The sequence below is a fragment of the Variovorax sp. GW821-FHT09B01 genome (assembly GCF_059418345.1).
The window spans coordinates 1-55,109 of sequence record NZ_JBWKPQ010000027.1 but is presented as its reverse complement, the minus strand read 5'-3'; the positions used below and the strand labels follow the sequence as shown (position 1 = coordinate 55,109).

The window sequence follows — 55,109 nt, the reverse complement described above, 5'->3', positions numbered from 1 at the left end:
CCAGGTGAGGATGGTGGTGGTCGACGAGTGGCACGAGCTGCTCGGCAACAAGCGCGGCGTGCAGGTGCAGCTCGCGCTCGCGCGGCTGCGGCGCTGGAACGCGGGGCTCGCGGTCTGGGGCATGTCGGCCACGCTCGGCAACCTGCACGAGGCGATGCACGCGCTGTTGGGCCGTGACGACGGCGTGCTGGTGCAGGGCCAGGTGCCGAAGAAGCTGGTCATCGATTCGCTGCTGCCGGGCCGCGCCGAGCGCTTTCCCTGGGGCGGCCACCTGGGCCTCACGATGCTGCCGCAGGTGCTCGAGGAGATCGCGGCGAGCAGCACCACGCTGGTCTTCACCAACACGCGCTCGCAGTCGGAGATCTGGTACCAGGCGATGCTCGAGGCGCGGCCCGAATGGGCCGGCACCATCGCGCTGCACCACGGCTCGCTCGACCGCGAGGTGCGCGAGTGGGTCGAGCTGGGCCTGAAGAGCGGCGAGCTCAAGGCCGTGGTCTGCACCTCGAGCCTGGACCTCGGCGTCGACTTCCTGCCGGTGGAGCGCGTGCTGCAGATCGGCTCGCCCAAGGGCGTGGCGCGGCTGCTGCAGCGCGCGGGCCGCTCGGGCCATGCGCCGGGCCGGCCCTCGCGCATCACGCTGGTGCCCACGCACAGCATCGAGATGGTCGAGGGCGCGGCGGCGCGCGCCGCGATCGCCGAGGGCCACATCGAGGCGCGCCATTCGCCCGACCAGCCGCTCGACGTGCTGGTGCAGCACCTCGTGACCGTGGCGCTCGGCGGCGGCTTCGTGCCCGACGATCTCTACGAGGAGGTGCGCGGCACGGCCGCCTATGCCGGCCTCACGCGCGCGCACTGGGCCTGGTGCCTGGACTTCGTCGCGCAGGGCGGCGCCTCGCTCGCGGCCTATCCCGACTACAAGCGCGTGGTGCCCGATGAGCAAGGCGTGTGGCGCGTGCCCGATGCGCGGCTCGCACGGCGCCACCGCATGAACATCGGCACCATCGTGAGCGACGCGAGCATGGCGGTGCAGTACCTCGGCGGCGCGAAGATCGGCAGCGTGGAGGAGGGCTTCGTCGCGCGCATGAAGCCCGGCGACTGCTTCCTGTTCGGCGGCCGGTTGCTCGAGCTGGTGCGCATCCACGACATGACGGCCTGGGTGCGGCGCGCCAGCGGCCAGCGGCCCGCGGTGCCGCGCTGGAATGGCGGGCGCATGCCGCTGTCGAACACGCTGGCCGACGCGGTGGTGCAGCAGCTCGCGCTGGCCGACCAGGGCCTGTGGGAATCGCCCGAGCTGCGCTGCGTGCGGCCGCTGCTCGAGCTGCAGCAGCAGTGGTCGGCGCTGCCCACGCCTAGGACGCTGCTGGCCGAGACGCTGAAGACGCGCGAGGGCTGGCACCTGTTCCTCTATCCGTTCGCGGGCCGCCACGTGCACCTGGGGCTCGCGAGCCTCCTGGCCTGGCGCGTGGCGCAGCACGAGGCGCGCACCTTCTCGATCGCGGTCAACGACTACGGCTTCGAACTGCTGAGCGCGAGCGAGGTCGACTGGCCCGCGCGGCTGCCTGAAGTGCTCGGCATGCCGGCGGGTGACGCGGCAGAGGCGCACGAGGCACTGCTGCACGAGGTGCTGGCCTCGCTCAACGCGGGCGAGCTCGCGCAGCGACGCTTTCGCGAGATCGCGCGCGTGTCGGGGCTGATCTTCCAGGGCTATCCGGGCGAGAAGCGCAGCAGCCGGCAGTTGCAGGCCTCGTCCTCGCTGTTCTGGGAGGTGTTCCGCAAGTACGACCCCGACAACGCGCTGCTCGCGCAGGCCGAGCGCGAGCTGCTGTCGCAGGAGCTCGAGATCGGCCGCCTCGCCGCCAGCCTCGCGCGCATGGGCACGCAGCAGCTGGTGCTGCGCGCGCTCGAACGGCCGACGCCGTTCTCGTTTCCGCTGATGGTCGAGCTGTTCCGCGAGAAGCTGTCGAACGAGAACGTGGCCGACCGCATCGCGCGCATGGTCGAGCAGCTCGAGAAGGCGGCCGGCGGTGCCGTGACCGCGGGCGGTGCGGAGCGGGTGCGAAGCACGCTGGCCTTCGGGCAGGAGGGCGCTGCCCGACCGCCGGCGCCGCGGCGCGAACGCCGGCGGCGGCCTTAGCGCTTCAGCCGGCGCCGTGGGCCTTGGCCCAGCGCACGATGTCGGCCGCGCCCATCGCGCCGGCCTGGCGCGCGACCTCGCGGCCGCCCTTGAACAGCGCCAGGGTCGGAATGCTGCGGATGTTGAAGCGCGCGGCCAGCGCGGGCACGGCCTCGGTGTCGACCTTGGCGACGCGCACGCGCGGCTCGAGCTGCGCCGCGGCCTGCTCGTAGGCCGGCGCCATCTGGCGGCAGGGGCCGCACCACGGGGCCCAGAAGTCGACCAGCACCGGGATCTCGTTGCGCGCGATATGGCGGTCGAAGCTCGCCACGTCGGGCAGCGCGGCCGAGTGGGCGCCGAACAGCGGCTTGTGGCAGTTGCCGCAGTCGGGCGCGCTGGCCAGTTGGGCCTCGCGCACCCGGTTGGTGGTGTGGCAGTGCGGGCAGACGATGTGCAGCGTGGGCGATTCGGTCATCCGGCAAAGCTAGGGGCGGCGCGGGCGAATTGCAAGTCGGACGCGGTCGCACGGCGCTTTTGCGACACTGGCCGGCGATGAGTTTCCTTCCGTCTTCTTCCACCTCCACGCCGCTGCCGCTCCAATGGGCGGGTGAAGCGGTGCAGCTGCTGCCCGAGCGCGCGCTCTGGTGGCCGGCCGGGCAGGCGCTGTTCGTCGCCGACCTGCACCTGGGCAAGGCCGCCACCTTCCGCGCGCTGGGCCTGCCGGTGCCGGGCGGCACCACGCTCGAGAACCTCGCGCGGCTCGACCTGCTGATCGCGCGCCATGCGCCCGAGCGGCTGGTGTTCCTCGGCGACTTCCTGCATGCGGCCCCCGCGCGCGCCGTGTTGCCCGTGGTGCGGGAATGGCGCGAGAAGCATGCGGCGCTCGCCATGACGCTGGTGCGCGGCAACCACGACAGCCGCGCGGGCGATCCGCCGCCCGCGCTTCGCATCGAGGTGGTCGACGAGCCCTGGCTGCTCGGCCCCTTTGCCTGCTGCCACCATCCGCAGACGCATCCCACGCACTTCGTGCTCGCGGGCCACCTGCACCCGGCGCGCCGGCTGCATGGGCCGGGGCGCGACAGCGTGCGGCTGCCGTGCTTCGTGCACGAGGAAGGGCAAGGGCAAGCACAAGGGCAAGGTCAGGCCGTGCTGCCCGCCTTCGGTGAGTTCACGGGCGGCTGGACCATGGAGTCGGCGCCGGGGCGGCGCTTCTATGCGGTGGGCGGATCGGCCGTGTGGGCGCTGCCCGCGGCCGATTGAGCAAGCGGCTCAGAGCACCACGGGTTCGTCGGGCAGCTCGTTGCGGTCGGGCTCGTCGTCGCGCAGCGGGAAGTGCTCGACCAGCAGCGCCGACATCTCCTCGAGCGCCTGCGTGAGCCCGTCCTCGAAGCGGCCTTCGCGAAAGGCGGCGCCCATGCGCTGCGCCATCGCGCGCCAGTCGTCGTCGCTCACCCGCGCATCGATGCCGCGGTCGGCCACGATCTCGATCGCGTGCTCGGCCAGCAGCAGGTAGATCAGCACGCCGTTGTTGTGCTCGGTGTCCCACACGCGCAGCTTGCCGAACAGCGTGACCGCGCGCTGCCGTGCCGGCGCCTCGCGGCGCAGGTAGGACATCGGCAGGCCGGCCTCGATGCAGATGCGGATCTCGCCGCTGTGGCGCCGCTCGCTCGCGCCCACGCGCGCGGCCAGCCGCGCGAGCGCGTCGGCCGGCAGCACGCGGCGCACCGCGGCCTCGTCGATCCAGCGATGGCGCCACATGCGGCCGAGTTTGGAGAAGAGGGTTGCCATGCTCACCAGTCTCCCGAGGCGCCGCCGCCGCCGAAATTGCCGCCGCCGCCCGAGCTGAAGCCGCCGCCTCCGCCGCCACTGCGACCGCCACCGCCGCCCCAGCCGCCACCTCCGCCGCCGCTCCAGCCACCGCCGCCACCCCCGCTGCTCCAGCCGCCACCGCCGAAGCGCGCGAGGCCCGAGGCCAGCGAGACCACGAGCGCGACCATGCCCGCGAGCACCGCGATCACGAGGCTGGTGGTGAGGAAGAACGCGACCACGCCGATGCCGCCGCCCATGACCACCGAGCCCAGGGTCTTGCCGAGGATCGCGCGCACGATCGGCGCGCCGATGAAGACGCCGACGAACAGGAAGATCGCGAGGTTCTCCCAGTCGAAGCCCTGGCTGCTGCCGCCGCCGCCACCGTCGCGCGCGGGCTCGGGCAGCGGCTCGCCGTCGACCAGGCCGATCAGCCGGTCGACCGCCGCGTTGATGCCGCCCGCGAAGTCGCCGTTGCGAAAGCGCGGCTTCATCTCCTCGTCGACGATGCGCGCCGCCGCGAGGTCGGGCACCGCGCCCTCGAGCGCCTTGGCGGGGGCGATGCGCATCCGGCGGTCGTCCTTGGCGACGATCACGAGCAGGCCGTCGCCCACGCCCTTGCGGCCGATCTTCCAGGCATCGCCCACGCGCTGGGTGTAGCTCTCGATGTCCTCGGGCTGCGTGGTCGGCACCATCAGCACCGCGATCTGCGAGCCCTTGCGCTGCTCGAAGGCCGCGAGCTTGGTCTCGAGGCCGGCGCGCTGCGCGGCGTCGAGCGTGCCGGTCTGGTCGATCACGCGCGCCGTGAGCGCGGGCACCGGCAGCGGGGCCTGCGCGAAGGCCGGCAGCGCGGCCCAGCCGAGCGCCACGGCGAGGAACGCGGCCAGCAGGCGGCGGATCAGGGCTGCGGCCATCGGCGCAGCTTTGCCTTACTTCTTCGGCGCGCCGAAGTCGACCGTCGGCGGCACCGAGATCTGGGCTTCGTTCTGCACCGAGAAGTTGGGCTTGGGCGCGTAGCCGAAGACTTTGGCCGTGAGGTTGGTCGGGAAGCTGCGCGCGAGCACGTTGTACTCCTGCACGCTCTCGATGTAGCGGTTGCGCGCCACGGTGATGCGGTTCTCGGTGCCCTCGAGCGTCACGCGCAGGTCGCGGAACGACTGGTTGGCCTTGAGGTCGGGGTAGCGCTCCGACACCACCATCAGCCGCGACAGCGCCGAGGAGAGCTCGCCCTGCGCCTGCTGGAACTTGTTGAAGGCCTCGGGGTTGTTGAGCGTCTCGGGCGTGACCTGGATCGAAGTGGCCTTGGCGCGCGCCTCGATCACCTTGGTCAGCGTGTCCTGCTCGAAGGCCGCTTCGCCCTTCACGGTGGCGACGATGTTGGGCACCAGGTCGGCGCGCCGCTGGTACTGGTTGAGCACCTCGCTCCAGGCCGACTTGCTGGCCTCGTCGAGCGACTGGAACTGGTTGTAGCCGCATCCGCTGAGGGACAGGACCGCCGCGAGGATCAGGAGCCAGCGCTTCATCATCATTTGCATTACCTCCACAGAATGGGGCCGAAGTTAGCATAGGTGCCCCTATGTCCCTCGATCCGCTTCAAGCCCTGCGCGGCGCGAACCGCCCGGCGGTGCCCATCCCCGACGCCTCCGCCGCCTTCGGCACGCTGCTCATTGCCGGCGCCACCGGCGCGCTGGGGCAGGACCTGCTGCACCGGCTCGCGGGCAGCCACCGCCATGCGCATGTGCGCGTGCTGGTGAGCGAGCCCATGCACGACGGGCTGCCCGGCGTCGAGTCCTGCCTGTGCCCGTCGCTGCCGATTGAGCAGTGGCCGCCGACCTCGGCCCGGGCCGCGATCGTGGCCTTCGACGCTCCGCGCCTGTACCACGGCCGCGAGCGCGCGCTGTGGCTGCCCGACCCCGAGCAACTGCCGGCGCTCGCGCGCTGGCTGCGCGCCTGCGGCGTGCAGACCCTCGTCATCGTGCAGCCGCACGACCAGGGCCGGCTGCCCGAGGCGCTCAAGCGCGGCCTCGCGAACCTCGACGAGCAGGCCGTGGTGGCCTGCGGCTTCGAGCGCCTGCTGATCCTGCGCTCGGCGCGCAAGCCGGCCGCGGCGCAGCGCGCGAGCCGCCCCGAGCGGCTGGCGGCCTGGATGCTCGGAACGCTGAGCTACATGGTGCCCAGCAGCGAGCAGCCGGTGCGGCCGTCGAAGCTGGCCGAACTGGTCGACCTCGCGCTGCGCATCGCGCCGCCGGGCGTGCACATCGCGGCGCCCGAGGTGGTGTGGCGCGCGGCGCAGCCCGGGGCGATGCAGGCGGTGGCGCGCGAGTGGCTCGGCGCGCCGGCCGAGGCGTAGCCGCTCAGCCGCGCCACTGGCGCAGCAGCTCCCGCGATTCCATCACCAGCCCGAGGTGCAGCGAGACCATCGCGAGCGCCGCGCTCTCGAGCCGCGTGTCGGTGCCGCGCACCAGGTCGCGCAGCACGATCACGCGGTAGTTGTGGTTGTTGGCGTCGAAGGCGGTGTTGAGCACGCAGCAGTCGGTGAAGCCGCCGTCGAGCACGACGGTCTCGATGCGCTGGTTGCGCAGCAGGAAGTCGAGGTCGGTGGGATAGAAGGCCGAGAGGCGCCGCTTGCTGTCCACGCGCAGGTCGCCGGGTTCCACGCGCGTGACCCACTCGGTCCACTTCGAGCCCTCGAGGGCATGCGCGTCGGCGTTCGGGATCTCGCCCACGTGCAGCGGGAAGGTGCGCCGCCAGGCGGCCGGAATGCCGCGCAGGTCGTCGCTGCCGTCGGGCCGCAGCACCGACTTCACGTGCACGATGCGCACGCCGAGCGCGCGCGCTTCGTCGTGGAAGCCGTCGATCGGCGCCACCACCTCGCGGGCGCGCGGCGCCGGGCACGGGCAGGCGGGATCGTCGTCGAGGTGGCCGCGGTGCATGTCGATCGAGACCACCGCGGTGGTCCTCGGATCGAGGTAGTCGGCGAAGCGCGCCGCCTCGAGCTCGCGCGGCGCGTCGTAGACCCAGGCCTTCAGCGTCATCTTCTTTCCTCCCGCACATAGGCCTGGCCGAGGGCGCCGGGCTCCTCGTCGGCGCCGCGTCGCGACAGCGCCACCCAGACCATCACGCCGAGCGTCACCGCGTAGGGCGTCATCATCACGAAGTACTGCGGCAACTGCACGCCGGCCGCGGCCAGTTGCGGGATCAGCGCCTCGATGCAGCCGAACAGCAGCGCGCCCACCAGCGCCTTCCACGGCGACCAGCGCGCGAAGATCACCAGGCCCACCGCGATCCAGCCGCGCCCGCCGGTCATGCCCGCGATCCACAGCTTGGTGCTGACCACCGAGATGTAGGCGCCCGCCAGGCCCACCAGCGCCGAGCCCGCGAGCACCGCCGCGAAGCGCCAGGCCGGCACGCGGATGCCGGCCGCGTCGGCCGCCTGCGGGTTCTCGCCCACGGCGCGCAGCCGCAGGCCGGTGGCGGTGCGCGCGAAGAACCAGGCCACCGCACCGAACAGCGGCAGCGTGAGCCACACCATCGCGTTCTGCTCGAACAGCCGGCCCACGACCGGCAGCTGCGACAGCGGCCACAGCCCCATCGCGCCGATGCCCTCGGTGGCATGGTTGGTCCACCCGGCCAGGCTGCCGACCAGCGCCGTGAGCCCCTGGCAGAAGAACACCAGCGCCAGCCCGGCGATCACCTGGTTCACGCGCAGCCAGATCACCATGACCGCGAACAGCACCGACACCGTGGCCGCCGCCAGCATCGCGAGGGCCAGCGACACCGCGGGCTGGCCGATCGCGATCTGCGCGCCGATGCCGGCCAGCGCGCCCACCAGCATCAACCCCTCGGCGCCGAGCGAGAGCACGCCCGCGCGTTCGCTGAGGATCAGGCCGAGGGCGGCCAGTGCATAGGGCACCGCGAAGTCGGGCGTGCTCGCGAGCCAGTTGAGGATCACGCCGCCGTTCATGGCGCGGCCTGTGTGCCGACGCGGCGCAGTCGGTGGCGGATGAAGAAGTCGCTCGAGGCGACGCACACCACGATGATGGCCTGGATCAGCTGCACCATCGAGAACGGCACCTGGTAGAACACCTGCAGGCTGCGCCCGGTGACGAACAGCGCCGCCACCAGCAGCGCCACCACCGTGGCCGCGAGCGGGTTGTTGCGCGCGAGGAAGGCGATCAGGATGCCCGAGAAGCCGTAGCCCTGGTAGAAGGCCTGTGTGAGCCGGCCCTCCTGGCCCGCGGCGACCGCGAAGCCCGCGAGCCCGGCCATCGCGCCCGACAGCAGCACCGCGCCGTAGATCGTGCGCCGCACCGGCACGCCGTTGGCATGCGCCACGCGCGGGTTGGCATCGACGAAGCGCAGGTACAGGCCCGCGCGGCTCACGCCCACCAGCCACCAGGCCAGCAGCGCGACGATGCCCGCGAGCAGGATCGCGCTGCCGATGCCGGCCCCGAGCTCGGGCAGCCGCTCGAAGGCGCGGAACTGCGGCGAGTAGGGGAAGCTGTCCTTCGGATCCTTCCAGGCGCCGTAGACCAGGTGCAGCAGGAAGTTGGCCGCCATGTAGTTGAGCATCAAGGTCGAGATGATCTCGTTCACGCCCAGCCTGAGCTTGAGCCAGGCGGGCCCGAGCACCCACAGCAGGCCGCAGCCGATGGCGGCCGCGAACATCAGCGGCAGGCGCAGCGGCTCGGGGCCGAGCTGCCAGATCGAGACGGCGGTCGCGCCGATGGCGCCCCAGATCATCTGGCCCTCGAGCCCGAGGTTCCAGAAGCGCGCGCGAAAGGCCAGCGAGCCCGCGAGGCCGACCAGGATCATCGGCGCGGCCTGGAACAGCACGGCGCGGAAGTTCTGGCCGTCGAGGAAGGTCTGGGTCACGAACTCGTTGGCGAGCTCGTCGGCCGGCACGCCCGCGGCCACGAGGATCGCGGCCGAGATCGCGAAGCCCGCGGCCAGCGCGGCCGCGAGGATCAGCGCCTGCCAGCGCCAGGCCATGTGCTGGCGGATCTCGAGCGCGTAGCGGCGGCGTGCCAGCGGCTGCACGCGATGCGGTGCCGAGCCGCGCGCGGTGTCGGGGGCGAGCGCGGCTTCAGCCATGGTCCACCATCGCCTGCCCGATGGCCTGGCGGTCGGCCGGCTGCGCGAACTCGCCCGCGATGCGCCCGCGCGTCATCACGCCCACGCGGTCGGCCAGCTGCAGCACCTCGTCGAGGTCCTCGCTGATCAGCAGCACCGCGGCGCCGCCGTCGCGCGCGGCACGCAGCCGCGCATGCACCTCGGCGCTGGCGCGCACGTCGAGCCCGCGGCTCGGGCTGTGCGCGAGCACCAAGGTGGGCGACTTGCCGAACTCGCGCGCCAGCACCAGCTTCTGCGCATTGCCGCCCGACAGCAGCGCGGCCTTCTGCGCCACCGAGCGCACGCCCTGCACGTCGAAGGCGCGCACCGCCTCCTGCGTGTCGGCCTGGATGCGGCCGCGCCGCAGCCGCCACACCGGGCCGTAGCGGCCCGTGTGCACGCGGCCGATGGCGTAGTTCTCGGCCACCGACAGCCCGCCCGCGAGCGCGAGCCCGTAGCGGTCGGCCGGGATCGCCGCGATGCCGAGCCCGCGGCGCGCCGCGGCGGCCATCGCCTTCAGGTCGCCATGGCCCTCGAGCCGGATCTCGCCCTCGACGGCCTCGCCCGGCAGGCCGAGGATCGCGCCGGCCAGCTCGCCCTGGCCGTTGCCGCCGACGCCGGCCAGGCCGTAGATCTCGCCCGCGTGCAGCACGAGGTCGACGCCGTCGAGCACGCGGCGTCCCTCGGGCGAGGCGGGGGTGCGCAGGCCGCGCACCGACAGGCGCACCGCGCCGCGTGCCGAGGGCGCGGGCCGGAAGGCCGAGGCCGCGACCGCTTCGCCCACCGTGAGCTTCACGAGCTCGGCGACCGACGCGTCCTGCGGGCGCAGCGTGGCCACGGTGCGGCCGCCGCGCATCACGGTCACGCGGTCGGCATAGGTCTTCACGTCGGCCATCTTGTGCGTGACCAGCACCACCGCGGCGCCGCCGCGCGCGAGCCCCTGCACGGTCTGCAGCAGCCGCGCGGCCTCCTGGTCGGTCAGCACGGCGGTGGGCTCGTCGAGGATCAGGATGCGCGCGCCCGCGAGCAGCACCTTGAGGATCTCCACGCGCTGCTGTTCGGCGATCGAGAGCGTGTCGACGCGGCGCATCGGGTCGATGTCGAAGCCCAGCGCCGAGGCCTTGTTGCGGATGTCGCGCGCGATGTCGCGCAGCCGCTCGCCATGGCTTCGGAACTCGGCCGAAGGCGGCGCGGTCAGCAGGATGTTCTGCGCCACGGTGAAGGGCCGCACCAGCTTGAAATGCTGGTGGACCATGCCGATGCGCTGGCGCGCCGCATCGCGCGGGCCGGCGAAGCGCACCGCGTTGTCGTCGACCAGCAGCTGGCCCGCCTCGGGCGCATAGAGGCCGGCCGCGATGTTCATCAGCGAGGACTTGCCCGCGCCGTTCTCGCCGAGCAGCGCATGCACCTCGCCCCAGCGCGCGGCGAAGTGCGCGTCGGTCAGCGCCGCGAAGCCGTCGAAGGATTTGCGGATGCCGGTGAGTTCGAGCGCGTTGGGCATGGGGGTGGAATTCCTCGCGGCTACTTCTGCGTGACCACGCCCTTGACGAACCAGTCCATCTTCCAGAGGTCGGCATCGGACAGCACGGCGCCCTTGGCCACGCGCTCCTTGCCGTCGCGGTCGGCCAGCGGGCCGGCGTAGATCTGCTTGCCCTTCATGAGCGCGTCGCGCTCGGCGGTGATCAGCGCGGCCTTGTCCTTGGGCACGGCCGGACCGAAGCCCGCGATGTCGGTGCCGCCGTCCTTCATCGAAATGAAGGCGCCGTACTCGGCGGGCTTCCAGTTGCCGGCCATGATCTTCTTGAGCTCGGGCGTCAGGAAGCGGTCCCACACCCAGACCGAGGAGCACAGCGTGGCCTTGGGCGCGAACTGGCGCAGGTCGCGGTGGTGGCCGGTGCCGTAGACGCCACGCTCCTGCGCGACGATCTGCGGCGTGGGGCTGTCGACGTGCTGGCCGATCACGTCGGCGCCCTGGTCGATCAGCGCGGCGGCGGCGGCGCGTTCCTTCACGGGGTCGTTCCACGCGCCGGTGTAGATCACGTTGACGGTGGCGTTGGGGTTCATCTTCTGCGCGCCGAGCGCGAAGGCGTTGATGGTCCAGTTCACCACGCCGAAGGGATTGGCCGCGACGAAGCCCAGCTTGCCGCTCCTGGAGGCCGCGCCCGCGGCCATGCCGCACAGGTACTGGCTCTCGTAGGTGCGGCCGTAGAAGGATTCGAGGTTGCGGCCGTTGGTGGTGCCCGAGCCGTTGAGGAAGGCGACGTCGGGGTACTTGGCGGCCAGGTCCTTGAAGCTGTCGGAGTAGCCGAAGGCCGTGCCGATGACGATGTTGGCGCCGCGCTGGATGAACTTCTCGGCCGCGGGCTTGATGGCCGAGGCGTCCTCGGGCACGTTCTCGACGAACTGGATCTTCTGGCCGAGTTCCTTCTCGATCTTCGCGCGCGCCTCGTCGAAGGCCTGGGTCCAGCCGCCGTCGTTCTTGGGGCCGAAGTAGAGCATCGCGATCTTGGGCTTGTCCTTGAGCGTGAAGCCGTCGGCGGCGGCCGCGGGCAGCGCCGCGAGGGACGCCGCGCCCGCCGCGAAGGCCAGGGCGAGGCAGGAAACGGGAGTGCGCGACATGGAGCGACCTTTCGAGAGAGGCATGACGGAAGGGGCGGAAAGAAGAAGGAGAACGAGCAGGCGCGGGGACGCCGCGTTCGCGTCACAGCATGAAGTTGATGCGGAACACGTTGCCCTCGGGATCGAGCAACACCGACTGGTACCAGTCGTAGTAGGTGCGATAGGGCGCCTTGACGAGCGTGGCGCCGGCCTCGAGCGCGATCGGCACCATCCGGTCGACCTCGTCCTGGCTGTCGACGTCGATGTTGAGCAGGAACTTCACGCCGCGCGTGTCGGAGAACTCGGCGAGCTGCAGCAGTTCGTAGGCATCGAGCGCGTTGAAGCCCAGGCTCGACTTGCCGGTGTCGAGGCCGCGGAAGATCGGCGAGCGGATCGCCTCGATCTCGGGGAAACCGAACACGCGCTGGTAGAAGCCGCTGAGCGCGACCACGTCCTTCGCGAAGACGTTGACGTAGGACAGGTGGGCCATGTGCTCTACGCCGTCACCTTGGTGCCGCCGAAGGTCGTCTGCTTGACGAACTTCGAGGTCAGGTGGTCGCCCGAGGAGATCGGCGCGTACTTCGGTTGTTCGCCGGGCGCGAGGCAGCTCGGCAGACACTCGACCATCGCGTCGTAGTTGGGCTGGTGGAAGAACACCAGCGACTGCCGTCGGTTGGTGCTCGCCACCTCGAAGGGCGGGTTGATCACGCGGTGCAGCGTCGACACCCACTGGTCGTTGGTCCACTGCATCATCAGGTCGGCGATGTTGACGACCAGGCCGCCCTCGACCTGCGGCACGTCGACCCACTGGCCGGCCTTGTTGAACACCTGCAGGCCCTTGTCGTCGGGCAGCACGATGGTGAGGCTGCCGTAGTCGCTGTGCGCGCCCGCGCGCAGCTGGCCCGGCAGCGGCTGCTCGCGCTGTGGCGGATAGCTCAGCACGCGGAACATGCTGATGTGGCGGTCGATCTTGTCGTCGAAGAAGCGCTCGGGCAGCGCGAGGCCGAGCGCGAACACGCGCATCAGCGAGCGCGAGAGATCGCTCATCGCCTCGAAGTAGCCCTCGTAGGCTTCGCGGAAGCCCTCGATCGGCGGCCAGCTGTTGGGCTCGAAGTGCGGGCCGGCCGCGGGACCGCGGTGGTAGTCGTCGTCGGGCACGTTCGAGGGGCCGATCGAGAACGACTCCTTGAGGTCGCCCGGTGCCGCCTCCTCGAGGCTGTACGACAGGCCTTCCTCGCCGACCGCGCTGTAGCCGCGCACCGCGTCCTCGCGCGGGCGGTCGACCTTGCGCTTCTCGGCCAGGGGCAGCTCGAAGAAGCGCCGCGACAGCGAGGCCACGCGTTCGATCAGCTCGGGCGCGATGCCGTGGTTGGTGATCACGAGGAAGCCGATGCTGCGGCAGGCTTCGTCGACTTTGTACGCGACCTCGGCCTTGCCTTCGGCGGTGCCGGCGAAGTACGGCGCGAGATCGATGATGGGAACGGACAGCAGGGTCATGGCGAATGGCTCCATGGGCTTGGCATGCCTTTCGCCATGCAACGTCTGTGCCAGTTGGACCAAATGGACAAATCGCTTTCGTCGCGTCAGCATGGTGCGCCGCGAGGCCTTCGGAACACCGGCGCGGCGCGGTGCGATGCATCGCGGCCTTACAGTGGTGCGCGTTCCGAACCAACGATCGACGAAGACAGAAAGAGCGAGGGAAGATGCCGAAGACCAAGGCGCTGGCCGCGGCCAGCCACAGCGAGAAGCCGAGCCGCAAGCCCGCCGTGCGCAGCGCGTCGGCGGTGAACCGGCGGCTGCGCCAGATCGAGAACAAGCGCAGCGCGATCCTGGGCGCGGCGCTCGGGCTGTTCTCGCGCTTCGGGCTGCACGGCACCTCGATCGACCAGGTGGCCGCGCGCGCCGACGTGTCGAAGAGCAACCTGCTCTACTACTTCGCGAACAAGGAAGAGCTCTACGTCAACGTGCTGCGCGACCTGCTCGCGCTGTGGCTGGAGCCGCTGCGCGGCTTCAGCGCCGAGCAGGATCCGCGCGAGGCGATCGGCGACTACATCCGCCGCAAGCTCGTGATCTCGCGCGACCGGCCCGATGCCTCGCGCCTGTTCTGCCTCGAGATGATCCAGGGCGCGCCGCTGCTGCGCGACGAACTCGATCGCGAGCTGCGCACGCTGGTGGAGAAGAAGTCCGAAGTGATCCGCGCCTGGGTCGAGGCCGGCAAGCTCGCGCCGGTCGATCCGCCGCACCTGATCTTCGCGCTGTGGGCGATCACGCAGCACTACGCCGACTTCGGCGTGCAGGTGCAGGCGCTGTCGGGTCACACGCTGGAAGACGAGGGATTCTTCGAGCGCACCGTGGAGAACGTGCAGCGCATCGTGCTGCAGGGCATCGAGCCGCGTTGAGTTCGCGGCTTCAGTGCGGCGGCGCCGCGATCTCGTGATAGCGCCGATCGAAGTAGATCAGCCCCTGCGCCGCGCCGCCGATGGCGATGGCCACGGCTTCGCAGAACAGCACGTCGTGCGTGCCCGCGCTGGTGGCGTGCATCACGCGGCAGTCGAAGGAGACGGCCGCGTCCTCGAGCATCGGCGAGCCGGTGGCATCGCGGCGCCAGCGGCCGGCGGCGAAGCGCTCGTCCATCGGCGTGCGGCCGCCGAACAGCGCGGACAGCGACTGATGGCCCGCGGCCAGCACGTTCACGCACAGCACGCCATTGGCCTTGAAGGCCGGGTACACCGAGGCCGAGCGGTTCAGGCACACGAGCAGGGTCGGCGGCTCGTCGGTCACGCTGCAGACGGCCGAGGCCGTGAAGCCGGCGCGGCCCGCGGGACCGTCGGTGGTGATGATGTTGACGGCCGCGCCCAGTCGCGCCATTGCGTTGCGATAGTCGCTTTTCTGCAGGCCGGGCGGCAACCCGGCGGGCGTCGGAATGGAGGCCATGGCGTGTTGCATGCCAGGTGCTTTCAGGCCAGCACGCAGGCCTCGTCGAAGCCCAGGCGCGGCAGGCGCCCGAACAGCTTCGACGCGTCGCCGTGGCCGAGGTTGATGAGGAAGTTGACGGTCCAGTCGCTGCCCTCGAAGAAGGCGGCGTCGACCTTGGCCTTGTCGAAGCCCGACATCGGGCCCGCGTCGAGCCCGAGCGCGCGCGCCGCCAGCAGCAGGTAGCCGGCCTGCAGGCTGGCATTGCGAAAGGCCGTCTCGTGCGCGGCCTCGGGGCTGCCGGTGAACCAGCTGCGCGCATCGGCATGCGGGAAGAGGCTGGGCAGCCGGTCGTAGAACCTGCGGTCCCAAGCGGCGATGACGGTGACGGGTGCGCTCATGGTCTTGTCGAGGTTGCCCTTGGACAGCGCGGGCGCGAGCCGGGCCTTGCCCTCGGGCGTGCGCACGAACACGAAGCGCGCGGGCGAGCAGTTGGCCGAGGTCGGCCCGAGGCTGGCGAGCGCGTGCAGCTGGCGCAGCTGCGCGTCGGGCACCGGTTCGGCGGTCCAGCCGTTGTGGCTGCGCGCGGCGGTGAAGAGCAGCGCGAGCGCCGCGTCGTCGAGCGAAGAGGAAGTGATCATGCGATGGCGGCGGGTGCGGCGACCCGCGAGAGGAAATCGAGCAGGCCGCGGTTGAAGGCCTCGGCCTCGGTCACGCTGTGGGCATGGCCGCCGTGCGCGACGAAGTCGAGCGTGACGTCGCGCAGGCCGTCGGCCAGGTGCTGCGAGCAGGTCCAGGGCACGAGCACGTCGTCCTTGGCGGCCGCGATCAGCACGGGCGCGGCGATCTCGCCGAGGCGCGAAGCCACGTCGAAGGCGCGCAGCGCGCCGATGCGCGCGCGCATGTTGGCCTCGCCCGGAAAGTGCGCGAAGGCATGGTCGACCTCGTCGGCCACGCGCTGCGCATGCTCGGCGGCCCAGGCCGCGGGGTACAGGAAGATCGGCTGCGCCTCGACATAGGCGCGCGCACCGCAGGCGCCGAGCAGCGCGAGCCGCGCGTCGAAGCAGCGCGCCGAATGCGGATTGGGTCGGGCCCACGCGTTGACGAGCACCAGGCTCGCGATGCGCGCGGGTGCGTCGAGCGCGAGCTGCAGGCCCACGAGGCCGCCGAGCGCGTGGCCCGCGAAGTGGCACTGCGCGGTGTGCGTGGCATCGAGGATCTCGAGCACGTCGCGCGCCATGTCGGCGATCGCATAGGCCTCGGGCAGCGCGGCGGGGCTGCGGCCGGTGCCGCGCTGGTCGTAGGCGATGACGCGGTGGCCGGCGGCGACCAGCGCGCCGAGCTGCGGTTGCCAGAAGCCGGCCGAGCCGCCGAGGCCCGACGACAGCAGCACCGTGGCCGCGGCATCCGAAGGGCCATGCACCTCGTAGTGCAGGGTGCTCATCGAGCTCAGGCCTTGCGGCCCACGTGCGCGATCGAGGCGATCTCGATCAGCGCGTCGGGCTTCACCAGGCCGCACTGGATGCAGAAGCGCGCCGGCTTGGTGCCGGGGAAGAACTCGGCATAGACCGCGTTGATCTTCGCGTAGTCGGCCCAGTCCTTGATCATGATCTGGTTGAAGGTCACGTCGTCCATGGTGCCGCCCGCGGCCTCGACCACGCCCTGGATGGTGGCGAGCACATGGCGCGCCTGCGCGGCGGCATCGCCGACGTGGACCACGTTGTTGTCCTTGTCGAAGGGCAGCGTGCCCGAGACGTAGAGCACGCCGTCGGCGAGCGTGCCGGGCACGTAGGGGGCGAGCGGCACGCCGGTGCCGGGCGGGATGATGGCTTGCTTGGGCATGGGAAGGCTCCTGGAGAAAAGAGGATCAGGCGGTGGCCGTTTCGGCCGGGGCGGGTTGCGGCAGTGCGGCCGGCGCGAAGCTGCGGCAGAAGTGGTCGACCGAGGAGACCCAGCCGAAGAAGGTCTCGACGTTGTAGACCGAGGCCTGCTGGATCGCGGCCCCGCCGAGCTCGTGCGTGGCGTCCTCGAGCATCACGGCGAAGTACTCGAGGTGGAAGGCGTCGCGCAGCGTGGACTCCACGCAGACGTTGGTCGCGATGCCGGTGAACACGAGGTGGCGGATGCCGCGCGAGCGCAGCGTGCTGTCGAGCGTGCTGTTGAAGAAGCCGCTGTAGCGCGTCTTGGGCACGACGATGTCGCCGGGCTGCGGCTTCATCTCGTCGATGAGCTCGTAGTCCCAGCCGCCCTTGGCGAGGAAGCGGCCCTGCAGCTCGGGCCGCGCGCGCATGGTCTTGAGCGCGTTCGACTTGTGCCAGTTGGGCGAGCCGGGGCCGCCGGCCTCGACATAGCCGGCGTCCCAGCCGTTCTGCAGGAACACGACGAGCAGGCCGGCCGCGCGCGCCGCGGCGATGGCGCGCACGATGCCGGCGATGGTGCCCTGCGCGCCCGAGATGTCGAAGCCGGCCGAATCGACGTAGCCGCCGAGCGAGGCATAGGCGTTCTGCATGTCGACCACGACGAGCGCGGTGTCGCTCGCATGCAGCGCGAGCGGCTCGGGGCGCGCGGGCAGGATCAGCGGGGCGGGTGCGCCCGCGGCGCGCGGCGCGCCGACGGGCGTGGTCGAGGTGAGGGTGGCGTTGCGGGCCGGTGCGTTCATGGCGTGCTCCGGCTCAGGCCGCGAGGCGCTCGGGTTCGACGCGCGAGGGCACCGGGCTCGGCACGTGCGCGCGGCTCTTCATCAGCGGCTGGATGCGCTCGCCGAAGGCCTCGACGCCCGCGAGGAAGTCGTCGAAGGTCAGCAGCACGCCCTCGGTGCCGGGCACCTCGGCCACCTCGTCGAGCAGGCGCGCCACGGTTTCGTAGGAGCCCACGAGCGTGCCCATGTTGATGTTCACGGCCGAGGTCGGGTCGGCCATCTGCCGCACGTTGGTGTCGGCGCCCGATTTGGTGTCGGCCGCGCCCTGCGCGCCGAGCCAGGCGATGGCCTCGCTGTCGGCGCCGGCCTTGTAGTGCTCCCACTTGGCGCGCGCGGCCTCGTCGGTCGCGTCGGCGATCACCATCATCAGCACATAGCTGGTGACGTGGCGGCCCGTGGCGGCGCTGGCCTCGATCAGCTTCTCGGCCGCGGGCGCGAAGGCGCGCGGCGTGTTCACGCCCTTGCCGAAGCAGAAGTTGTAGTCGGCGTACTTGGCCGAGAACGCCATGCCGGCGTCGCTCTGGCCGGCGCAGATCACCTTCATGTCGACCTGCGGGCGCGGGCTCAGGCGGCAGTCGTCCATCCGGAAATGCGTGCCCTTGAAGTCGCAGCGGCCCGTGCCCCAGAGATCGCGCAGCACCTGGATGTATTCGGACAGGTATTCGTAGCGCGTGCCGAAGAACTGGTCGCCGGGCCACATGCCCATCTGCGAGTACTCGGGGCGCTGCCAGCCGGTGACGAGGTTGAGGCCGAAGCGGCCGTTGGAGATCGAGTCGATGGTCGAGGCCATGCGCGCGACGATGGCCGGCGGCATGACCAGCGAGGCCGCGGTGGCGAACAGCTTGATCTTGGTGGTGACGGCCGCGAGCCCGGCCATGAGCGTGAAAGACTCGAGGTTGTGGTCCCAGAACTCCGTCTTGCCGCCGAAGCCGCGCAGCTTGATCATCGACAGCGCGAAGTCGACGCCGTAGTGCTCGGCCTTCAGCGTGATCGCCTTGTTGAGCTCGAAGCTGGGCTTGTACTGCGGGGCGTTCTCGGACAGCAGCCAGCCGTTGTTGCCGATGGGAATGAAGATGCCGACGTTCATGGAAGAGCTCCGGTTGCGGGATGGCGAGGCTCCTTGCATGCGGCGTGCCAGTCGGAAAAATCCTTTCAAATCAATGGCTTGATGATTTTTAGGGCCGTTGTTTTGTCCAAATGGTCCAAAGTGGAGCGGTCGATCGCCCGAGGCTGCGGCGGCACGGTGCGCGCCGTGCCAAAGCAGTGCAGTGCCCGCGTCACGCACGGCGCGGCAGAATCACGCCCATGCCCAAGTCCCCACTCCGCACCGCCGCGGCCATCGGCGGCACCGCCGACGACATCGAGGCCGCCTTCTACGAGGCGCTGCAGCGCGGCGACATCGACGCGCTGATGGCCTGCTGGGCCGACGAGGACGAGGTGTTCTGCGTCCATCCGGGCGGTCCGCGGCTGGTGGGCACGGCGGCGATCCGCTCGGCCTTCGAGCAGATGTTCGGCAACGGCGCGATCCACGCCACGCCCGCGCACGTGCGCAAGATCGACTCGATCGCGAGCGCGGTCCACAACGTGCTCGAGCGCATCGAGGTGCTCACGGTCGAGGGACCGCGCCATGCCTTCGTGCTGGCGACCAACGTCTATCACAAGACCGCGCAGGGCTGGCGCATGGTGGCGCACCATGCGAGCCCGGGCAGCGCGCGCGAGCCCGACGACGCGAACGAACTGCCGCAGATGCTGCACTGAGCGCCGGGCGTTCTCTTCCTTCGTTCGATGTCCGCGTTCCTTCCTTCTTCCTTTCCCTCCGGTCCTTCCGACTCGTCCTCGCCGTCCGCGATGGACTACCTGGCGCCACGCTGGCTGCCCGGCGGCAATTTGCAGACGATCTGGGGCGCGCTCTATGCGCGCCGCTTCGAGGGTGCGGCACCGGTCTACCGGCGCGAGCGCTGGGCCGCGCCCGACGGCGACTTCGTCGACGTGGACTTCGCCGATGCGCCCGGTTCGCGGGGCGAGGCTGGCGGCCGGCCCTTGCTGGTGCTGTTCCACGGCCTCGAGGGCTCCTCGCGCAGCCACTATGCCGAGGCCTTCGCCGACTTCGCCGCCGCGCGCGGCATGGACTTCGCCGTGCCGCATTTCCGCGGCTGCAGCGGCGAGATGAACCTCGCGCCGCGCGCCTACCACTCGGGCGACTTCGAGGAGATCGGCTGGATCCTGGCGCGCATGCGCGCCAGCCGCAAGGACGGCGCGCCGGTGCTCGCGGCTGGCGTCTCGCTCGGCGGCAATGCGCTGATGCGCTGGGCCGGCGAGGCCGGCGAGAGCGCCTCGCAGGTGGTGGGCGCGGTGGCCTCGGTGTGCTCGCCGCTCGATCTCGCGGCGGGCGGCGATGCCATCGGCCGCGGCTTCAACCGGCTGGTCTACACCCGCATGTTCCTCGCGACCATGAAGCCCAAGGCGCTGGCCAAGCTGGCGCAGTTCCCGGGGCTGTTCGATGGTGCCCGGCTCGCGGCCGCGCGCGACCTGCGGACCTTCGACGACGTCTTCACCGCGCCGCTGCACGGCTTCGTCGACGCGGACGACTACTGGCGGCGCGGCTCGGCCAAGCCGCACCTGGGCGCGATCCGCGTGCCCGCGCTGGCGGTCAACGCGCGCAACGATCCCTTCATTCCCGCGGCCAGCCTGCCGCGGCCCGGCGAGGTCGGCCGCCACGTCACGCTGTGGCAGCCCGCGCACGGCGGCCACGTGGGCTTTCCGATGGGGCGGCCGCCCGGTCACGTGCGCGGCATGCCCGAGCAGGTCGGGCGCTGGCTCTGCCGCCAGGCCGGCGTGCCGGCCGACGCGGTGCGCGCCACGCCGCGAGGACAATGAGGCCATGGACGACATCGTCAGACAGGCCCTGGCCAAGTGGCCCAACGTTCCGCACTGCTACGGCTGGCTCGGCCTCGACGCGCGCGGCAACTGGTACATGCGCGACGACCGCACCCAGGCCCAGGGACCGTTTCCGGCCGCCAAGGGCTCGATGCTGCGGCACGACAAGCTGATTGACTTCATCCACCGCAACTACGAGCACGACGACGAGGGCCAGTGGTTCTTCCAGAACGGGCCGCAGCGCGTCTACGTGGAGCTGGAGGCGGCGCCGCTGGTGTGGCGCATCGCCGAGACGGGCTTCGCGGTGACGGCGCACACGGGGCAGGCCGTCGAAGTCACGGGCTGCCTGCTCGACGAGCATGGGCACCTCTATCTGTCGGCGGGCCTCGGCCTGGGGCTGGTCCACACGCAGGACGTGGGGCTCGCGGCCGATGCGATCGAGCAGGGGTTGTGGACGCCCGAGACGGTGACGGCGGCGGAACTGCCGGCGCGCTTCGGGCATGTGCTGAGCCCGGCCGAACGCCATGCCACGCAGGCCTGAGTTGCTATCTAAAACGTAGCAATCGAACACAAAAAAGCCGGCGCGAAGCCGGCTTTTTGCTGGGTGGACGCGGCGCGCGGGCCGCGGTCCTCTTCCGAATTACTTGCTGGCGCTGGCCGCGGGAGCCGCAGGCGCCGCGCCCGAAGCCGCAGGGGCCGCGGCCGCCGAAGCGCCATCGGCCGGGGCTGCCGCCGCCGGACGCTCGGGCACCGGGAACTTGGCGCCGCCAGCATTGGCCATGTAGACCACGGCACGGCCGATCTCGAGGTCCTCGAAGTCGCCGCCGCCCTGGGCCGGCATCGCGCCCTTGCCCTTGAGCGCATGCTCGAGCAGCGTGGCGTAGCCCTGGCCGATGCGCGGGCCCCAGGCAGCCGCGTCGTTCAGATGCGGTGCGCCGGGAATGCCGGGCGCGCCGTGGCAGGCGACGCACTGGGCCTTGAACACCGCTTCGCCGGCCGCCAGCGGGCGGTTGGCATCGCGGATCTCGATCGCGCCGATCTTCTTCAGGCGCTCGCCGACCTCGCGGTCGCGGGCTTCCTGGGTGACGCCGTAGAGCGCCATGTTGTCGCCCTCGGCGGTACCTGCCGGCTTGTTGCCGGACACCACGTAGGCCACGAGGCCCACAATGATGAAGATGGGTGCGAGGAAGGAGAAAAAGACCGCCAGCAGCAGTTGCTTGGGATTCTTGATCGGACCGGTGTGGGCTTCTTCGGTGGCCTGGTAATGCGGGTCTGCGCTCATGGCGTCCTCAAAATCGGGGGCTCGTCGGGGGGCGTTTTTCGAATCAACCGACGATTATAGAGAGGCCCTTCGCCGCAAGGCGAAGGGCCTGTCGCATGAGCGTGCGCGGATTTGCGCGCAAACAACCGTCGAGGCGGCTTCAGCCCTTGCGGCGGATGACGACGGCGGGCGGCGTTTCGGCCGCGCCGGTCGTGGCCGCGGGTGCCGCGCCACCGCTCGCGCCGCTCGTCGCGGTGCCGGCCGCGGCCGCATCGCGCGAGGCCCAGCCGCCGCCCAGCGTCTTGTACAGCGTGACCTGGTTCTGCAGCAGTTGCAGCTGCGTGGTCACGGCCGACTGCTGCGCCGTGAACAGCGAGCGCTGTGCGTCGAGCAGGTCGAGCGCGCTGGCCACGCCGTTGCGGTAGCGCAGGTCCGAGAGCTTGAAGCGCACCGCCTCGGCATCGGCCTGCGCCCGCTGCGCGCGCGCCTGCTCGCCGAAGGTGGCGCGGCCCGCGAGCGCATCGGCCACTTCGCGGAACGCGGTCTGGATCGACTTCTCGTACTGCGCCACCGCGATCTCGCGCCCCGCCTTGGCCGAGTCGAGGCCCGCGATGTTGCGGCCCGCGTCGAACAGCGGCAGCGTGACCGAGGGCGCGAAGCTCCAGGCCTTGGTGCCGCGGTCGAACAGGTTCGAGAACTCGCTGCTCGCGGTGCCGATCGAGGTGGTCAGCGAGACGCGCGGGAAGAAGTTCGCGCGCGCCGCGCCGATGTTGGCGTTGGCGCCGATCAACTGCTGCTCGGCCGCGCGGATGTCGGGCCGCTCGGCCAGCAGGTCGGAGGGCAGGCCCGCGGGCACGTCGGGGATCGGGCGGATGCCGCCCAGGCCCTTGGCGCCCGCGAAGGCGCTGGCCGGCACCGGTGCACCCAGCAGCAGCGCGAGCGCGTTCTCGTCCTGCTGGCGCGTGCGCAGCTGCTGCGCATAGGCGGCGCGCGCGGTCTCGGCCAGCGAGTTGGCGGCCTGGAAGTCGAGCTCGGACGACACACCGTTGTCGAAGCGCAGCTTGGTCAGCCGCACCGATTCCTCGCGAGTGCTCAAGGTCTGGCGCGTGATCTCGAGCAGCTCGTCGTCGGCCAGCACCGTGAGCCAGCCGTTGGCGACCGCGGCGATCAGGCTGATCTGCGCGGCCTTGCGCGTTTCGTCGGTCGCGAGGTACTGCGCCAGCGCCTGGTCCTTCAGCGCGCGGATGCGGCCGAAGAAGTCGATCTCCCAGGCGGTGATGCCGAGGTTGACCGAGTACTGCGACGTCACGCTGCCCTGGCTGCTGTCGATCGCCTGGTACGGGTTGGGGCTCGAGCGCGAGCCGTTGCCCGACAGGCCCAGCGCGGGGAACAGGTCCGCGCGCTGGATCTGGAACTGCGCGCGCGCCTGCTCGATGTTGAGCACCGAGACGCGCAGGTCGCGGTTGTTGGCCAGCGCGGTCTGGATCAGGCCCGCCAGGCGCGGGTCGGTGAAGAAGTCCTGCCACGGCATGGCGGACGCCGCCGGCCCGGCCGGCTGCGCCGGATCGCCCGGGTAGGTGGTGGGCACCGGCGCCGCGGGGCGCTCGTAGGTGGGGATCAGCGAGCAGCCGGCCAGCAGCAGCGTGGCCGCCAGCGCGGTGGGAATCAGTCTGTTATTGAGATTCATGTTTTTCCTCCGAGATGCCGGCGGCTTGCGCATGCCGCTTGTCGGCCTCGTGCTGGCGCGCGCTGCCCTTGAACAGCGTGCGCACCACCACGAAGAAGACCGGCACGAAGATCACCGCGAGCAGGGTGCCCGTCACCATCCCGCCGAGCACGCCGGTGCCGATGGCGCGCTGGCTCGCCGAGCCGGCACCCGAGGCCGTGAACAGCGGCACCACGCCGAGGCCGAAGGCCAGCGAGGTCATGATGATCGGCCGGAACCGCAGGTGCGCGGCCTCGAGCGCCGACTCGATCACGCCGCGGCCCTGCGCCTGCAGGTCCTTGGCGAACTCGATGATCAGGATCGCGTTCTTCGCCGACAAGCCGATGATCGTGATCAGGCCCACCTGGAAGTACACGTCGTTCGAGTACGAACGCAACAGCGTCGCGAGCAGCACGCCGATCACGCCCAGCGGCACCACCAGGATCACCGACAGCGGGATCGACCAGCTCTCGTACAGCGCGGCCAGGCAGAGGAACACCGCCAGGATCGCGAAGCCGTAGAGGATCATGGCCTGCGAGCCGGCGAGCTTTTCCTCGCGCGACTGGCCGGTCCACTCGAAGCCGAAGCCTTGCGGCAGCTGCGAGGCGAGCTTCTCCATCTCGGCCATCGCGGCACCGGTGCTGTAGCCGGCCGCCGCGTCGCCGCTGATGCGCATCGCGGGATAGCCGTTGTAGCGCACGGTCTGCGTCGCGCCGGTGACCCACTTGGTGGTCGCGAACGCGCCCAGCGGCACCGGCTGGCCCTGTGCGTTGGTCGCATTGAGCTTGAGCATGTCCTCGGGCTGCATCCGCGCCGGGGCGTCGGCCTGCACCACCACGCGCTGCAGGCGGCCGCGGTTCGGGAAGTCGTTGATGTAGCTCGAACCCAGCGCGGTCGACAGCGCGCCATTGATCGCATCGAAGCTCACGCCCAGGGCGTTGGCCTTGTCGCGGTCGATGTCGATCTGCAGCTGCGGTGCGTCTTCCAGGCCATCGGGACGGACCTGCGACAGGATCTTGCTCTGCGAGGCCATGCCCAGCAGCTGGTTGCGCGCGTTGACGAGCGCCTCGTGGCCCGCGCCCGAGCGGTCCTGCAGCCGGAAGCTGAAGCCGCTGGCGTTGCCCAGTTCGGGAATCGGCGGTGGGCTCAGCGGGTAGATGAAGGCGTCGCGGATGCCCGAGAGCGCGCCGAAGGCCCGGCCGGCGAGCGCGCTGGCCGAGTTGCCCGGGTCCTTGCGCTCCTCCCAGTCCTTGAGCGTCACGAACGCGAGGCCCGCGTTCTGGCCCTGGCCCGAGAAGCTGAAGCCCATCACGCTCACGATGCTCTGCACTTCGGGCTGCTTCATGATGAAGCCCTCGACCTGCTGCATCACCGACAGCGCACGTTCCTGCGTCGCGCCCGGCGGCAGCTGCACGTTCACGATGATGTTGCCCTGGTCTTCCTGCGGCAGGAACGAGCTCGGCAGGTGCGTGTAGAAGTACACCACCGCGCCGATGATCGCCGCGTAGATGATCAGGTAGCGCGCGGCGCGGCGCAGGATGCGCGCGACGACGCTTTCATAGCCCTTGGCGGTGCGCGAGAAGCCGCGGTTGAACCAGCCGAAGAAGCCGCGCTTCTCGTGGTGGTGGCCGGCTTCCACCGGCTTGAGCAGCGTGGCGCACAGCGCCGGCGTGAGCGACAGCGCCATGAAGGCCGAGAAGCCGATCGAGGCCACCATCACCGCCGAGAACTGGCGGTAGATGTTGCCGGTCGAACCCGCGAAGAAGGCCAGCGGCACGAACACCGAGATCAGCACCACGGTCACGCCGATGATGGCGCCCGAGATCTGCTGCATCGCCTTGCGCGTGGCTTCCAGCGGCGACAGCCCTTCCTCGCTCATGATGCGTTCGACGTTCTCCACCACCACGATCGCATCGTCCACCACGATGCCGATCACCAGCACCATGCCGAACATGGTCAGCACGTTGATCGAGAAGCCCAAAGCGAGCAGGGTGGCGAAGGTACCGAGCAGCGCGATCGGCACCACGATGGTCGGGATGATCGTGTAGCGCCAGTTCTGCAGGAACAGGAACATCACGAGGAACACCAGCGCGACGGCTTCGAACAGCGTCTTCACCACTTCGGTGATCGAGATCTGCACGAAGCGCGAGCTGTCGTAGGGGATGTCCCATTTCACGCCCTTGGGGAAGTAGCGTTCGAGCTCGACCATCTTCGCGCGCACGGCCTTGGCCGAACGCAGCGCGTTGCCGGTCGGCGTGGGCTGCACGCCGACGCCCACCGCGGGCACGCCGTTCAGGCGCGCCGAGGTGGCATAGCTCTGGCCGCCGAGTTCGACGCGCGCCACGTCCTTCAGCCGCACGGTCGAGCCGTCGGTGTTGGCGCGCAGCACGATCTCGCGGAACTGCTCGACGCTGGTGAGCTGGCCGTTGACCGTCACCGTGGCGGCGATGGCCTGGCCCGGCACGTTCGGCAGGTCGCCGAGCGTGCCCGAGGCCACCTGGGCGTTCTGGGCGCGGATCGCGGTGTTGACGTCGGACGGCGACAGGTTGAAGCCCTGCAGCTTGGCCGGATCGATCCAGATGCGCATCGCATTCTCGGAACCGAACAGCTGCACCTTGCCCACGCCCTCGATGCGCTGCAGCTCGGGCACGATGTTGCGCGCGACGTAGTCGCCGAGCGCCACCGGGTCGACGTCGGGGTTGTCCGACGAGAGCAGCGCGAACAGCAGGAAGTTGTCGCGCGACTTGTCGACCTGCACGCCCTGTTGCGTCACGGCCGAGGGCAGCCGCGGCGTGGCGCGCGAGAGCCGGTTCTGCACGTCGACCTGCGCGAGGTCTTCATTGGTGCCGGGCTCGAAGCTGATGGTGATCGCACCGGTACCGTCGGCTTGCGCCACCGATTCCATGTAGATCAGGCCGGGCGAGCCGTTCATTTCGCGCTCGATGACGGACAGCACGCTGTCCTCGAGCGTCTGGGCCGAGGCACCCGGATAGGCCACGTTGATCACGATGGCGGGCGGCGCCACCGGCGGGTACTGGGCGATCGGCAACTGCGTGATGGACACGCCGCCGAGAACGATGACGAACAGTGCGATCACCCACGCGAAGATGGGTCGATCGATGAAGAATTTGGCCATTGCGGGCGCGCTCCTTGATTACTTCTTCTCGGCCGGAGCCGAGGCTGCCTTCTGGGGGGCGGGTGCCGCGCCAGAGGCTGCCGGCGCGGCGGCGGGCGCCGCACCGTTGGGATTCGGTTTCGTCCACGGGACGGCCTTCACGGGCGTGCCCGGCGGCATCATCTGCAGGCGCTGGAAGCCATCGACCATCACCTGTTCGCCGGCCTTCAGGCCTTCGAGCACCACCCACTGGTTGTCCTTGGCGGCGCTGATCTTCACCGTGCGCTGGCTCAGCTTGCCGTCCGCGCCCACCACCGTCAGGTGGTCACCCTGCTGGGTGCGCGTGACGGCCTGCTGCGGCACCGTGATCGCGTTGCTGACCTGCGCCTGCTCGAGCTTCACGCGCACGTACAGGCCGGGCAGCAGCTCGCCCTTGGGGTTGGGGATCTCGGCGCGCAGCGTGACCTGGCCGGTGGTGGCGTCGACCGTGAGGTCGGAGAACAGCAGCTTGCCGTCCTGGCCGTAGTCGGTGCCGTCCTCGAGCACCAGGCGGATGCTGGCCGCGTCTTCGCCGCTGGCGCGCTTGTACTGGCCCGCGGCGACCGCGCGGCGCAGCTTCAGCACGTCGGAGGCCGACTGGGTGAAATTCACGTACAGCGGGTTGATCTGCTGCACCACGGCCAGCTCGGTGGCATCGCCCTGGCCGACCAGCGCGCCTTCGGTCACCAGCGCGCGGCCGATGCGGCCCGAGATCGGCGAGGTCACGTCGGCGTAGCCCTGGTTGATCTTCGCGGTCTGCAGCGCGGCGCGGCTGGCGGCCACGTCGGCCTCGGCAGTCTTCTGCGAAGCCACCGCGTTGACGTATTCCTGCTTGCTCACGGCATTGGCCTCGACCAGCGGCTTGTAGCGGTCGGCCAAGGCCTTGGCCTGCGCGGCATTGGCTTCGGAGCGGGCCAGTGCGGCCTGCGCGTTCTGCGTGGCGGCCACCAGCGGTGCCGGATCGATGCGGAACAGCAGCTGGCCGGCCTTCACGTCGCTGCCTTCGCGGAACTCGCGCTTGAGCAGGATGCCGGCGGCACGGGCGCGCACCTGGGCCACGCGCGAGGCCTCGAGGCGGCCCGGCAGTTCGGTCACCAGGCCGACATCGCCCGGCGCCGCGACGATCACGCCCACTTCGGGGGCGGGATGGCCGCCGCCACCACCACCGGCAGCACCGGCGCCGGCTGGCGCGTCGCTCTTCGAACAACCCGCGATGACCAGCAACACGACGGCAGCCACGGTCGCGAGGCGCGGCGAAAGAAACGATGGGCGCGAAACATGCAGGAGAGGCATGCGATTCCTTTGAAGCGAAGACGGGAGACGGCGATTCTTGCGGCCGCGCCGGAAAGCCAGCACGGCCAGGTGGGCCATCGGGAAGGGCGACAGTTTACATACATTCATGGATGTATAGTGACATCCACGCAATGGCCCCACGATATGCAAAGGGCGTTGCCTTTACAAATCAGGAGACTTGGTGGCACGTCGTACGAAGGAAGAAGCACTGGCGACGCGGAATCGACTGCTCGATGCCGCGGAGTTGCTGTTTCAGGCGCAAGGGGTCTCCCAGACCACGCTGCAGCAGATCGCGCAGCAGGCCGGGGCGACGCGGGGCGCGATCTATTGGCATTTCAAGGACAAGGCCGATCTCTTCAACGCGATGATGGAGCGGGTCATTCTTCCGCTCGAGGCGCCGCCCAAGGCCGCGGCCCTGAGCCATGACGACCCGCTGGCCGAGATCGAGGAGGGCATGGTGCATGCGCTGACCCTCATGACCACCGACCCGCAGGTGCGCCGCGTGTTCGACGTGGCGACCCACAAGGTCGAATACACCCACGACATGGCCTCGGTGCAGCAGCGCCATCTCGATGCGCGCAACGCCTGCGTGGTCGATTTCGAGAAGGCCCTGCGGCTGGCCGCGCGGCGCGCCCGCATCAAGCTGCCGGTGCCCGGCAGCGTGGCGGCGCAGGGGCTGCATGCGCTGATCAGTGGACTGATCCAGAACTGGCTGCTCGATCCCGCGGCCTTCGACCTCGTGCCCACGGGCCGGCGCACCTTCCGCGTGTACCTCGCGGGCCTTGGTTTCGCGCGGCAGACGGGGGCGAATGGGGCGGCCGTACACGAAGCCGAAACAGCGGCCGCGTGATAGGCGATAATGCGAGGCTCCGGTTTCACCGGAAACCCATTTCTCGCTGTATTTCAACGGATAGAATTCGGCCCTCCGAAGGCTGAGATCCAGGTTCGATTCCTGGCGGCGGGACCAGACACACGGCAAAAAGGCCGGAAGCTCCAAGGGGCTTCCGGCCTTTTTCATGGGGCGGTCATCGGGCGAAGGCGGATCGCCCGCGCTTCAGACCCGGCAATCCGGCGCCAGCCGGTCGAGCGTCTGCACGATGCGCATCGACAGCCGCTGCGAATAGGCGCCCGCCGGATGCAGGATGTCGGCCATCTCGCTGGCCCTGAACTCTTCCGCGCCCCAGTCCGCGAAGCCCGCGCCGGTGTCCTGCGCCACCTTGCGGATGGCCGCGTCGTACTTGTCGCGGCCCGGCACCGCGATGCGCTGGCGCGACAGCCCGGTGACGATCACGACCCGGCCCTCGCGCATCGCGGTGGCGATCATGCTGCGCAGCGGCGCTTCCACCGGCAGCGACAGCGCCGCGTCGTTGATGCCGTGGCCGATGACCACGAACCGCGCCTCGCGCTTCTCGCTCGCGAAGCTCGCCGCGCGCGTGGTGGCCGTCTCGCCATTGGCGGTGCGGTCGTCGATGGTGTAGCGCGGCCGCAGCCGCTTCAGCGCCGCGGCCGGCGGTTCGGCCAGCCGCTGGTTGCCGCCGTAGCCGCCGTGCAGGATCGAGTCGCCATAGAGCACGACGCTGCAATTGGGCGCGGCCGCGGCGGCAGGGGCCGCCGGCGTGGCGGGCGCGGCGGCGACCTGGGGCGGCGCCTCGGGCGCGCGCTGCACGGCCGGCACAACCGGCGCCGCCGGCGCGAGCGCCACGGGCGCGGGCGGCCGGGCCTTGTCGGGGGCGGACACCCCGCAGGCCGCGAGCGCGCAGGCGCCCAGGAGGGAAAGGAGGGCCCGCGACGCGCGCGAGGCCTGGCGCGCACGGGCGTGCACTGCGAAATGGGAAGACATGGGAGGGGGAATCCGGTTCCGAGGTCGCCATCTTGCGAGTGCAATGTGGAGCAACTGTGAAGATCGTACCCCCGACATGGCCTTGCTTGCTTTTGCGGGCCGTCGCGCAGCCAATCGCCGCAGGGCCGCCCGTGCCATCGGCCCGCGCGGCATCATCGGCATCCATCATGAGAATCGGCATCCGGACCAAGCTCTTCTTCTTCCTGCTGGTGGCTTGCGCCGCCGTGGTGGTGGTTCAGGCCGGCGCCATGCGCTTCGTGTTCGCGCGCGGCTTCCTCGGCTACCTCAACCAGCAGGGCCGCGCGCACGTCGAGGAGATGCTGCCGCGCGTGGCCGCGGCCTACGCGGCGCATGGCGACTGGCAGTTCCTGCGGCAGGACTTCCGCAACTGGATGGAGCTGGTGCTGCCGATCGCGCGCGAGCCCGGTGTGGATCCGGCGCCGCAGCTCGCCTCGTCCGACCAGACCGGCGCCCTTGCGCGCATCGGCCTGCTCGACGCGCAACTGCGCCGCGTGGTCGGCAATCCCTCGGTCGGGCCGGACTCGATCCGGCTGCCGGTGACGGTCGACGGGCGCATCGTCGGCTGGGTGGCGATGGTGCCCTTCGAGGACGTGCTGCCCAAGGACGACGCGCGCTTCCTCGAGCGGCAGTTCAAGGCCCTGACGCTGATCGGCCTGGGCTCGATCGCGGTGGCGGCGCTGCTGACCTTCGTGCTGTCGCGTGCGCTGCTGCGGCGGGTGCGCGGCATGGCCGGCGCCACGCAGCGGCTGGCGGCCGGCGACTACGCCTCGCGCATCGAGGTCGGCTCGAACGACGAGCTCGGCCATCTCGCGAAGGACTTCAACCGCATGGCGCAGACGCTGGAGCACACCGAACGTGCGCGCCGCACCTTCATGGCCGACATCTCGCACGAGCTGCGCGCGCCGCTGGCGGTGCTGCGCGCCGAGCTCGAGGCGATCCAGGACGGCATCCGTTCGACCACCGCGCAGTCGGTCGATGCGATGCATGCCGAGGTCGGCCGGCTGGGCAAGCTGGTCGACGACCTGCACGACCTCTCGCTGACCGACATCGGCGCGATGACCTACCGGCGCACGCCGATCGACGTTGCCACCGTGCTGCGCGCGGCGGTCGGCAGCATGCAGGGCCGGCTCGAGGCGGAGGGCCTCGAGCTGCGGGTACGGATCGCGCAGGCACCGCTGTCCATCAGCGGCGACGAGCGGCGGTTGCAGCAGCTGGCGGCAAACCTGCTCGAGAACTCACTGCGCTACACCGACCGCGGCGGCGTGGTGCAGGTGCGCGCCGATCGTCACGAGGGCGGCGTGCGCATCGTGGTGGAAGACAGCGCGCCCGGCGTGCCGAGCGACAAGCTCGAGAAGCTGTTCGAGCGCTTCTACCGCGTCGAGGGCTCGCGCAACCGCGCCAGCGGCGGCAGCGGGCTGGGCCTGGCGATCTGCCGCAACATCGTCGAGGCGCACGAGGGCCGCATCGAGGCCCAGGCCTCGCCGTTCGGCGGGCTGCGCATCGTCATCGACCTGCCGGGGATCGACGGATGAGCGCCGCGCCGGGCCGCCCCAAGCAAGCTCGCACCGCAGTGCGAAGCACGAAGGTCTTTCAATGAGCTCGGGCCTTCCGACCCTGGGCCATGTGCTCGTCGTCGAGGACGAGCCGCGGCTGGCGGCCGTGCTCGGCGACTATCTCGCGGCGGCCGGCTACACGCACCACTGGGTCGCCGACGGCAACGCCGCGCTGCCGGCCTTCCACGCGCAGCGGCCCGACCTGGTGCTGCTCGACCTGATGCTGCCCGGCCGCGACGGCGTGGAGATCTGCCGCGACCTGCGGCGCCTCGGCGCGGTGCCGGTGATCATGGTCACCGCGCGTGTCGAGGAGGTCGATCGCCTGCTGGGGCTGGAGATCGGCGCCGACGACTACGTGTGCAAGCCCTTCAGCCCGCGCGAGGTGGTGGCGCGCGTGGGCGCGGTGCTGCGGCGGCATCGGGCCGCGAGCGCCAGGCCCGCGGCCACGCCGGCGCAGGCCCCGCTGCTGGTGGTCGAGGCCACGGGCCGTGCCAGCGTGCGCGGCCGCGAGCTCGACCTCACGCCGGTCGAGTTCCGCCTGCTGGCCGTGCTGCATGGCGCGCTGGGCCGCGCCTTCTCGCGCGACCAGTTGCTGGGCCGCATCTACGACGACCGGCGCGTCGTGACCGACCGCACCATCGACAGCCACATCAAGAACCTGCGCCGCAAGCTCGCCGAGGCCGGTGGCTCGGAAGACTGGATCAAGTCGATCTACAGCGTGGGCTATCGCATGGAGCTCTAGGGCCCGGCGTCGGCGAAGTGCGAGGGCGGGCGGCCCAGCGCGCGGCGGAACATGGTCGAGAACGCGGCGGGGCTGTCGTAGCCCAGGTCCAGCGCCACCGTCGTCACGGGCTCGCCGGCCGCCAATCGCGACAGCGCCAGCAGCACGCAGGCGCGCTGGCGCCACTGGCCGAAAGCCATGCCGGTCTCGCGGCCGAAGCGGCGGCTGAAGGTGCGTTCGCTCACATGCAGCCGCGCGGCCCATTGCGCCGGCGTGGCGTGGATGTCGGGCGCGCGCAGGAAGTCCAGGCACAACGCGGCCAGCGCCGGCTCGCGCGGCAGCGGCAGGTGCAGCGGCAGCGCATCGGCGCGCGCCAGCTCGTGCAGCGCGAGGCGCATCAGCAGGCCGTCGCGGCCCTGGCGCTCGTACTCGGCGGGTACCTCGACGGCCGCCATCAGCAACTGGCGCAGCAGCGGCGACACCTCGAGCACCTCGCACTGGCGGCCATGGCGCGGCGCCTCGCGCGGCTCGATGTAGAGGCTGCGCGTGCTCACGCCCAGCATGCGCACGCGGTGCGGCTGGCCCGCCGGTATCCACACGCCGCGCTGCGGCGGCACCACCCAGGCGCCGTCGTCGGTGCCGACCTCCATCACGCCGGTCGCGCCGTAGAGGAACTGCGCGCGCCGATGGCTGTGCGTGGGCAGCAGCTGGCCCGGCGGGTAATCGGTGCCGATCGCGAGCACCGGGCGGGCGATGGCGTCGACGGCATCGATCGGGACATTGCGCATGAGGCGAAGAAGTGGCTTGGCCGGAACGAAAACATCATTGTCCGGCTTGCGCGGGCGCGCCGCACGGCAGCGGCCTATCTTCGGGGCCTGTCTTCGTTCTCCTGGAGTGCCTCTCGTGTGGATCTATCTTCTGCTCGCGGTCTTCGGTGGCCTCGCGGGCGTCACCACCGTGCTGTTCGGTTTCGGCGGTGGCTTCGTCGTGGTGCCGCTGCTCTACCGCGTGCTGCTGCTCGCGCATGGCGAGTACAGCGCCACCGGCCGCGCGGCCATGCACATCGCGGTGGCGACCTCGACCTGCGTGATGATCGTGAGCGCGCTGCTCGCCACGCGGCGCCACCAGCGCGCCGGCACCATCGACTGGCCGCTGATCCGGCCGTTGCTCGGCTTCATCGGCCTCGGCGCCATCGTCGGTGCCGCGGCCGCGGTGCAGGCCGATGGCGGGTTCGTGCGGCTGGCCTTCATCGTCTATCTGGGCGTCACCATCCTCGACTGCCTGCTGCGCCCGGGCTTCATCGTGCGCCGTGCCACGGCAACGGCGGCCATCGCGCCGCTCTCGCGCGGCATCGCCACCGCGGGCAGTTTCGTCATCGGCCTGATCGCGGCCTTCCTCGGCGTGGGCGGCAGCGTGATGACCGTGCCGCTGATGCGCCGCCGCGGCATCGACATGACGCGCGCCACCGCCATGGCCAACCCGCTGTCGTTGCCCATCGCGCTGGCCGGCACCGCCACCTACATGGCGCTGGCCTGGCGCTCGGGCGCGGCGCTCGAGGGCAGGCACCTCGGTTACGTGGACCTGCCGGCCTTCGCCGCGCTGGTCGCCGGCTCGCTGCTGGGCGTGCGCGCCGCCGCGCCGCTGATCGGCCGCCTGCCCGACCGCGTGCATGCCTGGGGCTACCTCGCGCTGCTGGTGGCGGTGCTGCTGGGCATGCTGCTGCGCTGAGCCGGTTCGCGAAACGCGCGCCTGCTTGTCATCGAAGTTCGACAGTTGGGCGCCGGCGGTTGCGGCGCCGCGCCGGGCCTGCCACCATGGCCGCATGCCTTACCAACTCCATTACTGGCCCACCATCCAGGGCCGCGGCGAATTCGTGCGGCTCGCGCTCGAGGCCGCCGGTGCCGACTACGTCGACGTGGCGCGCGAGCGCGAGGACCAGGGCGGCGGCGAAAGCGCCCTTGGCCGCCGGCTTGCCGATCCCCTGCAGACGCGGCCACCATTCGCACCGCCTTTTCTCGTCGACGGCGACATCGTCGTCGGCCAGACCGCCGCGATCCTGCTCTACCTGGGGCCGCGCCTGGGCCTGGCCGGCGTCGGCGAATCGGACGGCCTGTGGACGCATCAGCTGCAGCTCACCATCGCCGACGCGGTGGCCGAGGCGCACGACACGCACCATCCGCTCTCGACCGGCGACTACTACGAGGACCAGCGCGACGCCGCGCTGGCGCGTGCGAAGGGCTTCCGCGAGCAGCGCATCCCGAAGTTCCTGAACTGGTTCGAGCGCGTGCTGCAGCGCAATCCCTCGGGCGACCTGCACCTGGTGGGCGATGTGCTGACCTATGCCGACCTGTCGCTGTTCCAGCTGGTCGACGGACTTCAGTACGCCTTTCCCAAGGCCACCGCGCACGCGCTCGCGAAGACGCCGGCGGTGGCGAAGCTGCATGCCAACGTCCGGCGCCGCCAGAGCGTGCAGGCGTACCTGCAGAGCCCGCGCCGCATCGCCTTCAACGAGGAAGGCATCTTCCGGCGCTATCCCGAGCTGGACGCCTGAATCAACGCACCAGCGCCGCCGCATCGCGCCATGCGGGCAGTGGCACCAGGCCGGCCATGGCCACGGGCCTGGCCTGCGGGCCGAACAGGTAGCGGTTCGGCACGATGCCCTCGAGGTGGCGCAGCACGTCGCTGCGGTCGTCGATGAAATGCGTGATGCCCAGTTCGCGGCAGTGGTCGGCCTTCTGCGGACGCTGCAGGCAGAAACGCAGGTTGCCGGGCGCCATGCCCGTGCGTTCGAAGAAGCGGTGGTGCGCGAGCCAGGCGCGGCTCTTGGCCTGCACGCTCGGCCCGCATTTCGACACCAGCCAGACGCGTCCCTCGAAGCGATCGACCAGCGGCGCGACGGCCTCGAACATGCCTTCGTAGGGCGGCGTGTCGAGCGCGTCCCGCAGCGAGCCGCCGATGAAGGCGGTGTCGCCGCCGTCGGCCCGTTCGGCCGCGATCAGCACGCGGCCGATGTCGATGCCCAGGCGCGGGAGATGTTGCGATGCGTTCTTCATGTCGTATTCCTTTCTTTTGTGTGTGCGGTGGATCGTAGGAACGAAGGCCATCACCAGGAACTACCGATATCCGATGGGCTATCCATAGAATGGATAGATGGACATCCCCCGCACCAACCTCGACGCGCTGCAATCCTTCGCCGTGTTCGCCGACACGCTGAACTTCAGCGAATCGGCGCGCCTGCTGCACATCAGCCAGCCGGCGCTGCATGCGAAGGTGCGCAAGCTCGCGGAGCAGCTCGACGCCAAGCTCTACCTGCGCGTGGGCAGCGCGCTGCAGCTCACGAGCGCGGGCGAACAGGTGGCGCGCCATGCGCGCGAGCTGCTGCTGCTCAACCAGCGCTTCGTGAAGGGGCTCGCGCAGGGGCAGGAGCAGGCGGTGGTGAGCCTCGCGGCCGGCGAGGGTGCCTACCTCTACCTGCTGGGCAAGGCGCTGTCGCAGTTCTCGGGGCCGGGCGCCTCGCCGCACCTGCAATTGCTCACGCGCAACCGCGACGCCTCGGTGCAGGCGGTGCGTGCGGGCCAGGCGCAACTGGGCATCGCGCCGCTGGGCGGCGTGCCGGCCGACCTGCATGCGGTGCGGCTCACGGTCGTCGGCCAGGTGCTGGTGCTGCCGCGCGCGCATACGCTGGCCTCGCGCCGTTCGGTGCGCCTGCGCGACCTGCAGGGCGCGAGCCTGATCGTGCCGCCCGCGGGCCGGCCGCACCGCGAACTGCTCGGCCGGCTGTTGCAGGCCGAGTCGGTGGCGTGGCAGCCCTCGCTCGAGGCCGATGGCTGGGAGCTGATGCTGCGCTTCGCTCAACTGGGCTTCGGGCTGACGGTGGTGAATGCCTGCTGCCGCATTCCCAAGGGCCTGGTGGCGGTGCCGCTGCAGGGCTATCCGCCGCTCGAGTACCACCTGTTCCGCGCGGCCGATCGTCCGCCGTCCGTGCATGCGCAGCGCCTGTGGAATGCGCTGCTCGCGCAGGCCGATCACTGGAAGAGCGCATGACGCCCGAGGACGCGAGCCGGTTCATCGCCTACGTGCTGCGGCATGCGCCCGAATCGATCGGCCTCGCGCTCGATGCCGAGGGCTGGGCCGAGATCGATGCGCTCGTGGCGGGCGCGGTGGCCGCGGGCCGCGCGCTCACGCATGCGCAGGTCGTGCAGGCGGTCGATGCCGGCGCGAAGAAGCGCTACGCGCTGTCGGCCGATGGCCGGTGCATCCGCGCGCTGCAGGGCCATTCGACGTCGCAGGTCCGCCGCAGCTTCGAACCGGCGGTGCCACCGGCCGTGCTCTTCCACGGCACGGCCACGCGCTTCCTCGCATCGATCCGGGCCGAAGGCCTGCGGCCCGGCTCGCGGCAGCATGTGCACCTGTCGGCCGACGAGGCGACCGCCGTGCAGGTGGGGCAGCGCCATGGCAAGGCGCATGTGCTGCGGGTCGATGCGGGCGGAATGCAGGCGCTGGGCCATGCCTTCCATCGCGCGGAGAACGGGGTCTGGCTGACGGAGGCCGTGCCGCCGCGGTTCCTGTCGGGCTGGCCTTCGTCCGTCTGAGCTAGGCGCCCGAGCGCTGGGTGGTCGAGCGCGAACGCGAGCGCTTGCGGGTGGTTCGGGGTTCGGCGGCGGGCTGCGCCGCGGCGCTGCGCAGGTCCTGGTTGCGCTGGTGCGCGCCCGCGATCACGCGGCGCAGGCCGCGCTCCATCGACTCGAGCTCCGAAGCCGTCATGTGTTCGTTGAACATCTCGTGGATGAGCTTCTGGTAGGGCGGCCACATCTTGCGGCGCAGCGCGCGGCCCTGCTCGGTCAGCACCGCGACGCGGCCGCGCCCGTCGGTCTCGTCGACCTCGCGCACCACCAGGCCCTCGGCCTCGAGCGTGGTGACGATGCGCGAGATGAAGCTGCGGCTGTAGACCGCGCGCTCCGCGAGTTCGTGCATGCGCATGCGGCCGTTCGGCGAGGCGTCGAGCAGCCACAGCACGTCGTACCAGGTCAGCGGCGGCAGGCCTTCCTTGCGGAAGCTGTCCTCCATGAAGTCGAGCACCAGCACATAGGCGCTGATGAAGGAGGCCCAGGTGGAGGTGCCGCGCACGGCGGTGAAACGGGGCGTTGCCATACGGGTGGGGAGCGCTTTCGGGAGTGAGCCTCGATTCTCTCTCCGCCGCGGTCAGCCACCCGGGCGCGCACCGCTAAGGGAGTGCCGCGTACCTGGCCTCGGGGTCGATGCCGTAGAGCGACAGGGCCCGTGCCGGCAGCTCCGCGTCGACCACGCCGTCGTCGGCCAGCGCCTTGAGCGCCGCGAGCGCGACGTGATGGCGGTCGACCTCGAAGAAGGCGCGCAGCGCTTCGCGCGTGTCGGAGCGGCCGAAGCCGTCGGTGCCCAGGGTCACGAAGCGGCGCTCCCCGACGAAGGGGCGGATCTGGTCGGGCACGATCTTCATGTAGTCGGTGGCGGCGATCGCCGGTCCGTCCTGGCCGGCCAGGCAGTGCGCGACATACGAAGCGCGTGGCGCCTGCGCCGGATGCAGGCGGTTCCAGCGCTCGGCTTCGAGGCCGTCGCGGCGCAACTCCGAGAAGCTGGTCACGCTCCAGATGTCGGCGCTCACGCCGAAGTCGCGCTGCAGCAGCGCGGCGGCCGCGATCACCTCGGAGAGGATCGCGCCGCTGCCCATCAGCTGCACATGCGGCGCGCCGGCGGCACGTGCGCCCCGCTTCAGGCAGTACATGCCTTTCACGATGCCTTCCTCGGCACCTTCGGGCATCGCCGGGTGCGCGGTCTTCTCGTTGAGCAGCGTGAGGTAATAGAAGACGTCCTCCTGCGGCTCGCCGTACATCCTGCGCAGCCCGTCCTGCACGATGACCGCGATCTCGTACGCGTAGGCGGGGTCGTAGGACACGCACGACGGGATCACCGAGGACAGCACGTGGCTGTGGCCGTCGTCGTGCTGCAGGCCCTCGCCCTCGAGCGTGGTGCGGCCCGAGGTCGCGCCCAGCAGGAAGCCGCGCGCGCGGATGTCGCCGGCGGCCCAGGCCAGGTCGCCCACGCGCTGGAAGCCGAACATCGAATAGAAGATGTAGAACGGGATGGTGGCGACGCCGTGCGTGCTGTGCGCGGTCGCCGCCGCGATCCAGGACGACATCGCGCCCGACTCGTTGATGCCTTCCTGCAGGATCTGCCCCTGGCGGTCCTCCTTGTAGAAGCTCAGCTGGTCCGCGTCCTGCGGCGTGTAGAGCTGGCCCACGTGCGAGTAGATGCCGACCTGGCGGAACATGCCGTCCATGCCGAAGGTGCGCGACTCGTCGGGCACGATCGGCACCACGCGCGGACCCAGCACCGGGTCCTTGAGCAGTTGCGCGAGGATGCGCACGAAGGCCATGGTGGTGGCGTACTCGCGCTCGCCGCTGCTTTGCAGATGGCTCGCGAAGGCCGCGAGCGCGGGCGTTGCCAGCGGGCCCGGTCCGCGCGAGCGTGAGGGCAGGAGCCCGCCGGCGCGCTTCAGGCCGGCCTCGAGGCAGGCGGCCTCGGGGCTGCCGGGCGCGGGCTTGATGTATGGAATTTCCTCGAGCCGTTCGTCGGGCACCGGGATCGCGAAGCGGTCGCGGAAGGCGCGCACGGCCGGGTCGCCCATCTTCTTCAACTGGTGGTTGATGTTGGCCGCTTCGCCGGCCGCGCCCATGCCGTAGCCCTTCACCGTCTTGGCGAGGATCACGGTCGGCTGGCCTTGATGGCGCACGGCGGCGGCATAGGCCGCGTGCACCTTCAGTGGATCGTGGCCGCCGCGGGCGAGGGCGCCGATCTGCGCGTCGCTCAGGTGCGCGACCCGCTGGAGCAGCTCGGGGTCCTTGCCGAAGAAGTGTTCGCGCACGTAGTCGCCGCCGTGCGCCTTGAAGGCCTGGTATTCGCCGTCGACGCATTCCATCATGCGCCGGTGCAGCCGGCCGTCGTGGTCCTGCGCCAGCAGCTCGTCCCAGCCGCTGCCCCAGACGACCTTGATCACGTTCCAGCCCGCGCCGCGGTAGACGCTCTCGAGCTCCTGGATGATCTTGGCGTTGCCGCGCACCGGGCCGTCGAGGCGCTGCAGGTTGCAGTTCACCACGAAGATCAGGTTGTCGAGCTTCTCGCGGCCCGCCATCGCGACCGCGGCCAGGGTCTCGGGCTGGTCCTGCTCGCCGTCGCCGAGGAAGGCCCAGACCTTGCGGCCCTGCGCCGGGATCAGTCCGCGGTCCTCGAGGTAGCGCATGTAGCGCCCCTGGTAGGCCGCCATCAGCGGACCCAGGCCCATCGAGACGGTCGGGAACTGCCAGAAGTCCGGCATCGTGCGCGGATGCGGATAGGAGGCGAGGCCGCCGCCGATCTCGCGCCGGAAGCGGTCCATCTGCTGCTCCGACAGGCGCCCCTCGAGGTAGGCGCGCGCATAGATGCCGGGCGACGAATGGCCCTGGATGTAGAGCATGTCGCCGAGGAACTCGGGCGTGGCGGCGCGGAAGAAGTGCCGGTAGCCGGTCTCGTAGAGCGTGGTGGCCGAGGCATAGGTCGCGATGTGGCCGCCGACGCCCGAGTGCTTGCCCGCGCGCAGCACCAGCGCCATCGCGTTCCAGCGCAGGTAGGCATCGAGCCGCAGCTCGATGTTCACGTCGCCCGGAAAGGCCGGCTGGTCGGCGACGCGCACGGTGTTCACGTAGGGCGTGGTGCGCGGCGCGGCATAGCGGCCCGCGGCCGCGTGATCCTGCTCGATCAGCTGGTCCAGCAGGTAATGGGCCCGGTCGCGGCCTTCGTGGATCACCACGGCGCGCATGGCGTCGAGCCATTCGCGTGTCTCTTGCGGATCGATGTCGTCCGCGCTCGCCAAGTCGTTCATTCGTTGCTCCTTCGTTGTGCGGTTCGTTGTTCGAACGTTGTTCGCATCTCACTGAATTTCATTATGTGGATATGAATCGTGCAATGCGCAACGGAAATGTATCCCCAGTTGATTGCAAATGCAATCAGTTGTGCTGTAACCTGCCTGGCGTGGATCGAGGCGATGTGGTGGATGAAGAAGGCTGAATTGGCCATGATTCGCCGCCATGACCTCGATCTCGGCGGATCTATCTGCATGCGATAGCAACTATTGATGTGGCAGATCCGTACCCATGCCCATGGCGTCCGCCGGGGCCGAAGACAACCCCCTCGAGAACCCAAAGGCATCCATGCCGCCCTCCGACCCGTCATCCAGCTTTCCCACGCCCGCGCAGTTGCGCGACCTCGATCCCTCAGACCTCGCCGAAGTGGCCACCGATCTCCGACGCGCGCTGCTGCGCAGCGTGTCGCGAACCGGCGGCCATCTCGCCTCGAACCTCGGCGTGGTCGAGCTCACGCTCGCCTTGCATCACGCCTTCGACACGCCGCGCGATGCGCTGGTCTGGGACGTCGGCCACCAGTGCTATGCGCACAAGATCCTCACGGGCCGCGGTCCGGCCATGGGCACCCTGCGCAAGGTCGGCGGCCTGTCGGGTTTCACCTCGAGGGACGAGTCGCCCTACGACCCCTTCGGCGCGGGCCATGCAGGCACGGCCGTCTCGGCGGCGCTGGGCCTGGCGATGGGCATGCGGGACGATGGCCGCCATGCCGTCGCGATCGTTGGCGACGGCGCGCTGTCGGCGGGCATGACTTTCGAGGCGCTCAACCATGCGGGCAGCTTCGCGGCCCTGCCGCTCGTCGTGGTGCTCAACGACAACGGGATGTCGATCTCGCCCGCGCTGGGCGCGCTGCACCAGCATCTGCGTGGGTTGGTCGAGCGCGGCGCTTCCGCTCGCGGCGATCACCGCTCGCTGTTCGAGCTGCTCGGCCTGCGCTACACCGGTCCCATCGACGGCCACGATGTCGAGGCGCTCGTGGCCGCGTTCCGCGCCGCGAAGCAGTCGCGCGCGCCGCAAGTCATCCACGTCGTCACGCAAAAAGGCCGGGGCTACGCACCGGCCGAGGCGGACCCGACCACCTACCACGGCCCCGGCCCCTTCGATCTCGCCGTGGGCGTGGTCGCCAAGGCGGCGAGCCGCCCGACCTTCAGCCAGGTCTTCGGCGAATGGGTCTGCGATGCCGCGGCGAACGATCCCGCGGTCATCGCGATCACGCCCGCGATGCGCGAGGGCTCCTGCCTGGTCGATTTCGAGCGGCGGTTTCCCTCGCGCTTCGTGGATGCCGCCATCGCGGAGCAGCATGCGGTGACGCTGGCCGCGGGGCTCGCGGCGGCCGGCATGCGGCCGATCGTGGCGATCTATTCGACCTTCCTGCAGCGCGGCTACGACCAGCTCATCCACGACGTCTGCCTGCAGAACCTGCCGGTGCTGTTCGCGATCGACCGCGCGGGGATCGCGGGCGGCGACGGCGCCACGCACCTGGGCGCCTTCGATGTCGCAGCGCTGCGCTGCATTCCGAACCTGCTGCTGATGACGCCGGCCGACGGGCACGAGTGCCGGCGGATGCTCGCGCTGGGGCTGGGCCACGACGGGCCGTCGGCGGTGCGCTACCCGAGGGCCGTCGTGCCCGCGGACGACGGCGTTCGCACGGACCAGCCCCTGGCGATCGGCCGCGGCGTGGTCGTGCGCAGGTCGACGAGAAACAAGCCCGCCAGGGTGGCGCTGCTCGCCTTCGGCCCCTTGCTCCACGCCGCGATGGAAGCCGCCGAAGCGCTCGACGCGACCGTCGCCAACATGCGCTTCGTCAAGCCGCTGGACGAGGCGCTGCTGCTCGAACTGGCCGCGACGCACGAGGTGCTCGTCACGCTCGAGGAGGCCTCGGCCATCGGCGGCGCGGGCGCGGCCTGCGCGGAGCGCATCGCGATGGAGGGGCTGCCCGTGCGGGTGCTGCGCCTGGGCTTGCCCGACGTCTTCATCGGGCATGGGGACCGCAGCGAGCTGCTCGCGCTGCAGGGCCTCGATGCGGCGGGCATCGTCGGGGCGATCCGGGCGTTCGTCGAAATGCACTGACGGCCCGCGCAACGCGCGGATGTAGGGCAAACGCGCCTCTTGCCCCGCCGGCATGGCGCGGCGCCAGGGCTCTGCCCGACAATTCGCGCCGAATCCTCCGCACCCGGCGCGCCTTGTTCTTCAAAAACGCTTCCACCGACATCCGCCGTGAAGGCGAGGGGCCCCTGGCCCGGGCGAGGGCGCGCCTGCCGTCGCCGATCGCCTGCCTGGTGTTCGCGCTGTCGGTGGCGCTGCTGGTGGCCATGGGCGCCTTCTTTGGCGACAACGCCGGCAGCAAGTACCCGCCGGGCGCGACGCAGCACATCACGCGGGCCGACTGGCAGGTGCAGCGCGCGAACGGCTTCATGGCGCCGCCGCTGATCTTCGGCGCCGGGCAACTGCCCGATGCCTGGCAGCCGGTCGAGCTGCCGCTGGCGCTGCCGATCGCGCTCTTGGCCCAGGCCGACGCCAACACGATCTCCGACCCGGGCAAGGAGACGCGCATCACCTGGCTGCGGCTGAAGGTGCCGCCCCATCCCGGCCTGCGCGGACCGCTGGCGCTGTACGGCTCGCGCGTGAAGACCGACGGCACGATCGCGGTCTATGCCGATGGCCGGCTGGTGCACCGCGCGCAGGAGCTGGGGCCGCTGTGGAACAGCACCCGCACGCCGCTGTGGGTGGTGTTCGAGCAGCGCGACGACGGCTCGGCCGCGCGGCCGGCCGAGATCCTGATCCGGCTCGAGCACACGCGCGCCGCGCAGGTCGGCATCGCCTCGCTGTGGCTGGGCCCGGCCGATGCGCTCAAGGGTCGCTACCAGATGCGCCAGTGGCTGCAGCAGGAGCTGCCCGCGATGCTCAGCGCGGCCTTCATGGCGGTGGGCGTGTTCGCGCTGTTCGTGTGGCTGTGGCGGCGCCACGAGACCGGCTATCTGTTGTTCTTCAACCTCGCGACCACCTCGTACCTGCGCGGGCTGCACTTCTACGTGTCGCTGCCGATCGCCAACGACTGGTTCGCCTGGCTCACGGTCAATGCGCTGTTCTGGCTGGTGGCGGTGGTGCACTTCGCGCTGCGGCAGCTGCACGACCGGCCGCTCACGCTGCTGACCTGGGCCGTGACGACGATCACGCTGCTCGTCAGCGTGCTGACCCTGCCCGGCATCGCGCTGCTGCCGAACACGCCGCAGGTCACGCCGCTGATCTACCTGGTGGCGGCGGCCATGGGCACGGTGGTCGGGCTGGTGGGCGGCATCAGCGCCTGGCGCCGTTCGCCCGAGGGGCGGCTGGTGGCGGCCGGCATCGGTGCATGCGTGCTGCTGGGCGCCACCGACTGGATGGTGCAGAACAACATCGTGAGCCCCGAGGGCTGGTACCTGGGCGCCTATGCGAATGCCGTCACCTTCAGCGTCTTCGGCATCCTGCTGTACCGGCGCTACGTGCACGCGATCGGCGAGGTGGAGCGCGTCAACGCCAGCCTCGCGCAGCGGCTGCAGGCGCGCGAGAGCGAGCTCGACCTGAGCCATCGCCGGCTGCGCGAGGTCGAGCGGCAGAAGACCATCAGCGACGAGCGCCAGCGGCTGATGCAGGACATGCACGACGGGCTGGGCTCGTCGCTGATCAGCGCGATCCGCTCGGTGGAAGAGGGCCGGCTCAGCGACCAGAAGGTGTCGCAGATCCTCCAGGGCTGCCTCGACGACCTGAAGCTCACCATCGATTCGATGGAGCCGATCGATGCCGACCTGCTGCTGCTGCTCGCCACCTTGCGCTACCGGCTCGGGCCGCGGCTCGAGGGCATGGGCGTGTCGCTGACCTGGGAGGTGCAGGAGATCCCGCCGCTGCCGTGGCTCGATCCGTCGAGCGCGCTGCACGTGCTGCGCATCGTGCAGGAAAGCATCTCCAACATCCTGCGCCACACGCGCGCCACCACCATCCGCGTCGCGACCGGCACGGACGCCGCGCACGTGTGGGTGCGCATCGAGGACAACGGCCAGGGCTTCGACGTCGAGCAGGCCCTGACCGGCGGCCGCGGCCGCGGCCTGCAGAACATGCAGCGCCGCGCGCTCGCGGTGCAGGGTCACGTGGCGTGGGAGTCGGATGCCGCGGGCACGCGCTTCCTGCTGTGGCTGCCGCTGGTGCGGGCCGAGCGCCCTTCGGGGGCATGAGCCGTCGGGTACAGTGACGGCCCCTTGCCGCCGCACACCGACCCCTCTTCCGCCGACCACGGCATCCGTCTCGAATCCGTCGTGCTGGAGCGCGGCGCACAGCGCGTGTTCGATGGCCTCTCGCTCGAGTTGCGCGACGCGCGCATCGGCGTCATCGGCGACAACGGCGCGGGCAAGAGCAGCCTGTTCCGGCTGATCAGCGGGCTGGAGCAGCCGGGCGAAGGCCGGGTGCGCGTGCATGGCTGCGACACGGTGGCCGATCGCCGGCAGCTCTCGCAGCACGTCGGCCTGATGTTCCAGAACCCCGACGACCAGATCATCTTTCCGACCGTGGCCGAGGAGCTGGCCTTCAGCCTCACGGCGCGCGGCGAATCGCGTGCCGAGGCACGCCGGCAGGCGCGCGACTTCCTCGCGCGGCGCGGCCTCGCGGCCTGGGCCGAGCGCGCCATCGGCGAACTGAGCCAAGGCCAGCGCCAGCAGGTGTGCCTGCTGGCATTGCTGATCAGCCGGCCCGCCACCTTGCTGCTCGACGAGCCCTTCGCGAGCCTCGACCTGCTGAGCCAGGCCCGGCTGTCGGCGCAGCTCGCCGCGAGCGACCAGCAGGTGCTGGTGTCGACGCATGTGCTCGAACACGTGCACGACTTCGAGCGCGTGCTGTGGCTGGCGCAGGGTCGGGTGCAGGCCGACGGCCCGGGCCGCGAGGTCTGCGAGGCCTATGCGCAGGACGTGCGGCACCGCGCTGCCTTGGACCTGCCGCATGCGTAGCCTCTACCTCGATCGCCGCACCTGGATGCACGCGGTGCCGGCGTGGCTCAAGCTCGCGCTGCTGTCGGCCGGCGGCACCGCGCTTGTGCTGACCAACCGGCCGGCGGTGCTGGGCGCGGCCTGCGGGCTGGCGCTCGTACTGTTCGCTTCGCTCGGGCGGCCCGCGTGGGGCCGGGTGCGCACGCTGTTCGGCATCGCGATCGCCTGCGCGCTCATCGTCGGCTTCCATGCACTGCTCGGCACCACGCTGCTCGGCGTGGCGAGCGCGCTGCGCATCGCCACCGCCGCGGTGCTCGCGCTGATGCTCACGCTGACCACGCGCTTCGAAGACCTGCTCGCGGTGCTCGAGACGGTGCTGCATCCGCTGCGCCGCCTGGGCGTGCCCACCGACCGCATCGCGCTCGGCCTGGGACTCACGCTGCGTTTCGCCGAGAACTTCTACGTGCAGTGGCAGCGGCTCGACGACGCGCATCGCGCGCGCGCCGGCCGCGGCGGCGGGCTGCGGCTGCTGGCGCCGCTGACCATCCGTACGCTGCAGACCGCGGAGCGCGTGGCCGATGCGCTCGCGGCGCGACTCGGGCGCTGATCAGCCGGTGGCGCGGAAGCGCGTGAGGCTCACATAGTCCTTGCGCGGGCCGCGCACGGTGTGGCGCAGCGTGAAGCTGCCATCGGCCAGGAAGCGGTAGAGGCTGTCGTAGAGGTCGGCGGCGCACAGGTGCGCGGCGGTGCCAATCCAGGCGCTGGTCTCGTCATCGCCCGGTTGTAGCGCGATCTCGTGGAACAGGCGGGGCGGCTGTTCGGCGAACAGCACCGCGAAGCCGCCGGGACGGCCTTGGTACAGGTACTCGCGATGCGCATCGAAGGCGCGGCCGTCGAGCAGGCGCAGCCGGCCTTCCTCGCGGTAATGCAAGGTGGCGTGCGCCGCGCCTGGCATGGGCCGGAAGACGGCCGTGCCGTGCATCGAAGCCTGGCCTTCGATCGTGCGTTCGAAGGTCCAGCCGCCCGCGAGCCGGGCCCAGACCTCGTCGGCCTCGCCCCATGGCGAGAGGGAAAGGGTGGGGTCAGGCGCCTGCATGGCGGCGACTCTATCCCCAGGCGGAATGGCCCTCCATGTCGGACGGAGGCGATTGATTGTTTCCTTCTCGTGAACGCCGCGGTTCCATTTGCCTAGGGTTTTTACCTAGATTCGAGGCGCACAATTCATCTCACGGACCAGCCGCCGGCTCCAAGACAAGTAGAAGGCAGCGACTGATCTGGGTGAACAGGCACTGACGAGGTGGCCGCCCCCGAAGGGACGGCGCCCCACCAAGACCGGTTCGAATCATCCAAAGTCAAGTCACAAGAATTGAAGGAATACTCAAATGAACGCCTCGAAGCTCCTCTCCGCCGTTGCCCTCTCCCTGCTGGCCGCTGCCGGTGCAGCCCATGCAGAAACCTATGAGGGTGTGCATCCCCTGACCTCGGCCGCCAGCCGCGCCGAAGTCGCCGGTCAAGCCGTCATTGCCGCCCGCAGCGCCGATCCCTATGCCGAAGGCGCGAACGCCGGCCCGGCCCAAGTGATCGTGTCGCAGACCAACCTAGCCACCGTGCGTGCCGAAGCCGTTGCCGCCGCGCACAGTGCCGACCCGTACGCCGAAGGCGCTTCGTCGGGCGTGGCCCCGCTGATCGCCAGCACCGTGGACCGCAATGCCGTGCGCGCACAAGCCCGCGCTGCTGCTCGCGGCGACGCGCTGCCGCTGTAATCGGCACCCAGAACTCGGTCGCATCGCGGGGCCCGTCCCCGCGGTGAGTCGAGAGGTTTAGCCACCCGGAGGCCGGCCTTGCGAAAGCAGGGGCCGGCCTTTCGCTTGAAGGCGGTTAATCCAAAGCATTAACGGCCGATGCCGCGTGCTTCGCGGTCGATGCGGCCGAGAAGCCGGGTCTGTCGCGCAAATCGCACAGACCTGCAGGAGGCGCATCGAGCGCTTTCGGCTTCCATGCGTCGCGCGCGAACCCGCGCGGTCGCTGGCGCACCGCAGCAAGCCACTGCAACGTTGCACCGCCGCGGTGCGCTTCGCCCTCCCGTTCGGCCGATCGCACGAGTCACCGTCCGCCGAATGGCGCATTGCCATGCTGCAATGCATGATCGATGATGTTGCTCGCGGCTCGATGGACCGCACAACGTCATGCTTTCGGCCTACAGCGCCATTGTGGTGCGGGCACGCGAAAATGTACGGGCGCTTCTGCCACGACAAAAGCAAGCACGACCCTCGCCGCCGAGCGCGGCTGACCCATTACGCATGGCCCTCACTCTCGACACCGAAGACACGCGACAAAGGATCCACGATCTCGTGTGGTCAGGCTTTCATCACGACGCCGACGTCGAATGGATGATCACCGACGAGTACCTCGATCCCGACGAGCTGACTTCCGATGACCGGGCCTGGGTCAAGGCCGAGACCGCGCGCGCCTGCGCCGCCAAGCACGTAGCCGAGGCCGAGTGGCCCGCGCAGACCGAATACGACCGCCTCGAAACCGCGTTCGCGCAGCTGCGCGAAGAGAAGATCATCGCGCTGCACCGCGCGGGCAACACGCTGGCCGACGGCCAGGACGACGTGCGCGACGCCTGGCGCGCAGCGGGCCGCGACGCCTCGGGCATCGTGGGTTGCTGCTTCTATCACGCACAGGACCTCGAGCGCGCGGTGCGCACCGGCCGGCTGCACCTGGCCTTCAGCGGCGGCCTGATCCCCGAGATCGCGCGGCGCGAGGCCAACACCATCGCGGTCGGGCAGCGCATCGCCGCGCTGCTCCAGGGCGTCGGCTTCGTCGTGCACTGGAGCGGCAACATCGACGAACGCATCGAGGTCGACCTCGGCCAGTGGCGCAAGCGAGGCCCATCGGCGTGAGCGTGCAGGCCTGGCAGCCGCCGCGCCGCATCGATGCGATCGATTTCTGGCTGCGCTCCCGGTTGCTGGCCACCGCGCACGGGTTGCGCGAGACCTTGCGTCCTTCCGCGCGGCGCTGGCCCAGGGCCGATGCGCTGGCCGACGCGCCCGTGCTGGCGCGCTTCAGTAGTCCGCTGTGGACCGATGGGCGCGACGATGAATTCGCGCTGGTCGCCGGCAAGGTGCAGAACCTGCGCGTGGCGCGCGGCGCCTTCGATGCCATCGAGATCCCCGCGGGCGAAGTACTGAGCTTCTGGCGCCAGCTGGGCCGCCCCAGCGCCTGGCGCGGCTTCGTGCAGGGGCGCGAGCTGCGCGGCGGCTGCGTGGTGCCGACGCTGGCGGGCGGGCTCTGCCAGCTCTCGAATGCACTGGCCACGGTCGGCGCCCGCGCGGGGCTCGAACTGGTCGAGCGCCATGCCCACACCGCGCGCATCGAACAGGCTGCGGCCGCGCCCGACGATGCAGTGGACGCGACCGTGTTCTGGAACTACGTCGACCTCAAGCTGCGCGCGCGCCATGCGTGGCGGCTCGAAGTCGAGCTCACGGCCACCGAGCTGGTGCTGCGCATCCGCGCGTATGCGCCGCGGGTCGCGCCGCGCGTGATGTGGCGTGCGCCGCACGATGTGGGCGCCGATGCGCCATCGCCGCCCGTGGCGCGCGGCTGCCTGAGCTGCGACCGCAACGATTGCTTCCGTCACCGGCCCGCGCTGCCGGCCGCGGCCCAGGGGCGGACCGCCGTGCTGCTCGATGCATGGACGCCCGAATTCGCGTGCTACCTCGAGGCCCGTCATCCCGACGCCGATCGCATGCAGCGCGCGCCCGTGCGGCTGGCTTTCTGGCGGCCGATGACGGATTGGCGCGGCGGCGAGGCGCCGGTGCATCGGCCCTGGCTGGCCAGCGTTCGCGGTGCGCTGTGGCGCCGCCTGTGGGCGCGCCAGGAAGGCGGGCGGCGGCAGGCCGGCGTGATCGATGCGCAGCGCTGGCTCGCCCAGGCCTTCGCGACACGGCTGCTGCCCGAACACACGCAACTGGTGGTCGACCAGGCGCTGTTGCCGCATCTGCAGCGCCTCGGCGCGCTCGACGGACGCGCGTTCACCGTGCTGGCCGGCGCGCTGCCGATGGCCGAGATCGAGGCACGACTCGATGCTGCCGCGGCGCGCTGGCCCGACGACGCCACGCTGCGCGACTTCCGCGCCGCGCCGTCGATGGTGCGCGCCGAGGCCCAGGCCTTCGCGCGTGCGGCTGCGGTGGTCACGCCACATGCGGAAGTGGCGGCCACGATGGCCACCGCGGCGCCGCAGGCCACGCTCGAGCGGCTCGAATGGGTGTTGCCCGGCATCACTTCGCGCGCGAACCGGACCCCGGACGACGGCGCGCCGCTGATCGTGCTGCCCGCCAGCGCCCTCGCACGCAAGGGCGCGCGCGAGCTGGCCGAGGCACTGCGCGACAGCGGATGGCGCCTGCGCGTGCTCGGCACGCCGTCGGCCGATGCCTCGCTCTGGCAGGGCATCGCGCTGGACACGGCCCGCGATCCGCGTGCCGATTGGCTCGACGGCGCCCGCGTGGTGGTGCTGCCCGCGCATGTGGAACACGCGCCGCGCGCGGCGCTGCGCGCGCTCGCGGCCGGCGTGCCGGTGGTGGCCTCCACCGCCTGCGGCCTCGCGGGCCTGCAGGGCCTGCGCGAAGTGAGCGCGGGCGACGTCGAAGGCTTGCGCGCCGCACTGCGAGAAGCGATCGATGGCACGGGCCACTCCAACGAACACGATAACAACGACCAGCGCTTTCCATGACCATCGATCTCCAGACGCTCAAGTGCGGCGAATGCGGCAGCAGCGTGCTCAAGCGCACCGGCCTCAACGAATTCACCTGCAAGCACTGCGGCTCCGTCACGCTGGTGGAGGACGACATCTCCGACCGCCTCGACCGCGTGCTCGACCAGGTCAAGGATGCGGCCGCGCGCCGCCTCGCCGACGAGCAGGCGGCGCGGCAGAAGGTGGCGATGCGCACCGCGGGCTTCGCGGTCGCGGCGGTGGTCGGCATCACCGTGCTCGTGACGGTGGTGCAGATGTTCACGCGCAAGGACACGCCCGAGGTCGGCCGCCGCGCCGCGGTCGCCTCGGTGGTCGACCGCAACATCCCCACCGACGGCCTCAAGCTCGGCGAGCCGCGCCAGGTGCTGGTGGGCAGCGGCAGCTCGGCACGGCCCAAGCTGCTGGTGGTGGTGCGCAACGAGACCGGCAAGCCGCTCGAGCGCGCCAGCGTCAAGGCCGCCTTCTACGAGGGCGAAACACGGCTCGAGGAACGCAGCGAGTCGCTGCCGATCTCGGTGCTCGAGCCCGGCGAGAGCGCGCCGCTGCTGTTCGATCTGCCGAGCGGCAAGAACGTCACGCGCCAGGAGCTGCAGGTGCAGCGCCTCTCGGCGCCCTACCGTTCGGCCGATGGTGCGCGGCTCGCGTTCTCGCGCCTGCGGCTGGTGCAGCAGGGAGACCGCGTGCGGCTGGTGGGGCGCGTGGTCAACGAGCGCAAGGACGCGGCGATCGGCGGCGTCGAGGCGCTCGCTACGCTCTACGACGATGCCGGCAACGTGATCGGCTTCGGCCGCGGCTATGCACAGGGCAACGACATCGCTCCCGGCGCGCGCAGCGCGATCGACATCGACATCGCGCGCTTCGGCCGCGCCGCGCAGGTCGCGGCCTGGGACTACCGCATCGCCTACAGCACCATCGAAGCCGGCGGCTCGCGCACCGCGGTGCGCAGCGCCGACCGCGTGATCCGCACTGCCGGCGCGCCCGAGGTCTTCCATGCCGACCTGCGCCTGAGCACTGAGGACCTGCTGGCCGACGACAGCGAGCGCTTCGACCTCAAGGAGCTCGAGCTGCTGCCGCTGGTGGCCGGCCGCAGCAACATCCAGCGGCCGCTGTTCCTGACCGAACTCGTGAACCGCAGCAAGGACACGGTGGTGATCGCGCCCGGCGGCGTGATCTCGCGCTTCGGCGGCAGCAAGGCCGACGGCGCCACCGCCATCCAGGGCCTGGCCTACCTCTACCCGGGCGAGGGTTTCCCGATCCTGCTGGAGCCGCGCGAGGTCGACCGCATCACCCAGACCCGCGTCGAGTGGAAGCCGATGCGCCGCGCGGCGCTGCCCGGTCCGCGCACGCCGCTCGAAGTGCAGGTGACCGGCACCAAGGCCGAGACCGGCAGCGTGCTGCTCAACTTCAGCCAGCGTTTCCTCTACAAGAGCGTGCAGGTCACGGGCAAGGTGAGCAATCCGGGCACGACCATCGTCGGCAAGGTGCGGTTGTGGGTGAGCCTGCGCGACCGCGACGGGCAGCTCAGCGGCTTCAAGCTGGTCGACAACCTGCCGGCCATCGCGCCCGGCGAGAGCGTGCCGTTCCAGGTGAACGTGGAGCAGAACGGCCGCGACTTCGCGAGCGTCGGCACGCTATACCAAACCGAATAGCCCCGCAGCCAGCGTTTGCGGGCGCTTCGCGCCATGATCGGTGGATGACCGATTTCTCGATCCTCGACCTCTCCCCGATCGTCGAAGGCAGCGATGCCGCGCAGTCCTTTCGCAACTCGCTGTCGTTGGCGCAGCACGGCGAAAAGCTCGGCTACCGCCGCTACTGGCTCGCCGAGCACCACGGCATGCCGGGCATTGCCAGCGCAGCCACCGCGGTGCTGCTGTCGCACGTGGGCGCGGGCACCTCGACGATCCGCATCGGCGCCGGCGGCGTGATGCTGCCCAACCATTCGCCGCTGGTCATCGCCGAACAGTTCGGCACCCTCGAATCGCTCTACCCGGGCCGCGTCGACCTGGGCCTGGGCCGCGCCCCCGGCTCCGACCAGCGCACCGCGCGCGCATTGCGCCGCAACCTCGAATCGGACGCCGACCAGTTCCCGCAGGACGTGATCGAGCTGATGGACTTCATGTCGAAGAACCCGCAACAGGCGGTGCGCGCCGTGCCGGGCGCGGGGCTCGAGGTGCCGGTGTGGATCCTCGGCTCGAGCACCTTCGGCGCGCAGCTGGCCGCGCACCTGGGCCTGCCCTACGCCTTCGCCTCGCACTTCGCGCCGCAGCAGATGATGCAGGCGATCCAGATCTACCGCGAGACCTTCAAGCCCTCGGCGCAGCTCGCCAAGCCCTACGTGATGCTGGGCTTCAACGTGTTCGCGGCCGACACCGACGCCGAGGCCGAGTTCCGCGCCACCTCGTGGCAGCAGGCCTTCGTCAACCTGCGCAGCGGCCGGCCCGGCCGGCTGCCGCCGCCGGTCGAGGGCTACCGGCAGAAGGTCGGTCCGGCCGAGAACGCGCTGCTCGACTCGGTGCTGTCGTGCTCGGCCGTGGGCTCGCCCGACACCGTGCGCGCGGGCGTCGAGGCCTTCATCGAGCGCACCGGCGCCGACGAGCTGATGATCACCTCGCAGGTCTTCGACCACGCCTCGCGGCTGCGCTCCTACGAGCTGCTGGCCCGCATCCGCGACAGCCTGCGCGCCTGAGCGGGCGACCCCGATTTCCCCCACGCCGACCCCGCCTCGCCGGGGCTGGGACAATGTCGCCCCTATGGCAAAGCAACGGATCGTGGTCGGGCTGAGCGGCGGTGTGGATTCCGCGGTGACCGCGCACCTGCTCAAGCAGCAGGGGCACGAGGTGGTCGGCATCTTCATGAAGAACTGGGAAGACGACGACGACAGCGAGTACTGCTCGTCGAACATCGACTTCGTGGATGCCGCCAGCGTGGCCGACGTGCTGGGCATCGAGATCGAGCACGTGAACTTCGCGGCCGACTACAAGGACCGCGTGTTCGCCGAGTTCCTGCGCGAGTACAAGGCCGGCCGCACGCCCAATCCCGACGTGCTGTGCAATGCCGAGATCAAGTTCAAGGCCTTCCTCGACCATGCGATGCGCCTGGGCGCCGAGAAGATCGCCACCGGCCACTACGCGCGCGTGCGGCTGAACGAGGCCACGGGCCGGCACGAGCTGCTCAAGGGGCTCGACCCCTCGAAGGACCAGAGCTACTTCCTGCACCGCCTGAACCAGGCGCAGCTGTCGAAGACGCTGTTCCCGGTCGGCGAGCTGCACAAGACCGAGGTGCGCCGCATCGCCGAGGAGATCGGCCTGCCGAACGCGAAGAAGAAGGACTCGACCGGCATCTGCTTCATCGGCGAGCGGCCGTTCCGCGAGTTCCTGAACCGCTACATCTCGAAGGAACCGGGTCCGATCAAGGACGACCGCGGCCGCAAGCTCGGCGAGCACCAGGGCCTGAGCTTCTACACGCTGGGCCAGCGCCAGGGCCTGGGCATCGGCGGCGTGAAGGAGAAAGGTGCCCAGCGCGGTGCGGGCGACCACTCGCCGTGGTTCGTGGCGCGCAAGGACGTCGAGAACAACACGCTGTGGGTGGTGCAGGGCCACGATCATCCCTGGCTGCTGTCGACCTCGCTGCGTGCCGACGATGCGAGCTGGGTGGCGGGCGAGTCGCCGGTGCCGGGCGCCTATGGGGCCAAGTCGCGCTACCGGCAGGCCGACGCCGCCTGCGAGATGGTGGAGGGCGATGACGCACCGCGCAACGATGCCTTCGCATTGCGCTTCGGCGAGACGCAGTGGGCGGTGACGCCGGGCCAGTCGGCGGTGCTCTATGACGGCGAACGCTGCCTGGGCGGCGGCGTCATCGTCTGAGTCTGTTCAGCGCGGCGGCTGCCGCACCGAATCATCGACATGGATCAGGTCCAGCGGATGCCGCTGGCCGGCCAGGTGGTCTTCCACGCACTGCAGCAGCAGCGGGCTGCGATGCCGCGCCACGCTGACGCGGATCTCGTCGGCCGTCATCCAGAGCGTGCGCACGATGCCGGTGTCGAGCGCCCGGCCCGCTTCGCGCTCGCCGAGCTCGCCGCTGAAGGCGAAGCGCATGTAGGTCACGTCGGGGTCGTCGGCCGAGCGCGCGAGGTAGATGCCGATCAGCGCGGTCGGCGTGAAGGCATGGGCGGTTTCCTCGAGCGCCTCGCGCGCGCAGCCCTCGGCGGGCGATTCGCCGGGATCGAGATGGCCGGCCGGGGTATTGAGGCGAAGGCCCTGATCGGTGTGCTCCTCGACCAGCAGGAAGCGGCCTTCGCGTTCGATCACCGCGGCGACGGTGACGTTGGGTTTCCAGCGGACGGTGGTGTTCATGGGGACGGCTTTCTTCAGCGGTCGCGCGGGGCCCGGGCCATGGCCGGCACGCCGCCGCGCGAATCATCCCCGTATTGGACGCGAAGCCGAAGGCGATGGATGGCCGCGAGAACCCGGTGGCTGCGTTTGCCTCCCCCAAGAGCGCAGCGCCGGGTGGTTGGGTGGTCCGCCGCGGCGGACCACCGAAGCGCTCAGGGGCTGCTGCGCAGCTCGGGCCCGCGAGAGCCGAGCTGGCCGGCCTCGACCGTTTCGAGCCGGTAGCCGAGCCCGTAGATCGCCAGCAGCAGGAAACCGTTGGACGGCCGCAGGTCGAGCTTGGTGCGCAGGCGAGAGATATGGGTGTCGAGCGAACGCGAGAGCGCCTCGACGCCCAGGCCCCACACCGCTTCGTGCAGGTGCTCGCGCGACAGCAGGCGGCCGAGGTTCTGGAACAGGAACAGCGCCAGTTCGTACTCGCGGTTCTTGAGCTCGACCGGCATGCCGCGCACCTTGAGCGTTCGCGAGGGCGGGTAGAAGTGGTAGGGGCCGAAGACCAGCTCGGTCTCGTGCTGCGCGGGGTACGAGCGCCGCAGCAGGGCGTTGACGCGCGCCTCGAGCTCGGTGGCCTGGATCGGCTTGCTCATGAAGTCGTCGGCCCCCGCATTGAGCCCGGCGACCATGTCGGCGTCGTCGCGCCGCGCGGTGATGAACAGCACGGGCAGGCGGCTCTTCAGGTCGTGGCGGATCGTCTTCACGACGTCGAGGCCGCGGATGTCGGGCAGATGCCAGTCGAGAAGCAGCAGATCGAAGGTCTGTCGTCGCATCGAATGCAACAGCGACTTTCCATCTGCGTACTCATGGCACTCGTGCCCGAGCGACGCCATGGTCTGATGAATCAGTTTTCTCTGATGGGCCTCGTGGTCGAGGACAGCAATGCGCATTTTTATTACCCCCTTACTTCCTCCCATGGGCCGCCTCTGTGTACGACTCCAAGTGAGGCGAAGTGTATCTATCTGCGTCTAAGGTAAGTAATCTGCCCTGCAACTAATGCACATGAAGCGATCTTTTAAATGGATTCATCGAAGAATGATTACAAACACGCACAACTTTGTCCTTTAGATGACACGAAGTGCGTGCAGGCGTCGCGGCGTTGTTTTTGCGCTGCATGGTGGGGCGCCGCCCTGGTACCGCCTGAGACCGGTTTCCTTACAGCGCACCAGAGGGAGCGCCGCCGATCCATCACCAATAAGCTATCAAATGGATAGCTAGATTTTCAGCAACCACGGACGTTGGAGCATGGATACTTCGCCCCTTGCGCGACAGATCGGGCCGAATGTCTTGCTGTAAGCTTCGCCCGCATTTCGCGCTGCACCTTGCCCTGAGGAGAACTCTATGCTGATAGGCGTGCCTGCCGAGACAACGACAGGCGAAACCCGAGTGGCCGTGACCCCGGAGACGGCGAAGAAACTGGTGG

Annotated in this window: 53 protein-coding genes and 1 tRNA gene (1 of these 54 running past the window's edge); 25 read left to right on the top strand and 29 right to left on the bottom strand. The window is 70.4% G+C overall.

The window, feature by feature from the left end:
* On the top strand, positions 1-2,134 hold the 3' portion of the coding sequence (locus AC07RV_RS39605; protein WP_296777904.1) for a ligase-associated DNA damage response DEXH box helicase. It extends 470 nt beyond the left edge of the window; 2,134 of the gene's 2,604 nt are visible here — the last part of the coding sequence; its start codon lies beyond the left edge, outside the window; the stop codon is at positions 2,132-2,134.
* 4 nt (positions 2,135-2,138) lie between these two features.
* On the opposite strand, the gene trxC is transcribed toward AC07RV_RS39605, so the two are convergent.
* The gene (trxC, locus tag AC07RV_RS39600; RefSeq protein ID WP_208512441.1) at positions 2,139-2,588 is read right to left on the bottom strand and encodes a thioredoxin TrxC; all 450 of its coding nucleotides are present in this window, start codon (positions 2,586-2,588) and stop codon (positions 2,139-2,141) included.
* 77 nt (positions 2,589-2,665) lie between these two features.
* Between trxC and pdeM the strand changes: the two genes are divergently transcribed.
* Positions 2,666-3,373, top strand: coding sequence for a ligase-associated DNA damage response endonuclease PdeM (gene pdeM / locus AC07RV_RS39595; protein ID WP_296777910.1), 708 nt, complete (start codon positions 2,666-2,668; stop codon positions 3,371-3,373).
* A 9-nt stretch (positions 3,374-3,382) separates the two neighbouring features.
* Here pdeM and AC07RV_RS39590 read toward each other — a convergent pair whose 3' ends face one another.
* The 3 genes from AC07RV_RS39590 to AC07RV_RS39580 are packed head-to-tail and all read right to left on the bottom strand — an operon-like array spanning position 3,383 to position 5,448.
* Positions 3,383-3,901, bottom strand: coding sequence for a TPM domain-containing protein (locus AC07RV_RS39590; protein WP_172705455.1), 519 nt, complete (start codon positions 3,899-3,901; stop codon positions 3,383-3,385).
* A gap of 2 nt (positions 3,902-3,903) precedes the next feature.
* Positions 3,904-4,833 (bottom strand): TPM domain-containing protein, encoded by a 930-nt coding sequence (locus AC07RV_RS39585; protein ID WP_296777912.1) that lies wholly within the window; start codon positions 4,831-4,833, stop codon positions 3,904-3,906.
* 15 nt (positions 4,834-4,848) lie between these two features.
* A complete protein-coding gene (locus AC07RV_RS39580; protein ID WP_371268851.1) occupies positions 4,849-5,448 on the bottom strand; it encodes a LemA family protein in 600 nt (199 codons plus the stop codon).
* Between the two features lie 47 nt (positions 5,449-5,495).
* Here AC07RV_RS39580 and AC07RV_RS39575 point away from each other — a divergent pair, with 47 nt between their 5' ends.
* Complete coding sequence (locus AC07RV_RS39575) at positions 5,496-6,269, top strand: hypothetical protein (RefSeq protein ID WP_296777915.1); 774 nt, start codon at positions 5,496-5,498, stop codon at positions 6,267-6,269.
* A 4-nt stretch (positions 6,270-6,273) separates the two neighbouring features.
* Here the strand turns inward: AC07RV_RS39575 and AC07RV_RS39570 are convergent, their stop codons facing one another.
* From AC07RV_RS39570 to AC07RV_RS39540, 7 genes are all read right to left on the bottom strand, one after another.
* Complete coding sequence (locus AC07RV_RS39570; protein ID WP_366928988.1) at positions 6,274-6,948, bottom strand: cysteine hydrolase family protein; 675 nt, start codon at positions 6,946-6,948, stop codon at positions 6,274-6,276.
* A 2-nt stretch (positions 6,949-6,950) separates the two neighbouring features.
* Positions 6,951-7,883, bottom strand: a complete 933-nt coding sequence (locus AC07RV_RS39565; RefSeq protein WP_296777922.1) for an ABC transporter permease — start codon at positions 7,881-7,883, stop codon at positions 6,951-6,953.
* Complete coding sequence (locus tag AC07RV_RS39560) at positions 7,880-9,013, bottom strand: ABC transporter permease (RefSeq protein WP_296777924.1); 1,134 nt, start codon at positions 9,011-9,013, stop codon at positions 7,880-7,882. Before AC07RV_RS39560 ends, AC07RV_RS39565 begins: the two co-directional genes overlap by 4 nt.
* Positions 9,006-10,532 (bottom strand): ABC transporter ATP-binding protein, encoded by a 1,527-nt coding sequence (locus tag AC07RV_RS39555; RefSeq protein ID WP_296777927.1) that lies wholly within the window; start codon positions 10,530-10,532, stop codon positions 9,006-9,008. The genes AC07RV_RS39560 and AC07RV_RS39555 overlap by 8 nt, the downstream gene beginning before the upstream one ends.
* A 20-nt stretch (positions 10,533-10,552) precedes the next feature.
* Positions 10,553-11,650, bottom strand: coding sequence for a BMP family ABC transporter substrate-binding protein (locus AC07RV_RS39550; protein ID WP_296777930.1), 1,098 nt, complete (start codon positions 11,648-11,650; stop codon positions 10,553-10,555).
* A gap of 82 nt (positions 11,651-11,732) precedes the next feature.
* On the bottom strand, positions 11,733-12,119 hold the full coding sequence (locus AC07RV_RS39545; protein ID WP_093350364.1) for a VOC family protein: 387 nt from the start codon (positions 12,117-12,119) through the stop codon (positions 11,733-11,735).
* A 5-nt stretch (positions 12,120-12,124) separates the two neighbouring features.
* Complete coding sequence (locus AC07RV_RS39540) at positions 12,125-13,126, bottom strand: isopenicillin N synthase family dioxygenase (RefSeq protein WP_296777933.1); 1,002 nt, start codon at positions 13,124-13,126, stop codon at positions 12,125-12,127.
* Between the two features lie 206 nt (positions 13,127-13,332).
* Here AC07RV_RS39540 and rutR point away from each other — a divergent pair, with 206 nt between their 5' ends.
* Positions 13,333-14,028, top strand: coding sequence for an HTH-type transcriptional regulator RutR (gene rutR / locus AC07RV_RS39535; RefSeq protein WP_093350367.1), 696 nt, complete (start codon positions 13,333-13,335; stop codon positions 14,026-14,028).
* A 10-nt stretch (positions 14,029-14,038) separates the two neighbouring features.
* Here the strand turns inward: rutR and rutF are convergent, their stop codons facing one another.
* The 6 genes from rutF to rutA are packed head-to-tail and all read right to left on the bottom strand — an operon-like array spanning position 14,039 to position 18,327.
* On the bottom strand, positions 14,039-14,563 hold the full coding sequence (rutF, locus tag AC07RV_RS39530; protein ID WP_281081036.1) for an NADH-dependent FMN reductase RutF: 525 nt from the start codon (positions 14,561-14,563) through the stop codon (positions 14,039-14,041).
* A 23-nt stretch (positions 14,564-14,586) separates the two neighbouring features.
* Positions 14,587-15,183 (bottom strand): malonic semialdehyde reductase, encoded by a 597-nt coding sequence (locus tag AC07RV_RS39525; RefSeq protein WP_296777939.1) that lies wholly within the window; start codon positions 15,181-15,183, stop codon positions 14,587-14,589.
* A complete protein-coding gene (gene rutD, locus AC07RV_RS39520; protein ID WP_296777942.1) occupies positions 15,180-15,986 on the bottom strand; it encodes a pyrimidine utilization protein D in 807 nt (268 codons plus the stop codon). The genes AC07RV_RS39525 and rutD overlap by 4 nt, the downstream gene beginning before the upstream one ends.
* Before the next feature lie 5 nt (positions 15,987-15,991).
* Positions 15,992-16,384, bottom strand: a complete 393-nt coding sequence (gene rutC, locus AC07RV_RS39515) for a pyrimidine utilization protein C (protein ID WP_208511345.1) — start codon at positions 16,382-16,384, stop codon at positions 15,992-15,994.
* Positions 16,385-16,409: 25 nt separating this feature from the next.
* Positions 16,410-17,201: a pyrimidine utilization protein B gene (gene rutB, locus AC07RV_RS39510; RefSeq protein ID WP_296777948.1), complete on the bottom strand. Its 792-nt coding sequence runs from the start codon at positions 17,199-17,201 to the stop codon at positions 16,410-16,412.
* 13 nt (positions 17,202-17,214) lie between these two features.
* Positions 17,215-18,327, bottom strand: coding sequence for a pyrimidine utilization protein A (gene rutA / locus AC07RV_RS39505; protein ID WP_296777952.1), 1,113 nt, complete (start codon positions 18,325-18,327; stop codon positions 17,215-17,217).
* 218 nt (positions 18,328-18,545) lie between these two features.
* On the opposite strand from rutA, the gene AC07RV_RS39500 reads away from it, so the two are divergent.
* Genes AC07RV_RS39500 through AC07RV_RS39490 form a run of 3 tightly spaced genes read left to right on the top strand, consistent with a single transcriptional unit; the run spans position 18,546 to position 20,658 of the window.
* The gene (locus AC07RV_RS39500; RefSeq protein ID WP_057593960.1) at positions 18,546-18,998 is read left to right on the top strand and encodes a YybH family protein; all 453 of its coding nucleotides are present in this window, start codon (positions 18,546-18,548) and stop codon (positions 18,996-18,998) included.
* Between the two features lie 27 nt (positions 18,999-19,025).
* Complete coding sequence (locus tag AC07RV_RS39495; RefSeq protein WP_444814219.1) at positions 19,026-20,117, top strand: YheT family hydrolase; 1,092 nt, start codon at positions 19,026-19,028, stop codon at positions 20,115-20,117.
* Between the two features lie 4 nt (positions 20,118-20,121).
* Complete coding sequence (locus tag AC07RV_RS39490) at positions 20,122-20,658, top strand: DUF2946 family protein (RefSeq protein ID WP_093350389.1); 537 nt, start codon at positions 20,122-20,124, stop codon at positions 20,656-20,658.
* 99 nt (positions 20,659-20,757) lie between these two features.
* Here the strand turns inward: AC07RV_RS39490 and AC07RV_RS39485 are convergent, their stop codons facing one another.
* The 4 genes from AC07RV_RS39485 to AC07RV_RS39470 all read right to left on the bottom strand — a co-directional run bounded on the left by AC07RV_RS39485 (position 20,758) and on the right by AC07RV_RS39470 (position 27,530).
* Positions 20,758-21,399: a c-type cytochrome gene (locus tag AC07RV_RS39485; RefSeq protein WP_093350392.1), complete on the bottom strand. Its 642-nt coding sequence runs from the start codon at positions 21,397-21,399 to the stop codon at positions 20,758-20,760.
* Positions 21,400-21,538: 139 nt separating this feature from the next.
* Positions 21,539-23,065, bottom strand: a complete 1,527-nt coding sequence (locus AC07RV_RS39480; RefSeq protein ID WP_093350395.1) for an efflux transporter outer membrane subunit — start codon at positions 23,063-23,065, stop codon at positions 21,539-21,541.
* Positions 23,052-26,219 carry an efflux RND transporter permease subunit gene (locus AC07RV_RS39475; protein ID WP_093350397.1) on the bottom strand — a complete coding sequence of 1,056 codons (3,168 nt, stop codon included), beginning with the start codon at positions 26,217-26,219 and terminating at the stop codon, positions 23,052-23,054. Before AC07RV_RS39475 ends, AC07RV_RS39480 begins: the two co-directional genes overlap by 14 nt.
* A gap of 18 nt (positions 26,220-26,237) precedes the next feature.
* Entirely contained in the window at positions 26,238-27,530 is a 1,293-nt protein-coding gene (locus AC07RV_RS39470) for an efflux RND transporter periplasmic adaptor subunit (protein ID WP_093350400.1), read from the bottom strand.
* A gap of 178 nt (positions 27,531-27,708) precedes the next feature.
* Here AC07RV_RS39470 and AC07RV_RS39465 point away from each other — a divergent pair, with 178 nt between their 5' ends.
* Together AC07RV_RS39465 and AC07RV_RS39460 are read left to right on the top strand one after the other, a co-directional pair.
* The gene (locus AC07RV_RS39465; protein ID WP_093350403.1) at positions 27,709-28,380 is read left to right on the top strand and encodes a TetR family transcriptional regulator; all 672 of its coding nucleotides are present in this window, start codon (positions 27,709-27,711) and stop codon (positions 28,378-28,380) included.
* A 42-nt stretch (positions 28,381-28,422) separates the two neighbouring features.
* Positions 28,423-28,497, top strand: a tRNA-Arg gene (locus AC07RV_RS39460).
* 87 nt (positions 28,498-28,584) lie between these two features.
* Here the strand turns inward: AC07RV_RS39460 and AC07RV_RS39455 are convergent.
* Entirely contained in the window at positions 28,585-29,370 is a 786-nt protein-coding gene (locus AC07RV_RS39455) for an SGNH/GDSL hydrolase family protein (RefSeq protein ID WP_492716055.1), read from the bottom strand.
* Between the two features lie 167 nt (positions 29,371-29,537).
* Here AC07RV_RS39455 and baeS point away from each other — a divergent pair, with 167 nt between their 5' ends.
* A complete protein-coding gene (baeS, locus tag AC07RV_RS39450; RefSeq protein WP_296781473.1) occupies positions 29,538-30,923 on the top strand; it encodes a sensor histidine kinase efflux regulator BaeS in 1,386 nt (461 codons plus the stop codon).
* 61 nt (positions 30,924-30,984) lie between these two features.
* The gene (locus AC07RV_RS39445) at positions 30,985-31,686 is read left to right on the top strand and encodes a response regulator (protein WP_296781474.1); all 702 of its coding nucleotides are present in this window, start codon (positions 30,985-30,987) and stop codon (positions 31,684-31,686) included.
* Here the strand turns inward: AC07RV_RS39445 and AC07RV_RS39440 are convergent.
* A complete protein-coding gene (locus AC07RV_RS39440) occupies positions 31,683-32,453 on the bottom strand; it encodes an AraC family transcriptional regulator (protein ID WP_296781475.1) in 771 nt (256 codons plus the stop codon). The two genes, AC07RV_RS39445 and AC07RV_RS39440, sit on opposite strands and share 4 nt — an antisense overlap.
* 115 nt (positions 32,454-32,568) lie before the next feature.
* On the opposite strand from AC07RV_RS39440, the gene AC07RV_RS39435 reads away from it, so the two are divergent.
* Together AC07RV_RS39435 and AC07RV_RS39430 are read left to right on the top strand one after the other, a co-directional pair.
* The gene (locus tag AC07RV_RS39435; protein ID WP_296781476.1) at positions 32,569-33,393 is read left to right on the top strand and encodes a sulfite exporter TauE/SafE family protein; all 825 of its coding nucleotides are present in this window, start codon (positions 32,569-32,571) and stop codon (positions 33,391-33,393) included.
* 94 nt (positions 33,394-33,487) lie between these two features.
* The gene (locus tag AC07RV_RS39430) at positions 33,488-34,216 is read left to right on the top strand and encodes a glutathione S-transferase (protein WP_296781477.1); all 729 of its coding nucleotides are present in this window, start codon (positions 33,488-33,490) and stop codon (positions 34,214-34,216) included.
* A 1-nt stretch (position 34,217) separates the two neighbouring features.
* Here the strand turns inward: AC07RV_RS39430 and AC07RV_RS39425 are convergent, their stop codons facing one another.
* Entirely contained in the window at positions 34,218-34,718 is a 501-nt protein-coding gene (locus AC07RV_RS39425) for a hypothetical protein (protein WP_296781478.1), read from the bottom strand.
* A 97-nt stretch (positions 34,719-34,815) separates the two neighbouring features.
* Between AC07RV_RS39425 and AC07RV_RS39420 the strand changes: the two genes are divergently transcribed.
* Both AC07RV_RS39420 and AC07RV_RS39415 read left to right on the top strand, forming a co-directional pair.
* Positions 34,816-35,709, top strand: coding sequence for a LysR family transcriptional regulator (locus AC07RV_RS39420; protein ID WP_296781479.1), 894 nt, complete (start codon positions 34,816-34,818; stop codon positions 35,707-35,709).
* Positions 35,706-36,257, top strand: a complete 552-nt coding sequence (locus AC07RV_RS39415) for an RNA 2'-phosphotransferase (RefSeq protein WP_296781480.1) — start codon at positions 35,706-35,708, stop codon at positions 36,255-36,257. The genes AC07RV_RS39420 and AC07RV_RS39415 overlap by 4 nt, the downstream gene beginning before the upstream one ends.
* Position 36,258: 1 nt before the next feature.
* On the opposite strand, the gene AC07RV_RS39410 is transcribed toward AC07RV_RS39415, so the two are convergent.
* Both AC07RV_RS39410 and aceE read right to left on the bottom strand, forming a co-directional pair.
* Complete coding sequence (locus AC07RV_RS39410; protein ID WP_296781481.1) at positions 36,259-36,816, bottom strand: MarR family winged helix-turn-helix transcriptional regulator; 558 nt, start codon at positions 36,814-36,816, stop codon at positions 36,259-36,261.
* 73 nt (positions 36,817-36,889) lie between these two features.
* Entirely contained in the window at positions 36,890-39,559 is a 2,670-nt protein-coding gene (gene aceE / locus AC07RV_RS39405) for a pyruvate dehydrogenase (acetyl-transferring), homodimeric type (protein WP_296781482.1), read from the bottom strand.
* A gap of 328 nt (positions 39,560-39,887) precedes the next feature.
* Between aceE and AC07RV_RS39400 the strand changes: the two genes are divergently transcribed.
* From AC07RV_RS39400 to AC07RV_RS39385, 4 genes are all read left to right on the top strand, one after another.
* Entirely contained in the window at positions 39,888-41,666 is a 1,779-nt protein-coding gene (locus AC07RV_RS39400; RefSeq protein ID WP_296781483.1) for a 1-deoxy-D-xylulose-5-phosphate synthase, read from the top strand.
* Positions 41,667-41,908: 242 nt separating this feature from the next.
* A complete protein-coding gene (locus AC07RV_RS39395) occupies positions 41,909-43,804 on the top strand; it encodes a sensor histidine kinase (RefSeq protein ID WP_296781487.1) in 1,896 nt (631 codons plus the stop codon).
* Positions 43,805-43,828: 24 nt separating this feature from the next.
* Positions 43,829-44,569, top strand: a complete 741-nt coding sequence (locus AC07RV_RS39390) for an energy-coupling factor ABC transporter ATP-binding protein (RefSeq protein WP_296781484.1) — start codon at positions 43,829-43,831, stop codon at positions 44,567-44,569.
* On the top strand, positions 44,562-45,155 hold the full coding sequence (locus AC07RV_RS39385; protein ID WP_296781485.1) for an energy-coupling factor transporter transmembrane component T family protein: 594 nt from the start codon (positions 44,562-44,564) through the stop codon (positions 45,153-45,155). The genes AC07RV_RS39390 and AC07RV_RS39385 overlap by 8 nt, the downstream gene beginning before the upstream one ends.
* On the opposite strand, the gene AC07RV_RS39380 is transcribed toward AC07RV_RS39385, so the two are convergent.
* Positions 45,156-45,644 carry a DUF6314 family protein gene (locus AC07RV_RS39380; RefSeq protein WP_296781486.1) on the bottom strand — a complete coding sequence of 163 codons (489 nt, stop codon included), beginning with the start codon at positions 45,642-45,644 and terminating at the stop codon, positions 45,156-45,158.
* 286 nt (positions 45,645-45,930) lie between these two features.
* Between AC07RV_RS39380 and AC07RV_RS39375 the strand changes: the two genes are divergently transcribed.
* The 6 genes from AC07RV_RS39375 (at position 45,931) to mnmA (ending at position 53,167) form a co-directional block, all read left to right on the top strand.
* Positions 45,931-46,311: a helicase SNF2 gene (locus tag AC07RV_RS39375; protein ID WP_093350449.1), complete on the top strand. Its 381-nt coding sequence runs from the start codon at positions 45,931-45,933 to the stop codon at positions 46,309-46,311.
* A 588-nt stretch (positions 46,312-46,899) separates the two neighbouring features.
* The gene (locus AC07RV_RS39370) at positions 46,900-47,454 is read left to right on the top strand and encodes a DUF6891 domain-containing protein (RefSeq protein WP_495338105.1); all 555 of its coding nucleotides are present in this window, start codon (positions 46,900-46,902) and stop codon (positions 47,452-47,454) included.
* Positions 47,451-49,283 (top strand): VanW family protein, encoded by a 1,833-nt coding sequence (locus AC07RV_RS39365; protein ID WP_296779167.1) that lies wholly within the window; start codon positions 47,451-47,453, stop codon positions 49,281-49,283. Before AC07RV_RS39370 ends, AC07RV_RS39365 begins: the two co-directional genes overlap by 4 nt.
* The gene (locus tag AC07RV_RS39360; RefSeq protein WP_296779164.1) at positions 49,280-50,953 is read left to right on the top strand and encodes an FxLYD domain-containing protein; all 1,674 of its coding nucleotides are present in this window, start codon (positions 49,280-49,282) and stop codon (positions 50,951-50,953) included. Before AC07RV_RS39365 ends, AC07RV_RS39360 begins: the two co-directional genes overlap by 4 nt.
* Before the next feature lie 44 nt (positions 50,954-50,997).
* A complete protein-coding gene (locus AC07RV_RS39355; RefSeq protein WP_209546264.1) occupies positions 50,998-51,990 on the top strand; it encodes an LLM class flavin-dependent oxidoreductase in 993 nt (330 codons plus the stop codon).
* A gap of 64 nt (positions 51,991-52,054) precedes the next feature.
* A complete protein-coding gene (mnmA, locus tag AC07RV_RS39350) occupies positions 52,055-53,167 on the top strand; it encodes a tRNA 2-thiouridine(34) synthase MnmA (RefSeq protein WP_296779160.1) in 1,113 nt (370 codons plus the stop codon).
* A 6-nt stretch (positions 53,168-53,173) separates the two neighbouring features.
* On the opposite strand, the gene AC07RV_RS39345 is transcribed toward mnmA, so the two are convergent.
* Together AC07RV_RS39345 and AC07RV_RS39340 are read right to left on the bottom strand one after the other, a co-directional pair.
* On the bottom strand, positions 53,174-53,656 hold the full coding sequence (locus AC07RV_RS39345; RefSeq protein WP_296779158.1) for an NUDIX hydrolase: 483 nt from the start codon (positions 53,654-53,656) through the stop codon (positions 53,174-53,176).
* Between the two features lie 191 nt (positions 53,657-53,847).
* Positions 53,848-54,576 carry a response regulator transcription factor gene (locus AC07RV_RS39340; RefSeq protein ID WP_093350467.1) on the bottom strand — a complete coding sequence of 243 codons (729 nt, stop codon included), beginning with the start codon at positions 54,574-54,576 and terminating at the stop codon, positions 53,848-53,850.
* Between the last annotated feature and the right edge of the window lie 533 nt (positions 54,577-55,109).

Bases quoted from the DNA above. Each gene is read 5' to 3' on its own strand.
- AC07RV_RS39560 (WP_296777924.1), bottom strand. From the start codon at position 9,013: ATGGCTGAAGCCGCGCTCGCCCCCGACACCGCGCGCGGCTCGGCACCG.
- AC07RV_RS39375 (WP_093350449.1), top strand. From the start codon at position 45,931: ATGAACGCCTCGAAGCTCCTCTCCGCCGTTGCCCTCTCCCTGCTGGCC.
- AC07RV_RS39475 (WP_093350397.1), bottom strand. From the start codon at position 26,219: ATGGCCAAATTCTTCATCGATCGACCCATCTTCGCGTGGGTGATCGCA.
- AC07RV_RS39555 (WP_296777927.1), bottom strand. From the start codon at position 10,532: ATGCCCAACGCGCTCGAACTCACCGGCATCCGCAAATCCTTCGACGGC.
- AC07RV_RS39430 (WP_296781477.1), top strand. From the start codon at position 33,488: ATGCCTTACCAACTCCATTACTGGCCCACCATCCAGGGCCGCGGCGAA.
- mnmA (WP_296779160.1), top strand. From the start codon at position 52,055: ATGGCAAAGCAACGGATCGTGGTCGGGCTGAGCGGCGGTGTGGATTCC.
- aceE (WP_296781482.1), bottom strand. From the start codon at position 39,559: ATGAACGACTTGGCGAGCGCGGACGACATCGATCCGCAAGAGACACGC.
- AC07RV_RS39445 (WP_296781474.1), top strand. From the start codon at position 30,985: ATGAGCTCGGGCCTTCCGACCCTGGGCCATGTGCTCGTCGTCGAGGAC.
- AC07RV_RS39575 (WP_296777915.1), top strand. From the start codon at position 5,496: ATGTCCCTCGATCCGCTTCAAGCCCTGCGCGGCGCGAACCGCCCGGCG.
- rutF (WP_281081036.1), bottom strand. From the start codon at position 14,563: ATGGCCTCCATTCCGACGCCCGCCGGGTTGCCGCCCGGCCTGCAGAAA.
- AC07RV_RS39385 (WP_296781485.1), top strand. From the start codon at position 44,562: ATGCGTAGCCTCTACCTCGATCGCCGCACCTGGATGCACGCGGTGCCG.
- rutC (WP_208511345.1), bottom strand. From the start codon at position 16,384: ATGCCCAAGCAAGCCATCATCCCGCCCGGCACCGGCGTGCCGCTCGCC.
- AC07RV_RS39580 (WP_371268851.1), bottom strand. From the start codon at position 5,448: ATGATGATGAAGCGCTGGCTCCTGATCCTCGCGGCGGTCCTGTCCCTC.
- AC07RV_RS39540 (WP_296777933.1), bottom strand. From the start codon at position 13,126: ATGACCCTGCTGTCCGTTCCCATCATCGATCTCGCGCCGTACTTCGCC.
- AC07RV_RS39380 (WP_296781486.1), bottom strand. From the start codon at position 45,644: ATGCAGGCGCCTGACCCCACCCTTTCCCTCTCGCCATGGGGCGAGGCC.
- AC07RV_RS39525 (WP_296777939.1), bottom strand. From the start codon at position 15,183: ATGATCACTTCCTCTTCGCTCGACGACGCGGCGCTCGCGCTGCTCTTC.
- AC07RV_RS39395 (WP_296781487.1), top strand. From the start codon at position 41,909: ATGGGCGCCTTCTTTGGCGACAACGCCGGCAGCAAGTACCCGCCGGGC.
- AC07RV_RS39440 (WP_296781475.1), bottom strand. From the start codon at position 32,453: ATGCGCAATGTCCCGATCGATGCCGTCGACGCCATCGCCCGCCCGGTG.
- AC07RV_RS39340 (WP_093350467.1), bottom strand. From the start codon at position 54,576: ATGCGCATTGCTGTCCTCGACCACGAGGCCCATCAGAGAAAACTGATT.
- rutA (WP_296777952.1), bottom strand. From the start codon at position 18,327: ATGAACGTCGGCATCTTCATTCCCATCGGCAACAACGGCTGGCTGCTG.
- AC07RV_RS39485 (WP_093350392.1), bottom strand. From the start codon at position 21,399: ATGAGCGCAGACCCGCATTACCAGGCCACCGAAGAAGCCCACACCGGT.
- rutD (WP_296777942.1), bottom strand. From the start codon at position 15,986: ATGAGCACCCTGCACTACGAGGTGCATGGCCCTTCGGATGCCGCGGCC.
- AC07RV_RS39455 (WP_492716055.1), bottom strand. From the start codon at position 29,370: ATGTCTTCCCATTTCGCAGTGCACGCCCGTGCGCGCCAGGCCTCGCGC.
- AC07RV_RS39425 (WP_296781478.1), bottom strand. From the start codon at position 34,718: ATGAAGAACGCATCGCAACATCTCCCGCGCCTGGGCATCGACATCGGC.
- trxC (WP_208512441.1), bottom strand. From the start codon at position 2,588: ATGACCGAATCGCCCACGCTGCACATCGTCTGCCCGCACTGCCACACC.
- pdeM (WP_296777910.1), top strand. From the start codon at position 2,666: ATGAGTTTCCTTCCGTCTTCTTCCACCTCCACGCCGCTGCCGCTCCAA.
- baeS (WP_296781473.1), top strand. From the start codon at position 29,538: ATGAGAATCGGCATCCGGACCAAGCTCTTCTTCTTCCTGCTGGTGGCT.
- AC07RV_RS39480 (WP_093350395.1), bottom strand. From the start codon at position 23,065: ATGAATCTCAATAACAGACTGATTCCCACCGCGCTGGCGGCCACGCTG.
- AC07RV_RS39470 (WP_093350400.1), bottom strand. From the start codon at position 27,530: ATGCCTCTCCTGCATGTTTCGCGCCCATCGTTTCTTTCGCCGCGCCTC.
- AC07RV_RS39355 (WP_209546264.1), top strand. From the start codon at position 50,998: ATGACCGATTTCTCGATCCTCGACCTCTCCCCGATCGTCGAAGGCAGC.
- AC07RV_RS39545 (WP_093350364.1), bottom strand. From the start codon at position 12,119: ATGGCCCACCTGTCCTACGTCAACGTCTTCGCGAAGGACGTGGTCGCG.
- AC07RV_RS39500 (WP_057593960.1), top strand. From the start codon at position 18,546: ATGCCCAAGTCCCCACTCCGCACCGCCGCGGCCATCGGCGGCACCGCC.
- AC07RV_RS39360 (WP_296779164.1), top strand. From the start codon at position 49,280: ATGACCATCGATCTCCAGACGCTCAAGTGCGGCGAATGCGGCAGCAGC.
- AC07RV_RS39490 (WP_093350389.1), top strand. From the start codon at position 20,122: ATGGACGACATCGTCAGACAGGCCCTGGCCAAGTGGCCCAACGTTCCG.
- AC07RV_RS39345 (WP_296779158.1), bottom strand. From the start codon at position 53,656: ATGAACACCACCGTCCGCTGGAAACCCAACGTCACCGTCGCCGCGGTG.
- AC07RV_RS39410 (WP_296781481.1), bottom strand. From the start codon at position 36,816: ATGGCAACGCCCCGTTTCACCGCCGTGCGCGGCACCTCCACCTGGGCC.
- AC07RV_RS39585 (WP_296777912.1), bottom strand. From the start codon at position 4,833: ATGGCCGCAGCCCTGATCCGCCGCCTGCTGGCCGCGTTCCTCGCCGTG.
- rutR (WP_093350367.1), top strand. From the start codon at position 13,333: ATGCCGAAGACCAAGGCGCTGGCCGCGGCCAGCCACAGCGAGAAGCCG.
- AC07RV_RS39495 (WP_444814219.1), top strand. From the start codon at position 19,026: ATGTCCGCGTTCCTTCCTTCTTCCTTTCCCTCCGGTCCTTCCGACTCG.
- AC07RV_RS39415 (WP_296781480.1), top strand. From the start codon at position 35,706: ATGACGCCCGAGGACGCGAGCCGGTTCATCGCCTACGTGCTGCGGCAT.
- AC07RV_RS39420 (WP_296781479.1), top strand. From the start codon at position 34,816: ATGGACATCCCCCGCACCAACCTCGACGCGCTGCAATCCTTCGCCGTG.
- AC07RV_RS39565 (WP_296777922.1), bottom strand. From the start codon at position 7,883: ATGAACGGCGGCGTGATCCTCAACTGGCTCGCGAGCACGCCCGACTTC.
- AC07RV_RS39400 (WP_296781483.1), top strand. From the start codon at position 39,888: ATGCCGCCCTCCGACCCGTCATCCAGCTTTCCCACGCCCGCGCAGTTG.
- AC07RV_RS39550 (WP_296777930.1), bottom strand. From the start codon at position 11,650: ATGTCGCGCACTCCCGTTTCCTGCCTCGCCCTGGCCTTCGCGGCGGGC.
- rutB (WP_296777948.1), bottom strand. From the start codon at position 17,201: ATGAACGCACCGGCCCGCAACGCCACCCTCACCTCGACCACGCCCGTC.
- AC07RV_RS39590 (WP_172705455.1), bottom strand. From the start codon at position 3,901: ATGGCAACCCTCTTCTCCAAACTCGGCCGCATGTGGCGCCATCGCTGG.